Below are 53,769 nucleotides of genomic sequence, written 5' to 3'. Positions count from 1 at the left end.
AGTCCGGCCTGCCGCGGTTCCGCATCGCCGATCTGGAACATCAGGCGGGGTTGATGGCGGTCGCCCGGCAGGATGCTCGCAACCTGCTGGAGCAGGATCCGGGGCTTGGAAGCCCGCGGGGGCAGGCAATCCGGATGCTGATGTGGCTGATGAGCCAGGATGAAGCAATCCGCCTGATCGCAGTCGGCTAGAAGTTCTTAAAATGTTCTTTACGAATCGGAACAAAAATGAGAACAAATGGGCAACAGAGAGGAGTTGCCCATGTCCCGCGAATTCTTGTCCGATCTTCTGGGTGTCACTGCCCTGACCGTCACCACGATCATCACACTTTGGCTGCCTGCCATCCTGCAGGCCTGAACTCTGCCCCGCGTTGCCGTGACGGCGCCCCGCCTGTGCGACCGTCGATCCCCAGCACGCGCACCTGGCCGGCCCCCTTAAGGGCCGGTCTTTTTATGTCTGGCTGGCGGCGTCCATAGCCTGAAGCGTCGCATCCCAGGCCAGCAGGATGGATGCGTGCCGGTTGGGATAGTCCCGCGCAGGCAGCAGCGCCTCGAGATCGGCGAAGGGTTCTGCCGGGGGCGTTCCGCCATCCGTCAGCATCGCGTTCAGGGCGTCGCGCGCTTGCGCGATCTCGGTCCGGCTGCGGCCGATCACTGCCTGGCCCAGGACCGAGGCCGAGGCCTGGCCCAGGGCGCAGGCGCGAACCTCTTGGCGGAAATCCGCGATCCTGTCGCCATCCATGGCGACATAGGCGGTGACCGAGGATCCGCATTGCGGCGACCGGCGCATGGCCTTGCCGTCGAAATCCGGCAGCGTGCCCAGATGCGGAATGGCCGTCGTCAGCGCCAGGATCCTGCGGGAATAAAGCTGCATCAGGTCGCTGTCGGCCATCGGTCTTTCCCCTGCGCTGCGCTTTGCCCTAGATAGGGACGCGACCCGCGAAAGGAAACCCGATGTTCGATCCTGCCAGCCTGAAATTTGACGCCAACGGCCTGATCCCGGCCATCGCACAGGACGCTGACAACGGTGAAATCCTGATGATGGCCTGGATGAACGCCGACAGCGTGGCACGCACGCTGCAAACCGGGCACGTCACCTATTGGTCCCGGTCACGGCAGTCGTTCTGGGCCAAGGGCGAAAGCTCGGGCCATGTGCAGGAGTTGGTGGAGCTGCGGATCGACTGCGACCGGGACTGCCTGCTGCTTCTGGTGCGCCAGACCGGCCCTGCCTGCCATACCAATCGGCGAAGCTGCTTCTATACCGCCGTCCGCGACGGGGCCGAGGTCGAGATCATGGCGCCGATGGCCGAATAGGGGCGCTGCCCGCGTCCCCGTTCGGGCGACCCCTCCGGGATATTCGACCCAGAAGATGGGCTAGAGGCCGATCATGCGGCGGATGTCCTGCGGCGTGGCGCCGTCCTGCCGGTAATGGCGAAGGGCGCGGGCGTCGTCGCGCTTGGCCAGGCGCTTGCCCGCGTCATCGCGGATCAGGCGGTGGTGATGATAGGCGGGTGTCGGAAGGCACAAAAGCTTCTGGAGCAGGACATGGATGAAGGTCGAATCGAACAGGTCCTTTCCACGCGTGACCAGGGTGATCCCCTGCGCGGCGTCATCCACAACGACTGCCAGGTGATAGGACGTCCCCATGCCCCGGCGCGACAGGATCACGTCGCCGATGCCGTCGAGGAACTGGTCCTTTGTCAGGACATGGTCCTGGTCCGGCATGATCGACTCGTCGCGAAAGCCGATCCGGTCGATGCCCAGGGCGTCGAAGGCGCGGGCGACATCCAGGCGGATCACATCACCCGGTCCGGCGTCGGACAGGCCGCGGGCGCGGCAGGTGCCGGGATAGACGAGGCCGTCCGGCCCTGCCGGCAAGGCGCCTTCCTGCGGGGCCGAAAGAACCGCGCGGATATCGCCCCTGCGGCATTGGCAGGGATAGGCCAGCGGGGCAAGCCGGGCTAGCGCGTCGCGATAAGCCTGCATCCGATCCGTCTGGCGCATGACCGGCTGTTGCCAGGAAAGCCCCAGCCAGGCCAGGTCCTCATGGATCGCGGCCTCGTATTCGGGACGACAGCGGTCGCGGTCAATGTCCTCGATCCGCAGCAGGAACCGTCCGGGATCCGCCAGCCGTTCCGCCACAAGCGCCGCATAGGCGTGGCCCAGATGCAGCAGCCCGGTCGGAGAGGGGGCGAAGCGGGTTACTGCGCCGCCAGCCATGCGCGGAAATCATCCTTGGCCCGTTGGGTATAGGCGGGATAGCGGTCCTTGCGGCCCTTGCGGCCGCTGCGCATCTCGTCCAGCGGGGGGAACAGGCCGAAGTTCACGTTCATCGGCTGGAAGGTCTTGGCCTCGGCCCCGCCGGTGATGTGGTTGACCAAGGCACCCATCGCCGTCGTGGGCGCAGGCGGCGGCAGGTCGTGCCCCAGTGCCTGCGCGGCCGCCATCCGGCCCGCCAGCAAGCCCATCGCCGCGCTTTCGACATAGCCCTCGACGCCCGTCACCTGGCCCGCGAAGCGCAGGTTCGGACGCTGACGCAGGCGCATCCGGTCGTCCAGCAGCGTGGGCGAGTTCAGGAAGGAATTGCGGTGGATGCCCCCCAGCCGGGCGAAGCTGGCGTTTTCCAGCCCCGGGATCATGCGAAACACCTGGGTCTGGGCGCCGTACTTCATCTTGGTCTGGAAGCCGACGATATTGTAGAGCGTTCCCAATGCATTGTCCCGCCGAAGCTGAACCACCGCATAGGCTTTTTCATCGGGCTTGTGCGCGTTCGTCAGTCCCACCGGCTTCATCGGGCCGTGGCGCAGGGTCTCGCGGCCGCGTTCGGCCATGACCTCGATCGGCAGGCAGCCGTCGAAATAGCCAGCCGTTTCGCCCTCGTGGAACTCGGTCTTCTCGGCTGCCAGAAGGGCGTCGATGAAGGCCTCATACTGGTCGCGGGTCATCGGGCAGTTGATATAGGCCTTTTGCTCGGCCTCGGTCTCGCCCTTGTCATAGCGGCTTTGTTCCCAAGCCACCGTCATGTCGATCGTGTCGGCATGGACGATGGGGGCGATGGCATCGAAGAAGGCCAAAGCATCGGTGCCCGTCACCGACCGGATCGCCTGCGCAAGGCTGTCCGAGGTCAGCGGGCCGGTGGCGACGATCCAGTTGCCGTCGCCGGGCAATTCGGTGATTTCGCCCGGGACGATCCGGATCAGCGGCTCGGCCCGCAGGGCTTGGGTGACTGCGGCGGAAAAGGCCTCGCGGTCGACGGCAAGGGCGCCGCCCGCAGGCAGCTTGTGGCGATCGGCCATGGTCATGATCAGCCCGCCCGCCGCGCGCATTTCCCAATGCAACTGGCCTACGGCGTTCATCACGTCGTCGTCCGACCGGAAGCTGTTCGAGCAGACCATTTCCGCGCAGTCGCCGGTCTTGTGGGCGAAGGTGCCCTTGGCCGGGCGCATTTCATGCAGGATCACGGGCACGCCCGCGCGGGCCGCCTGCCATGCAGCCTCGGACCCGGCAAGTCCTGCGCCGATGATATGGATGGGTTCCATGTGACCTCCTGCTGGCGGGGTAGCAAAGCGCCCCGAAAATGGAAAGGGCGGCGCCTGTGGCACCGCCCCAAATCGCGCATGGCCGGAAGGATCACTCCTCGGCTGCGGCTTCCTCGGTTTCGTCGTCGCCACCCGACCGCAGCGCGGACGGCGCGGCGATGTTGGCGATCACGAAGTTGCGGTCGATCGTCGGCTTGACGCCTTCCGGCAGCTTCACGTCGTTGATGTGGATGGTGTCGCCGACGTTCAGGCCTTCCAGATCGACGGTGATGTGATCGGGGATGTCACCCGCGGTCACGACCAGCTCGACCTCGGGGCGCACCGTCACCAGCGTGCCGCCGCGCTTCAGGCCGGGGCACTTGTCGTGGTTGATGAAGTCCACGTGGATGAACAGGTTCACCTTCGAGGTGCGGCGCAGGCGCATGAAGTCGATGTGGATCGGCAGATCCTTCACCACGTCCTTCTGGACGCCGCGGCAGATGACGCGGACGTCGTCCTGGCCTTCAACCTTCAGGTTGAACAGCGTGGACATGAAGCGGCCGGCGCGCAGTTGCGTCAGCAGCTTGTTGAAGTCGAACTGCACGTTGACCGGGTCTTTGTGGTCGCCATAGACGACTCCGGGCACCTTACCGTCGCGGCGAGCTTGGCGGGCGGCCCCCTTGCCTGACCCCGCGCGCGGCTCGGCCACCAGATCAGGGATCTCTTTGGCCATGATATATGTTCCTATCAGTTGTGGATGCCGCCATCCTCCAAGGGTGCATGGCGACAGGTCGCGGCCTATACGGCAATGGGGGCGATTTGTGAAGCCCTCATCGGCGCGGCGACCTCGTATTCATCCAGGAAGCCACGGGGGATCATCACGTTCTGCGGCCCCAGGTGCTTGACGTCGCGTTCGCCGCACAGGGCCATGCTGATGTCCAGTTCCTTGCGGATGATCTCCAAGGCCTTGGTCACGCCCGCCTCGCCCATGGCGCCCAGACCGTGCAGCCATGCCCGCCCGATCCAGGTGGAGTGGGCGCCAAGCGCAAGCGCCTTCAGCACGTCCTGGCCGGACCGGATGCCGCTGTCCATGTGGATTTCCACCCGGTCGCCCACGGCCTTCACGATATGCGGCAGCATCCGGATCGAGGACAGCGCCCCGTCAAGCTGCCTTCCCCCGTGGTTGCTGACGACGATCGCATCCGCCCCGAAGTCGGCGGCGATGCGCGCATCGTCGGGGTCAAGCACGCCCTTCAGGATCAGCTTTCCGCCCCACATGTCGCGGATCCGGGCGATCTTGTCCCAGTCCAATCGTTCGTCGAACTGGTCGGCGGTCCAGCTCATCAGGCTGGAGGGGTCTGCGACCCCCTTGGCATGGCCCACAATGTTGCCGAAGAAGCGGCGCTTCGTCTGTAGCATCCCCAACCCCCACCGCCAGCGGGTCGCCAGATCCAGCAGCGTGGGCAGGGTCAGCTTGGGGGGTGCGGACAACCCGTTCTTCAAATCCTTGTGCCGCTGGCCCAGGATCTGAAGGTCCAGCGTCAGGACCAGGGCGCTGCAATTCACCTTCTTCGCGCGCTCGATGATGGCGGCCAGGAAGTCCTGGTCCTTCATCACGTAAAGCTGGAACATGAAGGGCTTGGTCGTGTGTTCCGCGACATCCTCCAGCGAACAGATGGACATGGTGGACAGGCAGAACGGCACCCCGAACCGTTCCGCCGCCCGTGCAGCGTGGATTTCGCCGTCCGCGTGTTGCATCCCGGTCAGGCCGACCGGCGCAAGGGCAACCGGCATCGTGGCGGGCAGGCCCACGATGTCAGATGCGGTACTGCGGTTGGACATGTCCACGGCCACCTTCTGCCGCAGCTTCAGCCGGGCGAAGTCCGTCGTGTTCTCGCGGAAGGTCTGTTCCGTATAGCTGCCGGATTCGGCGTAATCATAGAACATCCGGGGCGTACGGGCGCGATGCATCCGCTTCAGGTCTTCGATCGAGGTGACGACGGGCATGGCCTTCTCCGCAGTTTGGTAAAATTTCTTTACCAGAAGCGGTGACGCCGGGCAATCATCCTTGCGGACGCATCCGCGCCAGCGTTCCCGGTTCGATGACCGGGCCGCGCAGCGCCTCGGCGCGCTGGCGCAAGGCATCGGCACGGGCCTGCGCTCCGGCATCGACGTCCGCAGGGGAAAGGGCCGCGTCAGGCGCGTGGTCGGGCAGGGTGGGTTCGGCCAGGATCTGGTCGGTGGGCAGCAGGCGGGGATAGTCCTCTGCCTCGCCGGTGCAGCCAGCCAGCAGGGCCGCCAGGGGGATGATCAGCATCTGTCTCATGCGGTCATGCTTACGGCGGGCAGGGGTTCCCGGCAACGGACTTTCCCGGCCCGCCGCCACGCGCTAGAAGACCGCATGGCCCGCACCCAAGGTTCCCGCGCCGATGTCACCGGCCCCCTGATCCGCACCCATGCCCGCCGCCTGTTCGCGCGGCAGGGCTATGCTGCCGTGTCGATGCGCCAGATCGCATCGGCTGTGGGGGTGCAGGCCGGGGCGCTTTATGCTTACACGCCCGACAAGCAGGCGCTGCTGTTCGATCTGCTGGAAAGCCACATGCAGGAATTGCTGGGCGCCTGGACCGACGTGCCTGGCGATCCGCTGGCGCGTCTGGAACACTTTGTGCGCTTCCACATCGACACCAGTCTGGATCACGCCGACACGGTCTTCCTGTCCTACATGGAACTGCGCAACCTCACGCCCGAAAACTATGCCCGCATCGCGGCCCTTCGCGGCGAATACGAGGCCGCGCTTGAAGCGATCCTGCGCGACGGGATGGCGGCGGGGCTGATGCGGATCGACGACGCGCGGCTGGCGACAATGGCGCTGATCGCGATGCTGACGGGCGTGACCAACTGGTATCGCGAAGGCGGGCGGCTGGACCGGCGGCGGATCGGCGACATCTACTGGGGTCTTGCGCGCGGCGCGGTGGGCGCGGATTGACCGCCGCGTCTCTGTTGTCCAAATACCCCCCTTCCTTGACGCCGCCCGCAGCGCGATAATCCCCCCATGAGTCTTCCCCCCGGCTTCCTTGACGAGATTCGCAACCGCGTCCCCATTAGCCGCGTGATCGGCAAGAAGGTCGTGTGGGATCTGCGCAAGTCGAACCAGGCGCGCGGCGACTGGTGGGCGCCATGCCCGTTTCACCAGGAAAAATCCGCCAGTTTTCATTGCGATGATCAGAAGGGCTATTACTACTGCTTCGGCTGCCACGCGAAAGGGGACGCCATCAAGTTCCTGCGCGAGGCCGATGGGATGGAGTTCATCGAGGCCGTGAAGCTGCTAGCGGCCGAGGCCGGGCTTCAGATGCCCGAGGCCGATCCCCGGGCACGCGAAAAGACCGACCGCCGCACCCGCCTGTTCGAGGTGACCGAGGCCGCAAGCCGCTGGTTCCGCCTGCAATTGCAGACTGCCGCCGCCGCCGAGGCGCGTGATTACCTTGTTCGGCGTGGACTGGATCAGGCGGCGCTCGACCGGTTCGAGATCGGCTTTGCGCCCGACAGTCGGACGGCCCTGACGCAGGCCCTCCGCGACAAGGGCTTCGACGAATCGCTGGTTGTCGAATCGGGAATGTTGGCCAAGCCCGACGGGGGCGGGGCGGCCTATGACCGCTTCCGGGGGCGGATCATGTTTCCGATCCGCGACGGGCAGGGCCGCTGCATCGGCTTCGGCGGACGCGCGATGGATCCGAATGCGCGGGCCAAATACCTCAACAGCCCGGAAACGCCGCTGTTCGACAAGGGCCGCAGCCTTTACAACCTTGGACCGGCGCGGGCGGCGGTCGGCAAACGGCAGCGCCTGGTCGTGGCCGAGGGCTACATGGACGTGATCGCCCTGTCCCGGGCGGGCTTCGAAGGCGCCGTCGCCCCCCTTGGCACTGCCATTACCGAAGAACAGTTGCGCCTGATGTGGCGCGTGTCCTCGGAACCGGTGATCGCTCTTGACGGCGATGCGGCGGGGCAGCGCGCGGCGCAGCGGCTGATCGACCTGGCGCTGCCGATGACGGGTCCGGGGCAGGCGTTGCGCTTCGTGATCCTGCCAGCGGGGCAGGATCCTGACGACCTGATCAAGTCCGCCGGGCCGGGGGCGATGGCTGCCCTGCTGGACGGCGCAAGGCCGCTGGTCGATCTTCTCTGGGCGCGGGAAACCGAAGGGCAGGTCTTCGACAGTCCCGAACGCAAGGCCGCGCTCGACAAGCGGCTGCAGGACGCGATCGGCAAGATTCCCGATGAAGTGACCCGCAACCATTACGCCGAGGAACTGCGCCGCAAGCGGTGGGAACTGTTCGGCGGCGGCGCACGCCGAGGCGGCGAACGGAGCTTCAAGGGCCGGGGCGGCCAGGGAATGCCTGCGCGGCCGGTCTTGCCTATTCCCGCGATGGCAACCGATCCTCAGGCCGCAGCAGCCTTGCTGGAGGGCGCAAGCCTGCTGATCTGCGCCCTGCGCCCCGAACTGATCGGCCCGATCGAGACGCGGCTTGAACGCTTGACACCGCATGACCCGGACCGGGCGGCGCTGCTTTTCGATCTGATGGGCCAGACCCAAAGCGAAGCCGGGCGTCGCGGGCTTGAAACGCTGCGGCGGGACGCCCATCTGGGCCTGACTCCTGCGGTGATCGACGCCCAGGATACCGAGACCGTTGCCGCCATCCTGGCCAATCTTCTGGACCGGCTGGAGGCGCAGCGCGCCATCGGCGCAGAACTTGCCCGCGCCGAGGCCGAGATCCAGGGCGAGGCCGACGAAGGCCTGACCTGGCGGATGCAGCAGATTGCCCGCGCCCGCCACCGGGCCGAACGGCCGGAACTGGAGGGCGGCCTGGACCTGAACGAGGACCGGGACGCCCTGTCGGCCCAGTTGTCCCAGTTCGTCGATGGCCAGATCTGGCGCAAGCCGCCGCGTCGCTGACCACCTCGGGGTGATTCGCGGCGCTATCCGAATCAGTTGTCGCGCGTGCCCTTTGATTCGGGGGTGCGCCGCGCTAAATGTAGACCACACTGTCAGTGATTCGCCTTGCCCGCGAATCATCGCCTGAAGAAGGGAGCCCTTGATGGCCGCCAAGGACGACGATCACGACAAGACGGACAAGGACGACAACGCCCATTCGCTGGACATGAGCCAGGCTGCGGTCAAGCGCATGATCGCGGATGCCCGTGAACGGGGCTACATCACCTATGATCAACTGAATGCCGTCCTGCCGCCCGAGCAGGTCAGCAGCGAACAGATCGAGGACGTGATGTCGATGCTGTCCGAAATGGGCATCAACGTGATCGAAGACGAGGACGGGGCCGAGGAACCGGAAGGCGGCGCGGTCGCCGTGGTCGGGTCGTCTTCGCGCGAAGTCGCGGTCGCCAGCTCGGACACCGAGAAATTGGACCGCACCGACGACCCCGTCCGCATGTATCTGCGAGAGATGGGCAGCGTCGAGTTGCTGTCGCGCGAGGGCGAGATCGCCATCGCCAAGCGGATCGAGGCCGGCCGGAACACCATGATCGCGGGCCTTTGCGAAAGCCCGCTGACCTTCAAGGCCATCACCATGTGGCGCGAGGAGCTTCTGGACGAAGAAATCCTGCTGCGCGACGTGATCGACCTGGAAACCACCTTCGGCCAGAGCCTGGAGGATGAAGAGGGTGACGAGGAAGACCTGACCGAGGACAGCGCCCCCACCGAATCTTCTCAGAAGCGCGAGGAATTGGACGCCGATGGCAATCCCATGCGCGGCGAGGAGGACGAGGACGAGGACGAGGGCGCCAACCTGTCGCTGGCCGCGATGGAAGCCAGCCTCAAGCCCAAGGTGCTGGAAACCTTGGAACTGATCGCGCGGGACTACGAATCCCTTGCGGCGATGCAGGACCAGCGGATGTCGGCCACCCTGAACGAGGACAACAGCTTCTCGGCCACGGCGGAAAGCGACTACCAGGTGCTGCGGTCGCGCATCGTCGGGCTGGTGAACGAGCTGCACCTGAACAGCAGCCGGATCGAGGCCCTGGTCGACCAGCTTTACGGCATCAACCGCCGGATCGTCACCATTGACAGCGGCATGGTCAAGCTGGCCGATGCGGCGCGGATCAACCGCCGCGAATTCATCGACGCCTATCGCGGAACCGAACTGGATCCGGCCTGGGTGGACCGCATGTCCCAGCAGGCAGGCCGCGGCTGGCAGGCGCTGTTCGAACGTTCGCGCGACAAGGTCGAGGAGTTGCGCAACGAGATGGCGCAGGTCGGCCAATATGTCGGCGTCGATATCGAGGAATTCCGCCGCATCGTGTCCCAGGTGCAGCGGGGCGAAAAGGAAGCACGCCAAGCCAAGAAGGAAATGGTCGAGGCGAACCTGCGGCTGGTCATCAGCATCGCCAAGAAATACACGAACCGCGGCTTGCAGTTCCTGGACCTGATCCAGGAAGGCAACATCGGCCTGATGAAGGCCGTCGACAAGTTCGAATACCGCCGCGGTTACAAGTTCTCGACCTATGCGACCTGGTGGATCCGGCAGGCCATCACCCGGTCCATCGCGGACCAGGCACGGACGATCCGCATCCCGGTCCACATGATCGAGACGATCAACAAGCTGGTCCGCACCGGCCGCCAGATGCTGCACGAGATCGGTCGGGAACCCACGCCCGAGGAACTGGCCGAAAAGCTGCAGATGCCGCTGGAGAAGGTCCGCAAGGTGATGAAGATCGCCAAGGAGCCGATCTCCCTCGAAACCCCTATCGGGGACGAGGAGGACAGCCAGCTTGGCGATTTCATCGAGGACAAGAACGCGGTCCTGCCGCTGGACAGCGCGATCCAGGAAAACCTCAAGGAAACCACGACGCGGGTTCTGGCGTCGCTGACCCCGCGCGAGGAACGGGTTTTGCGGATGCGCTTTGGCATCGGCATGAACACCGACCACACGCTGGAGGAAGTTGGCCAGCAGTTCAGCGTCACCCGCGAACGGATCCGCCAGATCGAGGCCAAGGCGCTGCGCAAGCTGAAGCACCCCTCGCGGTCGCGCAAGCTGCGGTCCTTCCTGGACCAGTGACACAAATCCCACGGCCCTGCCTTGTCGGGCGGGGCCGTGGGGTCGATCCTTGCATTTCTGGCACAAAGCGCGAACACTGCATGTGATTGTCCCCGGAGTGCCGATGCCAAGCCTGCTTGAAGACCCCGCTGTGCTTCGCATCCTCCTGTTGGCCCTTGCCGGGCTGCTGGCGATGATGTGGCTGGGGGGGCGCCGGGCGCGTCTTCTGGCCGAGGCCCGCGCAGCCGATCTGGATACCCAACTTCGCCACTTGGCCGAGGAAACGCGCGCCACCGCCCTGCGCATGGGCCAGCAACAGGCGCGGTCCGAGGCCCAGGCCGACCGCCTGTCCGAACTGACCGAGGAACGGGACGGACTGGCCGATGCGCTGCACCAGGCGCGCCAACTTCTGGCTGCCGCCCGCACCGAACTGGCCGAAACGCGCCTGCGTGCCGAAAAGGACGCCGAAGCCGCCGACCGGGAAATCCGCACGCTGCGCGAATTGCGCCAGGAAATGACCGCACAGTTCAAGCTTCTGGCAACGGAAACCCTGCGCGCCCAGCAGGGCGACATGCAGCGGGCACAGGGCGAACAGCTTTCGGCGCTGCTCAACCCGTTCCGCGAACAGGTGCACCGCTTCCAGACTGAATTGCAGGCCCGGAACAAGGTCTTGGACGAAGAAGGTGCCAGACTGCGTGAACAGATCTCCTTTCTGCACCAGCGGTCCGAGGACATCTCGCGCGAGGCCGTCAACCTGACCCGCGCGCTGAAGGGCGACAAGCAGCGCCAGGGCGCATGGGGCGAGATGGTGCTGGAACGGCTGCTGGAGGATTCGGGCCTGATTGCCGGCACCCATTATGACACCCAGTCAAGCTGGACGGACGAGGACGGCAAGCGGTGGCGGCCGGACGTGGTGGTCAGGATGCCGCGCGCCAAGGTCATGGTGATCGACAGCAAGGTGTCGCTTGTCGACTACGAAACCTCCGTGAACGCCGAAGATCCGGCCGAGGCGCAGGCCGCGCTGCGCCGCCATGTTTCTGCGATCCGCACCCATGTCGTCACCTTGGGCGATAAGGGCTATCACCGGATGGACGACAATTCGGTCGATTACGTGCTGATGTTCATCCCGATCGAGGGCGCGTTCTCCGAGGCGCTGCGGGCCGATCCGACGCTGGCAAGCTTTGCCATGGAACGCCGCGTCGGCCTGACCACCCCCACCACGCTGATGCTGACCCTTCGCACGATCGAGCATATCTGGGCCGTCGAACGGCGCGAGGCCAATGTGACGGAAATCGCCCGCCGCGCCGGCCAGCTTTACGACAAGGTCGCGGGCTTCGTCGAATCCATGGAGGCGGTAGGCCGCGCGCTTGACCAGGCGGGGCGGGCGCATGGGCAGGCGATGGACCGACTGACACGAGGATCCGGCAACGTGATCCGCCAGGTCGAGATGCTGCGCGAACTGGGCGCGCGAACGCAGAAGAGGATCGGCACCGACCATGACGGCGACGGGCTGATGCTGGACCCGCCGGAGGCTGCCGAATGAACCACCTGATCACGCTGAACACCCGCGGGCCGGCCTGCCACGACTTCACTGTGCAGGTCCGGTCTTGGCTTGCAGACATTGACGCCCGCGACGGGTTAGTGACGCTGATGGTGCGCCATACCTCCTGTTCCCTGCTGATCCAGGAAAATGCCGATCCCGATGTTCAGGCGGACCTGCTGGGCTGGCTGAACCGGATCGCGCCACCTGCTGACCATTCCTCGATGTCCTGGCTGCGGCACACGGCCGAGGGACCGGACGACATGCCCGCGCATCTCAAGGCTTCGGTCCTGCCGGTCAGCTTGCAGATTCCGGTGGCAGGCGGGCGGATGATGCTTGGCACCTGGCAAGGCATCTACCTGGTCGAACATCGACGCGCGCCCCATCGGCGCGAGGTCGCGGCGATCTTCCAGCCGTCCTGACGGCGCGGCATTCGGGTCACATCACGCGCGAAGAACATCTTGTGGCTTGTGGATAAAGCTACCCAATCCCTGCGGGTGTCCTATACTGGTGGCGATTTCAGCGGCCGAGGGGACAACTGGATGCGCTGCCCGTTTTGCGGAAACGTGGATACTCAGGTCAAGGATTCCCGTCCCGCCGAGGACAACGTCGCCATTCGCCGCCGCCGCTTCTGTCCCGCCTGCGGGGGCCGCTTCACCACCTACGAACGCGTGCAGCTGCGCGATCTGGTCGTGGTCAAGTCCAGCGGCCGGCGCGAGGATTTCGACCGCGACAAGCTGGCCCGGTCCATCCGCATCGCCATGCAGAAGCGCCCGGTCGAACCAGAGCGGATCGAGCAGATGATCAGCGGCATCGTCCGCCGCCTGGAAAGCACGGGCGAAACCGACATCCCCTCGAAGATGATCGGCGAGATCGTGATGGAGGCGCTGTCGCGCATAGACAACGTCGCCTATGTCCGCTTCGCCAGCGTCTACAAGAACTTCCAGGACGCGGACGATTTCGACAAGTTCGTGTCCGAGTTGCGCCCCGGCAACGACTGACCGTGGCCGATCCCCATGACCTGCGCCACATGGCCCATGCCCTGCGGCTTGCGCGGCGGGGGCTTGGCACTGTCTGGCCCAATCCCGCCGTCGGCTGCGTGATCGTCCAGACGGGCCGCATCGTCGGGCGCGGCTGGACCCAGCCCGGCGGCCGTCCCCATGCGGAACGGATTGCCTTGGATCAGGCCGGCCCGCTGGCCCGTGGCGCGACGGCCTATGTCACGCTGGAACCCTGCGCCCATCACGGCCGCACGCCCCCCTGCGCCGAGGGGCTGGTCCAGGCAGGCATCGCGCGCGTCGTATCGGCCATGACCGACCCGGACCCGCGCGTGGCCGGGCGCGGGCACGGCATCCTGCGCGCCGCAGGCATCGCTGTGACCGAAGACCTCCGGCAGGCCGAGGCGCGGGAATTGCAGGCGGGCTTCCTGTCCCGCGTCCTGACCGGACGACCCTTTGTCACGCTGAAGCTGGCCACCAGCTTTGACGGACGCATCGCCACCGCCGGGGGTGAAAGTCAGTGGATCACGGGCCCGCAGGCGCGGCTGCACGTCCACGCGATGCGGATGATCCATGACGCGGTGATGGTGGGCGGCGGAACGGCCCGCGCCGACCGGCCGTCGCTGAACGTGCGGGGGCTGACGACGACGCGCCAGCCGCTGAGGGTGGTGCTGTCCTCGCAGCCTTTGCCGGACATGCCCGCCGAAGGCCCGGCTCATGGCCCGGTGATGCGGCTGGACGGTCCCCCGGAGGTTGCGCTGCAAGCCCTTGCGGCGCGGGGCGTCACACGGGTTTTCTGCGAAGGCGGCGGGATGCTGGCGGCGTCGCTGCTGCGGGCGGGGCTTGTGGATCAGGTGATGGGCTATACCGCCGGCGTTGTCCTGGGCGGCGATGGCCGCGCGGCGGCAGGATCGCTGGGATTGGCGCGATTGGCCGATGCGCCCCGCTTCCGCCTTGTCGAGACCCGCCGGCTGGGCGGTGACTTGTTCCACCGCTGGCTGCGGGCTTGAATGTCGCGCCGCGGGCGCTGAACATCCCCCGGTCAGATAACCGGAGAGATGCATGAAAATCCGCGCCGCTGTCTTGAAGGCCTCGCCCGCCCAGGCACCCTTCGCCGAAAGCCGCCCCCTGGTGATCGAGGAACTGGATCTGGATCCCCCCGGCCCCGAGGAGGTGCTTGTCAGGATCGGCGCGGCGGGCTTGTGCCATTCCGACCTGTCCGTCATCAACGGCAACCGCCCGCGTCCGGTGCCAATGGTGCTGGGACATGAAGCCGCCGGGACCGTGGTGCAGGTCGGCAGCGCGATCCGCGACCTTGCGCCGGGCGACCGCGTGGTGATGACCTTCCAGCCGACCTGCGGCGCCTGCCTGCCCTGCGCCGAGGGGCGGCCTGCCCTGTGCATCCCGGGGGCCGAGGCGAACGGCCGGGGCGTGCTGATGTCGGGCGACATGCGGCTGCACGATGGGGGCACGGATGTGCATCACCATTGCGGCGTGTCGGCCTATGCCGATCATGCCGTGGTATCGCGCCATTCGGTCGTCCGAGTGGATGCGGAAGACATTCCCTTCTCGGAACTCGCGCTGTTCGGCTGCGCGGTCCAGACGGGGGTGGGCGCGGTGCTGAACACGTGTCGGGTCCAGCCGGGCCAAAGCGTGGCGATCGTCGGGCTGGGCGGCGTCGGGCTGGCCGCCCTGCTGGGGGCGGTGGCAGCAGGCGCGACCGAGATCGTGGCGGTGGACTTGTCCGACGACAAGCTGGCGCTTGCACAGGAGCTTGGGGCAACGCGCATCTATAACGCGGCTGAGGACGGGCTGTCGGATCGCATCCGCACCGATACCGGCGGCGGGGTCGATCACGCCGTGGAACTCGCCGGGGCCGCGCCTGCCTTCGAACTGGCCTATCGCATCACCCGGCGCGGCGGACAGACGGTGACGGCGGGACTTCCTGCGCCAACGGCCGAGTTCCGGCTTCCGGCGGTGAATGTTGTCGCGGATGAACGCACCGTGAAGGGCAGCTACATGGGATCCTGCGTCCCGCAGCGCGACATCCCCCGCTTCATCCGCATGTATCGCGCCGGGCAACTGCCGGTGGACCGTCTGCTGACCCGGACGCTGCGGCTGGACGAGATCAACGAGGGCTTCGACCTGCTGGACCGGGGCGAGGCGATCCGGCAGGTCGTGGTCTTCGACTGACCTTCAACGGGCCGGCTCCAGCCGCGTCACGCCGGTCGCGGCGGCCCGCGCCAGGGCGGGGTCCAGCGACATTCCGATGTATTCGCCGCGCCGCCACAGCCCGGCCAGGTCGTCGTAATGGCGCGACAGCGGATGCCCCGACTGCCCGGTCGAGACGATGAAGACCGAACTGTCGGGATCGGCCAGGTCATAGACGCCGCGATAGCCGGGGCCCGAGCGAGCCTCGAACCGTTCGGTCCCGGTGCCCAGCATCCCGGTATGGGATACGGTGAAGCCTCCGCCCGAGATCGACTGCGACAGGTTCACGATCCAGCCGAGCGCCGGGATCTGGCCCAGCCCGGGATGAACGTGGCGCGCCTGATGCGCATCGCCCCACCGCCAGCTTGTCACGTCCGGTCCGAACCGCTGGGTCAGGTCCAGGATCGCGCGGTCAAGCGCCTGGCGGGCGATGGTGGTGCAGTCCTCGGCCGGGGCGCTTTGGACGATGTCGCACCAGACACCCGCGCCGTTCCGGTTGCGATAAACGGAATCGATGAAACCAGGGTGCAGGTTGCGGATGTCGTCCGCGACGGGTCCCAACTCGTCCCGGATCAGGCGATCCTGCAGGGCCGACATCCAGGCGGCATAGATCAGCGGCTCGGGCAGATGCTCGCTCATGGCGCCGTCCCATTCGGCCAGCAGGTTCAGCGCATCCTGCCGCTGGCGTTCGGGCGTGCCGGGGGCCGCGGGTTCGCCCGTGAACCACAGATCCGCGCCCACCAGCGGCAGCAGCGACCGCGCGGCAGGGCTGACGATATCCAGTTGGGCGGCGATGAAGCTGTCGCGCGAATGAACCTCTCGGTCCTTCAGCAGGTGGGACAGCCGGGCGCGGCGCAGGGCCAGGGGCCCGCGTTCCTCGGTCGCGAAGGCCAGGTCGCCCTCGGTCGGCCCGTCCCGGGTGACGGGCATCAGGCCGGACCAATCGCCTTCGGCCAGCCAGCCGGGAACGGGCATCGCACCGCCTGTCGGATGGGCCGGCGACCGCTGCGGCATTGCCCCGACCGTCACCTGCCGGATGCCGTCGGCATCGGCCAGGGCCACCGTCATGGCCGGCGCCACGACACGGCCCAGGGCGGTCGCGGCGCTGTTGGCGTCGGTGGCGCGCATCAGGCCGATCAGCGCCGACATGGTGGTGTCGGTCGCGGACAGCCCCGACCACCGCAGCGCAGGCACATGACCCATCGGCGTCACATCGGCCAGGCCCGGATCCAGCAGCGGCACCAGCGGTCCGTTGCGGCTTGACCGCAGCGTGATCGAGCGCGCGGGTTCGCCCAGCACCCGGATCACTTCGCGCCGCGTCGTGAACTCGGTCCAGCCGCCCGCGCCGCGATAGCGTTCGGGCTGGCCGGGCTGGATTTCCTCGATCGCGATGTCGGCGTCGTCCACGGCGGCGGGGGCGATGCCCCAGGCCAGTTGCGGATTGCGCCCCGAGAAGACCACCGGCAGGCCGGGGATCGTGGCGCCGATCACCCCGCCCGGCGTCAGTTGCAGCCGCGCGAGGTAGTAAAGCGACGGCGCGATCAACGGGCTTTGCGGATCATTGGCCAGGATGGCGCCGCCTGCCGCCGTCCGGGGCGCGGCGGCGGCAAAGACATTCGCGCCCAGACCCTGGTTCGGCTTCAGGAAGCCTGCTGCGTCGCGGGCCAAGGGATCGGCCAGCCGCGATTCGGGCGGCGCAAGGCGCGCGCCGGGAAAAAGGCTGGCATAGGGGGGCAGGATCGGCGGCGCCTGGCCTTCGCCCAGCAGCAGTTCTGGTCCCCGCTCGGGCCAGGTCAGCGACAGGCGGGCGCGCAGCACTTCCTCGGCCGCGGAATTGCTGGTTGCGGCCGCCAGCAGCTTCAGGATCGCCAGCGAATCGGCAGGCTGCCAGTAGGCGATGTCCTGCGGCAGGACAAAGAACTCTGGCGCGCCGCGGCCAAGGGCACCGTCGTTCACATGGCCGATCCACTGGTTCACCCCCTCGGCATAGGCGCGCAGCGCGGCTTGGGTGGCCTGATCCTGGGAGTCGAACGAGGCGGCGGCGTTGCGGTACAGCTCCAGCCGCCGGGCAAGGTCGTCCGCGGGCAGGGCGCCGGGGCCATAAACCTCGGCCAGGCGGCCCTGCGCAGCCCGGCGCAGCAGGGTCATCTGGAACAGCCGGTCCTGGGCATGGGCCAGGCCAAGGGCGAAGAACACGTCCTCGTCCGTCTGGCCGAAGATATGGGGCACGTTCTCGGTCGAGCGCACGATCTCGACCGGGGCAGAGATGCCCTGCACCTGCAGCGTCGCATTGTAGTCGGGCAGCGAGCGGATGGCGAAATACCAGGCCAGAACGGCGGCGATCACCAGCAGCACGATCAGGCCGATCGTCAGCCGTAAAAGCCAGCGGAAAAGGGTCAGCATGTCGGAGGATGATCCTTGGGCCTGGTCGGCTGCCTGTCTTTCGGGGGATGCCGATGCGCTTGACCACGGCGCAGCGGGATGCTGGTGTGCTGCATAATTCAGGCAGGGCGTCAGTTCAACTTGCGCGACGGATCGGGGGACGAATGACAAAGCTGGCTTTTCTGGGAATGGGCGTGATGGGCGGGCCGATGGCGGGTCACCTGAAGGCCGCGGGTCATGATGTCGCGGTGTTCAACCGCACCCTTGCCAAGGCCGAGGCCTGGGCGGACCGGCACGGCGGCACCTGTGCCCAGACCCCGCGCGAGGCGGCCGAGGGTGCGGATTTTGTCCTGGCTTGCGTCGGCAATGACGACGACCTGCGCCAGGTTTGCCTGGGGCCGGATGGCGCCTTCGCGGGAATGAGGCCGGGTGCCATCTTCGTCGACCACACGACCGTGTCGGCTGCCGTGACGCGGGAACTGGCGCAGGCCGCGCAACAGCTGGGGCTGGGTTATGTCGATGCGCCCGTGTCGGGCGGGCAGGCGGGGGCCGAAAACGGGCAGCTTTCGGTGATGTGCGGGGGATCCGCGGCCGATTACGACGCTGCCGCCCCCGTCATCGCAACCTATGCCCGGATCTGCCGCCGGATGGGCGAGGTCGGCGCGGGCCAAATCACCAAGATGTGCAACCAGATCGCTATCGCGGGCCTGGTCCAGGCGCTGTCGGAATCGCTGGCCTTCGCCAAGAAGTCGGGCCTAGAGGTCGAGAAGGTGGTCGAGGTCATCAGCCAGGGCGCCGCCGGAAGCTGGCAGATGGCCAACCGTCACAAGACGATGGACCAGGGCCAGTTCGAACATGGCTTTGCCGTGGACTGGATGCGCAAGGATCTGGCGATCTGCCTTGCCGCCGCGGACGAGGTAGGGGCTTCGCTGCCGGTCACGGCCTTGGTGGACCAGTTCTACAAGGACGTGCAGCGCATGGGCGGGGGGCGGTGGGACACGTCCTCGCTGATCGCCCGGCTCGGCTAGCGGCGCTTCTCCTCGAACCGAATCAGGGTCTTTTCGACGCGGCGGAGGGCCTTGCGGATATGGTCGGCAAAGCTGCCGGGCCGGATCGGCAGGGTCGCCGAATGGGCGGCGCAGACCGCTTTCGACTCGGCCCAGTCCCCCGCGATGCGCAGCGCCCAGTCCCGAAAATCCCGCGCGGCACCGGGCCTGTCTTGCAAGGCCTTGCCCAGGGTCGGGTGGAACGTGACCTGGGGCATCCCCGTCAGGCGGCGCAGAAGGCCGGGCAGGGGCAGGACGTTCAGCGTGTCGTCGACGTGCAGGCTGCCGCTGGCGGGGTGGTAGGCCAGCAGGGATCCGGCATGGACCCGTTCATTCTGGCAGATATAGTCGATCCCGTCGGGAAGCGAGAAGCGAAGATCGGGAAACTGTCCGGCGACCTCGGGTGCTTCGACGGGCTGCGGCTGCCAGGGCAGGTCGGGCCATTTCCGGTGATGGCGTTGCGACCCGAACAACCGGGCCTGCGGGAACATGCGGTGCATCGGCCCGCAATGCAGCGTGTGGAACGGATGCAGGTTCAGGATCGCACGGACGGCGCGACCCCGGTCGGTGATCGCCATGACCTGCGCTGCCGTATCGTCGTCCAGGCTGTAGCTGTCCAGAAAGGCGAAGCCGCCCGAGGACAGACGCACCAGCGAACAATGCGTCCCGACGTTCAGCACACCGCCGATCCGCAGGTTGCCGCGGATGTTCCAGAAGCCGTTGCCCAGGTCCAGGAAGCGTTCGCTCATGTCATGCCCCCGGCGGGTTGCCGCTGTCGCGGGTCTGGGATGGATCCAGGCCAGCAGCCTTGCAGATCGCGCGCAGGGCCGGCTTCATCCCTTCCTCGAGCGTGGGGTGATAGAAGGGGATGTCCAGCAGGTCGCGCGCGGTGCCGCCGTTCATGATCGTTGCCACAAGCAGATGCGCCAGATGTTCGGCGCCCGGAACGGCCAGATCCGCCCCGACCAGCCGGCCCTGCGCATCGGCGCCGATGCGCATCAGCCCGCCCGGCTTTCCTTCGACCTTGGCCCGGCCTTGATCGCCGTAATCCGCGAAACCGGCAATCTCGTCCTTGTCCGGCGCAATGCCGATCGCGGCCAGCGGCGGGTCGGTGAAGGTGATCGTGAACAGGGGCGGGCGTTCCGCCGGGGCGATATCGGGAAAGCGCGCGGCGTTCCGTCCGGCGATTGCCCCTTCCAGCGAAGCCTCGTGCAGAACCGGCGCGTCGGCATCCGCATCGCCCGCGATGAAGATCGGCTTGCCGCCGCATTGCATCGTGTTGCGGTCGAAGCGCGGGACGCCCCTGTCGTCAAGCTCAAGCCCCGCCGCCTCAAGGGCCAATCCGTCAAGCGCAGGCGCCCGGCCCGTGGCCACCAGAACATGATCGAAATCCTCGGCACCGCCGTCCCATTCGAGGCGGATCCCCCGATCCCCCTTCGACGGTGTCGGCGAGCCACCCAGGTGCAGGGCCACGTCGCGGGCGTAAAGATCGCGGAAGGCCGAATGCACCTTGTCGCAGCGGATCTTGGCCAGCCGGTCGCCTTCGTCGAACAGGGCGACGCGGACCCCCAGCCTGGCAAAGGCCTGGGCCAGTTCCGCGCCCAGCGGACCTGCCCCGACCACCGCCATGCTTTGCGGCAGATCCTCAAGCTCGAAGACGGTCTCGTTGGTCAGCACGCGCGGGCCTAGGTCGCGATAGGGCTCGGGAATCATGGGCCGCGCCCCGGTCGCAATGACCACCGCCCTTGCCGCGACGGTCCGGCCATCTGCCAGCCTCAGCCGGTCGGGCGCGATAAACTGTGCCCGGCTGTCGATGCAGATCCCGTCGGGCATGTCGGCAAGGCTGGCCCTTGTCGCCCCCACGAAGCGGTCGCGTTCGGCCCGCAAGCGCTGCATCACCCTGCGGCCATCGACGCGGGCGGCGGGGATGTCGATGCCCATCATCCGGGCCCTGTCCAGATCCGCATGGGCGCGCGCCGCGGCAATCAGCAGCTTTGACGGCATGCATCCCGTGTTGGCGCACAATGTCCCAGCAAAGCCGTCGTCGATCAGCAGGGTTGTGGCGCCTGCCCCCCGCGCGGCGCGTTCGGCCGCTAGTCCTGCGGTTCCCGCGCCTATGATGGCCACGTCGCAGGACAGGTCGGGCGCGGTGGTGTTCATTCCATTCTCCAGCTGGTTCGGCAACAGAACAACAGCCCGCCCCGGCGGTTCCGTCTGGTTCAGGCGGGGGACAGCACGGTCCTGATCCCCCTTTGCAGGGCTTGGGCCGGGTCTGCCTGCGCCACTGCGACCCCTTGGGCCGCTAGCGCGCGCAGATAACGGTCGGCAAGCCAGCCACCCGCTATCACCACCACGTTCTGACCCAGCCACCAGGGTCGCGCGGCTGCAAGTTCGGCCCCGATCAACAGGCCCGCAAGGCGGTCCGCCGCCTGTGGCCCGTCCAGCCGGCCAAGCGCCAGCCCCGCGCGGACCGAGGACAGTTCAGCCGCAAGCGCCGCCGGGCGCGACATGGCCTGTGACACGGCGTCGTCGAAGCCGGCGGTTACGGCTGCTTCAGGATCGCGGGAAAGCGTCGACAGCATCTCGGCTGTCAGGAAGCTTCGGAAGCTGACGATTTCCTGGGCGCTGACCTGCGCCCAGGCAGTCTGCCGCCCCGGCAGACACAGGATGCCGTCGAAATCGGGATCCTTGGCCAGATGGCCTGCGACCAGAAGGACTTGCGCCTGGATCAGGTCCGGGGGCCGGTCCTGCATCAGGCCCGGCACCGGGCGCAGGCTGATCCGGGGATCAAGGCGCAAGGCGGTGGCGGGCCTTGGGACGGGGCAGGGCACGGCGATGGGTGCCACGCCCGGCCAGCCTGTCGCCACCACCGTCACGGCCTGTCCAAGCGACAGACGAGGCAGCAGAAGCGTGCAAAGCGCCCCGGCAGGATCATCGCCACAGGGGACGGCAAGCACCTCGTCCCCAAGGCGCAGCCGCAATTCGCCGCCTGCCAGTTCCGCCGCTGCCCAGTCCTGTTGCATGAATGCCTCTCTCTGCTGCGGCCAAAATGGTCGGCCCCTGCGCCCCTGTCCAGAGACGACGCTTGAAGCGGGGGCGGCTTGGGCGTAACGACCGCTTATGCGGATACTCTTTCTTGGCGATGTGATGGGGCGGGCCGGGCGGCGCGCGATTGTCGAGCGGCTGGCACCCTTGCGGGCGCGGCTGAAGGCCGACCTTGTCGTGGTGAACGCGGAAAACGCCAGCGGCGGCCGCGGCTGCACGGCGGGCCATGCGCAGTTGCTGCTGGAATCCGGCGCAGACTGCCTGACGCTGGGCGATCATGCGTTCGACCAGAAGGACATGATGGCCTTCATCGACCGCGAACCCCGGATCGTCCGCCCGCTGAACTTCGCGAAAGAGGCACCTGGCAGGGGCAGCACCATCGTCAGCGACCCACGGGGCCGCAAGCTGCTGGTCACGCAGGCCTTGGGGCAGGTCTTCATGTCGCGTCCCTATGACGACCCGTTCTCGGCCCTGGATGCCGTTCTTCGCGCCCATCCACCGGGGGGAATGATCCAGGCCTGCCTTGTCGATATCCACGCCGAGGCCACCAGCGAGAAGATGGCGACCGGCCATTTCTGCGACGGGCGGGCCAGTGCGGTTGTAGGCACCCATACCCATGTGCCGACGGCGGATGCGCAGATCCTGTCGCGCGGCACGGCCTATCAGTCGGATGCGGGGATGTGCGGCGACTACGACAGCGTGATCGGCATGGACAAGGCCGAACCCCTGCGCCGCTTCATCACCGGCATGGGCCGCGACCGCTTCACCCCGGCCGAGGGCGAGGCCACGCTGTCGGGCACCCTTGTCGTCACCGACGACCGCACCGGTCTTGCCACGGCGGTCGAGCCGGTGCGCGATGGCGGCAGGCTGTCGCAGACCCATCCGGCATAGCACATTTCCGCTTTTGCTTGCGGCAGGGGGGAAAACAATTCTATCACCCCCCGACGACCGCCGCTGACCGGCGCCCACGCACAGGGGCTTCATGCTTGGATTTGAACTGACCGGGACCAATGCGTCGATCGCAATGCTGGTCATCGTCACGATCACCTTCATCCAGTTCATCCGCGAAAAGCAGCCGCCCGAGGTCGTTGCCATCGGTTCCGCCGCGACCATGCTGGTTCTTGGACTGCTGCCGGTTGATGACGCGGCGGGCGTGCTGTCGAACTCGGCCCCCTGGACCATCGCCTTCATGTTCTTGATCATGGGCGGGCTTCTGCGGACGGGCGCCCTGGACATGATGTCGCGGATCGTGACCTCGCGCGCGTCCAGCAATCCCGCCATGACGGTTTGCGCGCTGTTCGGCTTCGTGATCGTCGCATCGGCGGTGATGAACAACACGCCGGTCGTGGCCGTGATGATCCCCATCTGCATCCAACTGGCCAGCCGGATGAAGATATCGCCGTCCAAGCTGTTGATGCCGCTGAGTTACTTCACCCTCATGGGCGGGATGATCACGCTGATCGGAACCTCGACCAACCTGCTGGTCGACGGGGTGGCGCGCGAACAGGGCATGGCCCCCTTCACGATCTTCGAGATCGCCCCGGTGGGCATCGCGATCACCCTGGCGGGAATCGCCTATTTCGCCTTGCTGGGAAAGAAGCTGCTGCCGGACCGGACATCGCTGGCCGGTTTCCTGGGCACGCGGCGCGAGATGAAGTACTTCACCGAACTGGCCGTTCCCCAGGATTCCAGCCTGGTCGGCCAGCGGGCCGTCGACGTGGCCTTGTTCAAGCGCGAAGGCGTGCGCCTGATCGACGTCTTGCGGGGCGATGCGTCGCTGCGCCGCGCCCTGGCCGAGGTGGTGCTGGAGCCCGGCGACCGCGTGGTGCTGCGGTCCGAGATGGTCAACCTGCTGGAACTGCTGGGCAACAAGAACCTGCAGGTCGTGGACAAGCTGAGTTCCGTCGCCACGGACACGGTCGAGGTGCTGATCTCGCCGGGCGCGCTGCTGATCGGGCGTCGGCTGGGGGACATGCGCCTGCGACGTCGCTATGGCATCTATGTCCTGGCCGCGCACAGGCGCGACCAGAACCTGGGACGGCAATTGGACGACCTTGTGGTGCGCGTGGGCGACACGCTGCTGGTCGAGGGCGCGCCCGAGGATATCGCGCGACTGGCCGCCGATATGGGGCTTGTCGATGTCTCGCGCCCTTCTGTCAGGGCCTATCGCCGGGAAAAGGCGCCCATCGCGATCCTGTGCCTGCTGTCCGTGGTGACGCTTGCGGCCTTGGACGTGGCGCCCATCATGGTGCTGTCCTTCCTGGCCTCGGCCGTGATCCTGCTGACCCGCTGCATCGACGCCGAGGAAGCCTTTTCCTTTGTCGACGCGCGGCTGATGGCGATGATCTTCGCCATGCTGGCCGTGGGCGAGGCCTTGGAGCATACCGGGTCCGTCGGCCTGATCGTCGATTTCGTCACCCCTTGGCTGCGCGACATGCCGCCCTTCGCAACCTTGATCGCGATCTATTTCCTTGGCCTCGTGATGACGGAACTGCTGTCCAACAATGCGGTGGCGGTGCTGCTGACGCCCATTGCGATCGCGCTGGCGCAGTCCCTGGACCATGACCCGCGCGCCTATGTGGTGGCTGTGATGTTCTCGGCCACGGTCGCCTTTGCAACGCCCATCGGCTATCAGACGCACATGATGGTTTACGGTCCGGGCGGCTATCGCTTCAGCGATTTCGTCCGGGTGGGGGTGCCGCTGGACATCATCTGCGGCGTGGTGGCCTGTCTGGTGATCCCGCTGTTCTGGCCGCTTTAATGTCCGGTTAACCCGGCCTGTCCCCGATGCAACGCTGCCATGCGGCATTGGCGGTTGAGAAGCGGGGGCAGGGCGGCGATATGATTGGGCAGGGAGGAAACATTTTGTGTTGCACGAAAGGGTTTCCACATGGCCAACACGACCATTGACGCACCGCGCGGTCTTTCCTGGGGATCTCTGGCGGCTCCGTTTCTCGCCATCGGGCGGTTCCTGGTGCTGATCGCCGAAGCCTCGCCCAAGGTGCGCCAGCTCGAGCGGCTGAACGCGCAAAGCGATGCGCAACTGGCCGCCCGCGGCCTGACCCGCGATGGTGAAGTCCGCCGCATCCTGGGCATCTCGGCCGCAGTCTGAACCACGCCGATTGATCTTCATGGCAGCGCCCGCCCCGCATGGGTCCGGGCGCTTGTGCTTTTGGCGCGGCGTGTCTTGCGAGAGGCGGGCGGACTGGACTAAAAGCGGCGCAGACCTGAAATGTCAGAAAATGCGAAGGACCACCGACCATGGCAGGCCATTCCAAATGGGCCAATATCCAGCATCGCAAGGGGCGGCAGGACAAGATCCGGGCGAAGCTGTTTTCCAAGATGTCAAAGGAAATCACCGTCGCCGCCAAGATGGGCGATCCTGATCCCGACAAGAACCCGCGCCTGCGCCTGGCGGTCAAGGAAGCCAAGTCGAACTCGGTCCCCAAGGACGTGATCGACCGCGCGATCAAGAAGTCGCAGGGCGGCGATGCCGAGAACTACGAGGAAATCCGGTACGAGGGCTACGGCCCGAACGGGATCGCCCTTGTGGTCGAGGCAATGACCGACAACCGCAACCGCACCGCATCGAACGTGCGCAGCTATTTCACAAAGGCAGGCGGCGATCTGGGCCAAAGCGGGTCGGTCAGCTTCATGTTCGACCGCGTGGGCGAGATCATGTATCCGCTGTCGGCGGGCGACGCCGATACGGTCATGCTGGCCGCGATCGAGGCGGGTGCGGATGACGTGGAAACCGACGAGGAAGGCCACTGGATCTATTGTGCCGATACCGCATTGAACGAGGTTTCGACCGCGCTTGAAGCCTCGTTGGGTGAATCCGAAACCGCGAAGCTGATCTGGAAGCCGCAATCCCCGACCGAGATCAGCGACGTGGAAACCGCGCAGAAGCTGATGAAGCTGATCGACACGCTTGAAGATGACGACGACGTGCAGAACGTCACCGGCAATTTTGACCTGACCGAGGCGGTTGCCGCGCAACTGTAAGGGGCTTTCCCGGTGCGGTGGCGGGGGCCAGCCCCCGCGCCCCCGGGAGATTTCTCCAAGATGAAGGCCGGTCAGGGCAGCAGTGCGGCGCGCGCAGCTTTCCTGATGGCATTGGTCAAGGGTGCCAGCATTGCGCCGGTCATGCGGCTGAACTGCCAGAAAAGCGGCACGTCCAGCGGCAGATCGGGCGCAAGGTCCACAAGCCGCCCCTCCGCCAGGTCGCGACGGACCAGCAATTCCGGATTCATTCCCCAGCCCAGACCCAACCGTGCGGCGTCGGCAAAAGCCTGCGAGACGGGGATGCGGTGCATCGGCAGCGTCGGGCGTTGCCCGGTCAGTTCCTGCGCCCAACGGTTCTGCAGCGCGTCCTTGCTGTTGAAGGAAAGGGACGGGGCCTTCGCGAGGCCTTCCGGGGTGACGCCGTGGCCGAAGTGCCGCGAAACGAAATCGGGACTGGCCGTCGCGCGATAGCGCATCGCCCCCAGTCGCAGGCTGTCGCAACCGGGGACGGGTCGGCCGTCGCTGGTGATCGCCGCCACGACGATTCCGCCGCGGAGCCAGCCAAGCGCATGGTCCTGGTCGTCGATGATCAGGTCCACCAGCCCGGGCGCGGCGGCCAGGGCGGGCATGACCCAGGTCGCGAGGCTGTCCGCATTCACCGCCAGGCGCAGCACCGGCCTTTCCGCGGGCGCCTCGGCCAAGCCGCTTTCCAGCAGCCGCACCTGGTCGAGATGGGCGGCAAGCCGAAGCCCCTCGGGCGTGGACCTTAGCGGGGGGCCGCGGTCGATCAGGACACGCCCGAGACGATCCTCCAGCACGCGGATGCGTTGCGATATGGCGGACGGCGTTACGCCAAGAGCAGCGGCAGCGGCGTCGAAAGAGCCCCGGCGGATGACCTCGGCAAGGGCGGCAAGGGCAGGATAGTCCAGCATTAGCGACGCTTCATCAGGATAAGGCAAATTCACTTTAGCTGTTGCGTCCGTCATGCGACAGGGCAGGCCGGAGGTGCCGCCATGATGTCCTATGTCGCCGGTCTGGGAACCGGGCTTTCGCTGATCGTCGCCATCGGCGCACAGAACGCCTTTGTCCTGAAGCAGGGACTGATGCGGCACCATGTCTTCTGGGTCTGCCTGTTCTGCGCCCTGTCGGATGCGGCACTGATCCTGCTGGGGGTCACGGGCATGTCCCGGATTCTTTCGGAAGCCCCCATGCTGGCCGAGGCGATGCGGTGGGCAGGGGCAGCCTTCCTGATCTGGTATGGCGCGCGGTCGTTCCGCGCGGCCTGGCAGGGGGGCGAGGCTCTGCGGCCCGAAGGGAACCGCGCCACCCTGGGCCGGACATTGGCGGTGATCGCGGCGCTGACCTGGCTGAACCCCCATGTCTGGCTGGATACGGTCGTTCTGCTGGGCACGGTATCGGCGCAATGGCCCGATCCCGGGGCCTTCGGCCTTGGCGCCATGACCGGGTCGTTCCTGTTCTTCTTCACGCTGGGCTATGGCGCGCGGCTACTGGCGCCGGTCTTCGCCCGGCCCCGCGCATGGCAGGTCCTGGAACTTGGCATCGGTGTCCTGATGTGGTCAATCGCCCTGGCGCTGATCCTGAATTGAGCTTGCGCCGTCCCGGCAAAGCGGTCCAACTGCACGTCATGCAAATGGACATGCAAACGCGCCGCGATCTTGCGGGAATTGGATGGATGCTTGTGACGGGCTTCTGCTTCGTCGCCGTGAACGGCATCGTGCGCGGGCTGGAGGGCACGGTGCCCGCCCCGCAGGCCGCCTTTATCCGCTTTCTGTTCGGGCTGGTCTTCCTGGCGCCGCTGCTGGTCCCGGCGCTGCGGACAGGCTTTTCACCCCATGTCTGGGGGCTGCTGACGCTGCGGGGGGCGCTGCATGTCGTGGCAGTGATCGCCTGGTTCTATGCCATGTCCCGCATCACCGTGGCCGAGTTGACGGCCATCGGCTTTCTCAATCCCATCGTCGTGACGATCGGCGCGGCGCTGTTCATGGGCGAACGGCTGGCGGCCCGGAGGATCGCGGCCGTGGGCGTGGCCGTCGTGGGCGCGCTGATCGTGCTGCGGCCGGGGCTGCGTGAACTGGATCCGGGGCACCTTTCGCAGGTGCTGGCCTCGCTGGCCTTCGGCGGGTCTTATCTGGTTGCCAAGCGGATCACCCAGCATGTCGCGCCCGCAGTCGTGGTCGCGATGATGTCGCTGACCGTCTCGATCGGGCTTGCCCCCATCGCTTGGGCGGTCTGGGTGCCGCCGACCTGGGGTCAGGTCGCATGGCTGGGTCTGGTGGCGGCATTCGGGACGGCTGGCCATTATGCCATGACCCGCGCCTTCGCGGTGGCACCCATGACGGTGACGCAGCCGGTCACCTTCCTGCAACTGATCTGGGCCAGCCTTGTCGGCGTTTTCATCTTCCACGAACCGCTGGACGGCTGGGTGATCCTGGGCGGCGGGCTGATGATCGGGGCGATCTGCTATATCACCTGGCGCGAGGCGCAACTGCGGGCACGGGCCAGAACCACAGTGGCAGCGACGGCTGCCGAATAGACATGAAAAACCCCGCCGCGCATGACGCGGCGGGGTTATCCGGTTCAGATGCTCACATTCCGGAATACAGCGGGAAGCGCGCGCAAAGCTGGGCAACCTCGGCCTTGACCTTCGCCTCGACCTCGGTGTTGCCTTCCTCGCCATTGGCGGCAAGGCCGTCCACGACCTCGACGATCCAGCGGGCAATCTGGCGGAACTCTTCCTCGCCAAAACCGCGGGTGGTGCCGGCGGGCGCGCCCAAGCGGATGCCCGAAGTGACGAAGGGCTTTTCCGGGTCGAAGGGCACGCCGTTCTTGTTGCAGGTGATATGGGCGCGGCCCAGGGCAGCTTCGGTCGCCTTGCCGGTCACGCCTTTCGGACGCAGGTCCGCCAGGCACAGGTGATTGTCGGTCCCCCCAGACACAATGTCGATGCCGCCCTTCATCAGTTCATCCGCCATGGCCTGCGCGTTCGCGACGACCTGTGCGGCATAGGCCTTGAAGGACGGTTGCAGCGCCTCGCCGAAGGCCACGGCCTTGGCGGCGATCACATGCATCAGCGGGCCGCCCTGCAGGCCGGGGAAGACCGCGCTGTTGATCTTTTTCGCGATGTCGGCGTCGTTGGTCAGCACCATGCCGCCGCGCGGGCCGCGCAGCGACTTGTGCGTCGTCGTGGTCACGACATGCGCGTGTGGGATGGGCGAGGGGTGGACGCCCCCGGCGACCAGGCCCGCGATATGGGCCATGTCCACCATCAGCCAGGCGCCGACCTCGTCCGCGATCTTGCGGAAGGCAGCCCAGTCCCAGACGCGGCTGTATGCCGTGCCGCCCGCGACGATCAGCTTGGGCTTGTTTTCCAGGGCCTTCTGGCGGATTTCTTCCATGTCCAGAAGCTGGTCCTGCTGGCGCACGCCATAGCTGACGACGTTGAACCACTTGCCCGACATGTTCACCGGGCTGCCATGGGTCAGGTGGCCGCCCGAATTCAGGTCCAGGCCCATGAAGGTGTCCCCAGGCTGCAGCAGCGCCAGGAACACGGCCTGGTTCATCTGGCTGCCGCTGTTGGGCTGGACGTTGGCGAAGTCGCAGCCGAACAGCTTCTTCGCCCGCTCGATCGCCAGGGTTTCGACGACGTCGACATACTGGCAGCCGCCGTAATAGCGCTTGCCGGGATAGCCCTCGGCGTATTTGTTCGTCAGGACCGAGCCCTGCGCTTCCAGCACCGCCTTCGACACAATGTTCTCGGACGCGATCAGCTCGATCTCGTCCCGCTGGCGGCCGAGTTCCTGGGTGATGGCCTTGGCGATGTCGGGATCGCTGTTGGCCAGCGTTTCAGTGAAGAATCCGGTTTCGCGGGTCGGGGCGTTCATGGTCTCGCGTCCTTTCGACAGGCCAAGGGGCGGTTTTTCCGCGCCCTCTTATCCCATGGGTGACGGTGCGGAAAGTCACAAATGCGACGAAGGACATGACAGGGGCGACGGGGCTTGCAATGGCTCATGCCCCGTCCGATGCTTCCCGGCAAAGGGACAGGGACATCATGGCGCCGAAGATCCACTTCACGGCCAGCGAGGCCGAGATCGCGCAACAGGCGCTGCCGGTTCTTTCGGCGCGATACGGGGCGGTGGATCTGGACCGCGCGGATGTGGTCGTGGCGCTTGGCGGGGACGGCTTCATGCTGCAGACCCTGCACGCGCTGACGGACCGCGACCTGCCGGTCTATGGCATGAACCGGGGCACGGTCGGCTTCCTGATGAACGGCTTTGCCGAGGACGGGCTGGTCGAACGGCTGGCCGCAGCCGAGGAAACCGTCATCAATCCCCTGCGGATGCGGGCTTACCGCGCTGATGGATCCGTCCATGAAATGCTGGCCATCAACGAGGTCAGCATGTTGCGCGAGGGTCCGCAGGCCGCAAAGCTGCGCATCCACGTGGATGGGCGCATGCGGATGGAGGAACTGGTCTGCGACGGGGCGTTGATCGCCACGCCCGCAGGCTCGACGGCGTATAACTATTCCGCGCATGGCCCTATTCTTCCTATCAATTCCGAGGTTCTGGCCCTGACGGCCATCGCCCCATTCCGTCCTCGTCGCTGGCGCGGCGCGCTTCTGCCCAAGGGTGCCGAGGTCGAGGTCGAGGTGCTGACCCCCGATCGCCGACCGGTCATGGCGGACGCGGATTCGCGGTCGGTCCGCCATGTGGTGCGGGTCCACATCCGCAGCGCCGGAGACGTGCGCCACCGATTGCTGTTCGACAACGGCCATGGGCTGGATGAACGCCTGCTGAGAGAGCAATTCGTCTGAAACAGGTGGAAGCCCGGGTGGATATCTGGTTGAAGACGCCAAGCTGAACGGGACGCCCGCCATGACCCTGCATATCGACCTGCACGCCATCGTCGCCAACTGGAAGGCGCTTGCCGCCAAGGCCCCTGGCGCCCGCGCTGCAGCCGTGGTCAAGGCCGACGCCTATGGCCTGGGGGCGGCCCGCGTCGCGACCGCGCTTTACCAAGCCGGCGCCCGCGACTTTTTCGTGGCCTTGGCCGGCGAAGGCCGAGCCCTGCGCCCGCATCTGCCGATCGATGCCAGCATCAACGTCCTGTCCGGGCATATGGAAGGCGCGGACCTGACGGGCCTCGTCCCGGTCCTGAACAGCCTCGAGCAGTTCTTCCGCGACCGGACGATGCGGCCGGGCAAGCCCTTCGCGATCCAACTTGATACGGGCATGAACCGGCTGGGGCTGGAACCCGCCGACTGGGCTGCGATCAAGGCCGAAGCTCTGGCCGCCAAGCCCGACTTCATCATGTCGCACCTGGCTTGCGCGGACGAACCCGGTCATCCTGCCAATGCCGCACAACTGGCCGTTTTTCGCCAGGTGACGGATGGCTGCGACGTGCCGCGGTCCCTGTCCGCGACCGGGGGGATCCTGCTGGGACCGAATTACCACTTCGACTTGGTGCGCCCGGGCATCGGTCTTTACGGCGCGCTGCCCTTTGCCGATGCGCAGCCGGTGGTGCGCCTGTCGCTGCCGGTGATCCAGACGCGCAACGTCCAGCCGGGCGAGTTCGTCGGCTACAGCGCGACCTGGACCGCCGACGCGCCCCGCCGCATCGCCACGGTCGCGGCGGGCTATGCCGATGGCATTCTGCGCGCGATCTCCTCGAAGGGCGCAAGCCTTTATGCCGGCGACGCGCCTTGCCCCATCGTTGGCCGCGTGTCGATGGACCTGATCACGGCTGATGTCACTGATCTTGCGCAGGTGCCCTTGACGCTTGACCTGATATGTCCGGCGCAATCAGTTGATAGGCTTGCGGAATATGCCGGGACTATCGGGTATGAGATCCTGACCTCGCTTGGTCATCGCTACGACCGGGCCTATCGGTGAACCCAGTCCGCCTGATCGGTCGCGCCACGCTGTCCATGACGCGCGGCATCGGCGCCGTTGCGCTGTTCACGCTGCGCGGGCTGTTCCGGCTGCGGCCCTTCCACGTGCGCGGGCTTGCGGCGCAACTGGTCCAGATCGGCTGGCTGTCCCTGCCGGTTGTGGGGCTGACGGCGCTGTTCACCGGCGCGGCGCTTGCCCTGCAGATCCATTCAGGCGGCGCACGCTTCCAGGCCAGCGACGTCGTTCCCGCCATCGTCGCCATTGGCATGGTCCGGGAACTTGGCCCGGTTCTTGGCGGGCTGATGGTCGCGGCCCGCGTCGCCAGCAGCATCGCGGCGGAGATCGGCACGATGAAGGTGACGGAACAGATCGACGCGCTTGTGACCTTGTCGACCGATCCGATGCGGTGGCTGGTGACCCCCCGGCTGTGGGCGGCGATGCTGACTGTTCCCGCACTTGTCGCGGTCGGGGACATCATCGGCATCATGGGCGGCTGGCTGGTCGGCACCCAGTCGCTTGGCTTCAACTCGGCCGCTTATCTGTCCAACAGCGCGGCTTATCTGGAACGATGGGACGTGCTGTCCGGACTGCTGAAGGGCGCCGTCTTCGGTCTGATCGTCGCAGTGTCCGGCTGCTGGTTCGGCATCCATTCCGGTCGCGGCGCGGCGGGCGTGGGACGAGCCACGAAATCCGCCGTCGTTGCCGCGGCCGTGGGCATCCTGGCGGCCAATTTCATCCTGACGGGGCTGTTCTTCGAATGATCCAGGTCACCGGATTGCGCAAATCCTTCGGCGGCAAACCGGTCCTGGCCGGCGTGGACCTGACGGTGGGGCAGGGCGAAAGCCTGTGCGTGATCGGCCAGTCCGGCACCGGCAAGTCGGTGCTGCTCAAGTGCATCCTGGGCCTGACCGTGCCTGAAGGGGGGCAGATCCTCTGGCAGGGTCGCCCGCTGGACCGTGCCGCGCGCCCGGACTTCCTGGCCCGCTTCGGGATGCTGTTCCAGGGTGCGGCGCTGTTCGACAGCCTGACCGTCTGGCAGAACGTGGCCTTCCGCCTGCGCCAGCGGATGCCCGACCGCAAGGCCCGTGCCATCGCCGTGGAAAAGCTAGCGCGGGTCGGTCTGGGACCGGAAACGGCGGACCTGATGCCCGCGGAGCTTTCGGGTGGAATGGCCAAGCGGGCGGGGCTGGCCCGTGCCATCGCGGACGACCCCTCGGTGATCTTCTTCGACGAACCGACGACCGGACTGGATCCGATCCGGGCGCGCAGGATCAACGACCTGATCCGGGGTATCGTGACCGAGACAGGGGCGACAGCGATCACGATCACCCATGACATGGACTCGGTCCGGGCCATCGGCGACCGGGTGGCGTTGCTGCAGGACGGACGGATCGCCTGGGACGGGGCAGTTGTCGCGATGGACTCCGCACCCCCACTGGCCGAGTTCCTGGGCCGGACATGTGACATTAATGCCACATGAATCTGCAACATGACCTTGTGCGAATCCCTTCGGATCGCCACCATGAATAGCACGACCTGAGCAGGAGAGAGATTTGGGCCTTACGCCTACGCCCCCCGTCGCGACACCTTCGAACGAAACCCTGCTGGAACTTCCCGACAACCGGCTGCTGATCGACCTGTGCGGCGCGAACGACCGCCACCTTGCCCGCATCGAGGAGGCGCTTGGCGTCCACATCCTGCGCCGAGGCAACCAGCTGGCAGTCGTCGGCACCCCCGAGGCCCAGGCCGAGGCCGCGCTGCTGCTGCGCGGGCTCTATGCGCGGCTGGAACAGGGCCGCCCCGTTTCGCTTGCCGAGATCGAGGCTGCGTTGCGCATGGGTGTCGAAGGCTCGACCCCTGCGACCCCCGCCGAACAGCTCGAGATGTTCGCGGCCGGCGATTACGAATTGCGCACCCGCAAGAAATCCATCGAGCCGCGCACGGATGCGCAAAAGGCCTATGTCCGGTCGCTGTTCCAGAACGAACTGGCCTTCGGCATTGGCCCGGCGGGCACCGGCAAGACCTATCTGGCGGTCGCGGTCGGCGTCACGATGCTGATCGGCGGGCATGTCGACAAGATCATCCTGTCCCGCCCGGCCGTCGAGGCGGGCGAACGGCTGGGCTTTCTGCCCGGTGACATGAAGGAGAAGGTCGATCCCTATATGCAGCCGCTTTACGACGCGCTGAACGACTTTCTTCCCGCCAAGCAGATGCAGAAGCTGATGGAGGAAAAGCGGATCGAGATCGCGCCCCTGGCCTTCATGCGCGGGCGCACGCTGGCCAATGCCTTTGTCGTTCTGGACGAGGCGCAGAACGCCACCACCATGCAGATGAAGATGTTCCTGACCCGGCTGGGCGAGGGGTCGCGCATGGTCGTGACCGGCGACCGCACCCAGATCGACCTGCCGCGCGGGATACAGTCTGGCCTTGTCGATGCCGAACGCATCCTGGACGGGGTCAAGGGGATCAGCTTCAGCTATTTCACCGCCAAGGATGTCGTGCGCCACCCGCTTGTCGCCCGCATCATCGAGGCGTATGACACCGAGGATGCCGCCGCCCTGGCGCGTGGCGAATCAGAGGGACCGCGCGGACAATACGCACCCCGCCGGGCAATGCGAGGCGATGCCTGACGACATATCCACCGATTGCGTCATCGAGGATGACCGATGGGAAACGCTGGGGCTTGAGGCCCTGGCGGAACGCGCCGTCGCGGCCGCGCTGACCTGGCACGGCATCGGCGGCGAAGTTGTCGTCATGGGCTGCGACGACAGTCGCATCGCAAGCCTGAATGCGGATTTCCGCGGCAAGCCCCGCGCGACCAACGTGCTGTCCTGGCCCTCGGTCGAGCATCTTCCCCATGAACCCGGCGCCACGCCCGACCTGCCGGACGAGGAGGAACTGGGCGACATCGCCATCGCCTATGACACCTGCCTGGCCGAGGCTGCGGCGCAAGGCAAGCCGGTGGCGGACCACGTGACCCACCTGCTGGTCCACGCGACGCTGCATCTTCTGGGCTATGACCACATGAACGACGCAGATGCGGAAACAATGGAAGCCGCCGAGCGTTCGATCCTGTCGCGGCTGAATATTCCCGACCCTTATCAAGAGAAGGTCTGATGAACTCCGAGTCTCGATTACCCGCCCCGCCCCTTGGTGCCGACGCGGCCAGTGCCGCCGACGGTGTCGGAGGGGAGGGACGGGATCTTCCCGCCGCGCGGGGTTTCCTGGGGCGCTTCTTCGACGCCCTGACGGGCGGGGACGATGATGCGGACGCAGACGACCGCGCCCCGGCGCAGGTCGCGCCCGGCATGGTGAACCTGCGGCGGATGCGGGTCGAGGACGTTGCCGTCCCCAAGGCCGAGATGGTGGCTGCCCCCGAGACGAGCAGCCTGGACGACCTGGTCGGCCTGTTCCGCGAACACGGCTTTTCGCGCCTGCCGATTTATGGCGAGACGATGGACAGCCCCTTGGGCATGATCCACCTCAAGGACCTGGCGTTGAAGCACGGCTTCGGGCAGGGCGGCGATTTCCAACTGCGCCCGATGCTGCGCCCGCTGCTTTACGTCCCGCCGTCCATGTCCATTGGCGTGCTGCTGCAGCAGATGCAGCAGAAGCGCATCCACATGGCCTTGGTCATCGACGAATATGGCGGGGTGGATGGCCTGGTCACCATCGAAGACCTGATCGAGCAGGTCATCGGAGAAATCGAGGACGAGCATGACGAGGCCGAGGGCAGCCTCTGGCTGCTGGAAAAGCCCGGCCAGTGGCTGATCCAGGCCCGCGCGCCTTTGTCGGATGTCGAGGCCGAGACCGGCCTGTCCCTTGCCATTCCCGAAGATGACGAGGATGTGGACACCCTTGGTGGGCTGGTCTTCGTGCTGGCGGGCCACCTGCCCGCGCAGGGAGAGATCATCCCCCATGGCTCGGGCGCCGAGTTCGAGGTGGTGGACGCCGATCAGCGGCGGATCAAGAAACTGCGTTTGCGGCTGCCTGCTGCGGCCTCGGCCGACAAGGTCACGCCGATCCACATCCCGCAGGACGCCGTCGACGAAGGCTAGGCCTGTTCGCCGAACATTTCCAGGACCGCCGACAGGAAGGCAGTCCGGCGTTCGGGACTGCACATCATCACCTCGTGTCGCGCGCCAGCCATCTCGACCAGGGTGCCGCGTGGCCAGCGGGACATGCGGTCACGGATGGCCGCAGGAGAGACGATCCGTTCTTCAGTCCCCAGGCTGACAAGGGCAGGCAGGTCGGGAGAGGGGATCCTGGACAGGCGCAGGCATTCGTTCAGCGCCTTGCCCACCCAGTCGAAGCTGGCCCCGCCCAGCGTCATGTCGGGCCAAGCCGCAGCCTCGCGCACCATCTGGCACCATTCAGCCGCATCTTCCGTCAGAAGATTGGCGCTGAAGGATTCATCCAGCACATAGGTTCCAAGCGCGCCGCTGCCGGGGGCCAACTGTCCGCCGCGGCCCAGCCGGCCGGCAAGATAGGCCATTCCAACCGCAATGCCGTGCGGCATCTGCCGCAGGTTGATCCCCCACATGGGTGCAGAAAAGGCGGCCGAGGCGACCGACAGGCCTTCCAGCAGCGCCGCCAGCCCGATGCAGCCGCCCATCGAATGGGCCAGCAGGTGCCAGGGGCGGGGCAGGTTCCGGTCTGTAGCGGCCTCGACCATCTGGGCCACGTCGCGCTGATAATCGGAAAATTGCGCCACATGGCCCAACCGGGCATTCTGCTGCAAACGTGCCGACAATCCCTGTCCGCGCCAGTCGATCGCGATCACATCGTAGCCCGACTGGGTCAGCGCAGCGGCAATGCGCGCATATTTCTCGATATATTCGGTGCGGCCGGGAAACAGCAGGATGCTGCCCCGGCTGGCGGTCGCGGCAGGCCAATGGGCCAGCCGCAAGCTTATGCCGTCGTCAGCCTGCGCCCAAAAGGCCTCTGCGGGGCGAAGGGGATCGCCCGGCAACTGCCTGAAGGGGGCCTGCCGCGTGGCCACGACTGGATCAGGACAGGGCCTGGCCCAGTTGCATCGCGACGCCCATCGAGCCGTCGATCTTCAGCTTGCCGGTCATGAAGGCGGTGGCAGGGTTCACGCTGCCGTTCATGATGCCTTCAAAGGTGTCGCGGCTGGCGAACAGGGTCACCTCGGCCTCTTCGTCTCCTGCGCGGACGCCATTTTCGTCGATCATGATCGCACCCTCATCCTCGATCACGAATTTCGCGGTCGAGCCGAAGCTGCCGATCTTCTCGTTCAGTTTCTCGACGGCGGCGTTCACAACTTTGCTCATTTTCAGCTCTTTCGTTTCAGGTGGGCTGGCGCCCGGGGTGCGGGCTGGTTAACATCCTTCATATGCGCCCCGTCCGCCACATTTTCCATAATGTCGTCGCGGCAATCTGCCACCGAATGGTTACGCTTTTCCTTATCCCTGCCGCCTTTCTGGCAGCAGGGGCGGCCATGGGGCAGGAACGGCCCGACATGGACGACTTGTTCCGCCGCCTTGCCGATCCGGCGGGCGAGGGCTGGCGCATCGCCGAATCGGATATCCTGCGCGAGTGGTCGAAATCGGGATCGGCCGCGATGGACCTGCTGTTGCAACGGGGAGAGCGTGCCCTAGACGAAGGCGATCCGCAGGCGGCAGTGGGCCATCTGACCGCGTTGACGGACCATGCGCCTGACTTCGCCAACGGCTTCTATACCCGCGCCGCAGCCTATGCGGCCCTTGGCCAGTTCGGGCCAGCCTTGCAGGATCTTGCGCGGACGCTGCAACTGGAACCCCGCCATTTCCAGGCCATGACCCAACTGGCCATGATGCTGGAGGAAACGGGCGATACTGACCGCGCGCTTGGGGCCTATCGCCAAAGCCTGACCATCCATCCCCACCAGCAAGAGGCGATTGATGGCGCGGCGCGTCTGGAACGCCAGCAGGACGGCACCGATATCTAGCCCATGACAATTCATGAACGCGGCCGCGTGACGGCCATCCTTGGCCCGACCAACACCGGGAAAACGCATTACGCGATCGAGCGGATGCTGGCGCACCGCACCGGCGTGATCGGCCTGCCGCTGCGCCTGCTTGCACGAGAGGTCTATGACCGGATCGTCAAGGCGCGGGGGCCTTCGGTCGTGGCCCTGGTGACCGGGGAAGAGCGGATCGTCCCCGAACGGGTGCAATACTGGGTCGCCACGACCGAAGCGATGCCCGACATTGCCGCCGATTTCGTGGCCATCGACGAGATCCAGCTTTGCGCCGATCCCGAACGCGGCCATGTCTTCACCGACCGCCTGCTGAAGATGCGGGGCCTGCACGAGACGCTGTTCCTGGGCAGCGACACGATGCGCCCCGCCATTGCCTCCCTGATTCCGGGCGTCCAGTTCCAGCGGCGCGACCGGCTGTCGCAACTGTCCTGGTCAGGGTCCAAGAAGCTGTCGCGGATGCCCGCGCGGTCGGCGATCGTGGGCTTTTCCGTCGATGACGTCTATGCCATGGCCGAACTGATCCGGCGGCAGAAGGGAGGCTGCGCGGTGGTGATGGGCGCGCTGTCGCCCCGCACCCGAAACGCCCAAGTGGCGATGTATCAGGCCGGAGAGGTGGATTACCTCGTTGCCACCGATGCGATCGGCATGGGCCTGAACCTCGACATCCGGCATGTGGCCTTCAGCGCCACGCACAAGTTCGACGGCCGCCGCGTCCGCCCGCTGTTCCCGCACGAGATGGGCCAGATCGCTGGCCGGGCAGGGCGGCACACCGAATCCGGCACCTTTGGCGTGACCGGAGAAGCCGGTATTCTGGACGAAGGCCTGATCGACGCGATCGAGAACCACCGCTTTGCCCCCATCCAGCGGCTGACCTGGCGCAACACCGATCTTCAGTTCGGCACGATGGACAGGCTGGTCGAAAGCCTGGAAGCGCCGTCCGGCCATGCCCTGCTGGGCAAGGGTCGGGATGCGGATGACGTGCAGGCATTGAAGACCCTGCGTGAGATCCCCGAAATCCGCGACCGCGTCCAGGGCGGGCAGGATGTGCGGCTTTTGTGGGACGTGTGCCGCGTTCCCGACTTCCGCGGCATCTCGCCTGCCGAACATACCAGCTTGCTGGCGCGAATCTTCGGATTCCTGCAGGATGGAGCGATCCCGTCGGACTGGCTGGGGAATGCGATCAAGCGGATCGACCGGACGCATGGCGACATAGATGCCATTTCAAAACGGCTGGCCTATATCCGCACCTGGACCTATGTGGCGCAGAGATCTGGCTGGGTTCAGGACGAAAGCCATTGGCGCGGCGAGACGCGCGCGGTAGAAGACCGCTTGTCAGACGCGCTGCACGCGGCGCTGACCCAACGATTTGTGGACCGGCGCACCTCGGTGCTGCTGCGCCGGCTCAAGCAGAAGGAGAGCCTTGTGGCCGAAGTGAACGATAAGGGCGAAGTGACGGTCGAGGGCGAATTCGCCGGCCGCTTGGAAGGTTTCCGCTTCCGCCCCGACCAGACCGGATCGGCCGACGAGGCACGGATGCTGAACCGCGCCAGCTACGAGGCGCTGCGCCCCGAGTTCCACCTGCGGGCGGACCGGTTCTATAACGCGCCCGATACCGAGCTGGACTATACCGAACAGGGTGGCCTGATGTGGGGCAGCTCTGCCGTCGGCAAGCTGGTGCGCGGGTCTGACGCGCTGCATCCCGGCGTCGAGGTCTTTGTGGACGAGGAAGCCGGCCCCGAGATCGCCGAGAAGGTGAAGCGCCGGCTGCAGCATTTCATCGACCGCAAGGTCGCCGCGCTGTTCGAACCCCTGCTGACCCTGCAGAAGGACGAAGCCCTGACTGGCCTTGCCCGCGGCTTCGCCTTCCGGCTGGTCGAATCGCTGGGCATCCTGCCGCGGGATGGCGTGGCGCACGAGGTCAAGGAACTGGACCAGGACGCGCGCGGCGCGTTGCGCAAGCATGGCGTCCGCTTCGGTCAGTTCACGATCTTCATGCCTGCGCTGCTGAAACCCGCGCCGACCCGGCTGCGGCTGGTCCTGTGGTCCCTGGCCGAGGGGCTGGATACCTTCCCCGAAAGCCCGCCCCCCGGCCTGGTCACCATCCCGCATATCGCTGACGTGCCGGAACAGCATTACACGCTGTCGGGCTATCGTCCCGCCGGTGAACGCGCCATCCGCATCGACATGCTGGAACGGCTGGCCGACCTGCTGCGCACGCAGGACACGCGCGGCGGCTTCGAGGCCAATCCCGACATGCTGTCGATCACGGGCATGACGCTGGAACAGTTCTCTCGCCTCATGGACGGTCTGGGCTATGCGGCCGAACGTGGCGAGCGTGCCAAGGTCAAGGCGGCCGAGCCTGTGGCCGCAGCGCCCGTCCCCGAGGCGGAGGCGACCTCGGACGCCCCGATGACCGAGGAGGAAAGCGTCCTCGCGGCCGAGACCCGCGCCCGCTGGGAGGCCGAGCAGGCCGAGAAGCGCCGCGCCGAGGCCCAGGCCGCAGGCGAACCCGTCGAGGAAGCCGCGCCCGAGATGGAGGTTTTCTACACCTTCCGCTGGGCACCCAAGCCTCGGCAGAACCGCCGCCCGCAGGGCGAAGGGCAGGGCCGGCGCGGCGGTCCGCGCCGCGACAACGCGCCCGATGCCCCGCGCGAGCCGCGCGCTGACCGGCCCGAACGCGCCGAACGTCATGACCGCCCCGAGGGCGGCCGCCCGAACCGGGAACGCCGTGAGGATCGCGGTCACGGCGAAGGTGGCAAGCCTCGTGGCAAGGACGGCTTCAAGAAGGGCGGCAAGCCGCAGCACAACAAGCCCGCTACCTTCTCCTCGCGTCCCGAGAAGAAGGCAGATCCGGACAGCCCCTTCGCGATCCTGGCGGCGCTCAAGGACAAGAAGTGACGGAAGACGCCGGCGCGCTGCGCCTGGACAAGTGGCTTTTCTTCGCGCGGGTCTTCAAGTCCCGCGCGATTGCCGTTGAACGGATCGAGGCCGGCGGGGTCCGGGTGAACGACCAGTCCTGCAAGAAGCCCGGCAAGCTGGTCCGGCCGGGCGACCGGGTCACCGTCTCGGCCCATGGGCAGATCCGCGCACTCGAGGTGACGGCCTTGGGTCAGCGGCGCGGCCCCGCAACCGAGGCGCAGGGCCTTTACCACGACCTTGACGCAGAGGGTGGCGGAACCGGCGTCTAGCCGAGGGCCCGCTTGGCGGGACAGGGTTTGCGCCCAAGGCCCCGACCCGAAACGGCGGTCTTTTCAGGCGGCACGGCCTTGAATGATCGGCGACCGGGGCGTAACTAGCGCCTGTCGAGAATGGAGCCTGCAATGACCTATGTCGTGACCGACAATTGCATCATGTGCAAATACACCGATTGCGTCGAGGTCTGTCCCGTGGATTGCTTTTACGAGGGCGAGAACACGCTGGTGATCCATCCCGACGAATGCATCGACTGCGGCGTCTGCGAACCCGAATGCCCTGCCGACGCGATCCGTCCCGATACCGAGCCGGCGATGGAGGAATGGGTCGAGTTCAATCGCAAATATTCCGAGATTTGGCCGGTCATCACCCAGAAGAAAGAGCCGCTGCCGACCGCCGCCGAGATGGACGGGGTGCCGGGCAAGCTGGACAAGTATTTCTCGGAAGCGCCGGGCGAGGGCGACTGATTGTCGCGATTCGCGGCCGCCGCACTCGTTGTGGCGGCTTGATGCGGCGTAACTGCTTGAAACGCAGATCATAGCACCCTTGCCACAGGTGCGACGAAAGTTCCCGACAGGATGCTTTTTTTAGCGTCTCATTTGTGTTATGTTCAGCAAACATTCGCATCTGATGGGAGTCAGAGGCCCAGAAGATGCGTCCCCCAGAATCTGCCGAACCTTGCCTTCTGCCAGGCCAGGACAAAACACATGAGTGATGACAGGCCGGAGGCGGCATTCGCTGCTTTCGGTTCTTTGTGTCCTTCTAAAGGCACTACCTAGAGGAAGCCAGATGTCCAAGACCAAGAAAAACGAATTCCGTCCTGACGATTTTGTTGTCTATCCGGCCCACGGCGTCGGCCGCATCGTGTCGATCGACGAGCAAGAGGTTGCTGGCCTGCGGCTGGAGATGTTCGTGATTTCCTTCGAGAAGGACAAGATGACCCTGCGGGTGCCGACCGCCCGTGCCTCGGAAATCGGGATGCGCAGCCTGTCCACGCCCGACCTGATCGACCGCGCCCTGGAGACGCTGAAGGGCAAGGCCCGCGTCAAGCGCGCGATGTGGTCGCGCCGCGCCCAGGAATATGACCAGAAGATCAACTCGGGCGACCTGATGTCCATCGCCGAGGTCGTGCGCGACCTGCACCGCAACGACGATCAGCGCGAACAGTCCTATTCGGAACGCCAGCTTTACGAAGCCGCCCTTGACCGGCTGACCCGCGAAGTCGCGGCCGTCAACGGCCTGGACGAAGGCGCTGCCCAGAAGCGGGTCGAGGAAGTGCTGCTGTCGCGCGCGGCGTGATTACAGTCACAGCGCATCAGGGGCGGCCGTCAAGGCCGCCCTTTTTCAATCGGTTGCCGGGTCGCGCGATCACAGGTAATCATGGTCCATCGTCAAGAGGCCACCGTGACCCGTACCCCCTCCTTTGCCATGGAATCCCCGCTGGCCGATGATCTGGCCTTGCTGTTTCACCGGCACACGGCGGACATGCAGGCGGACACTCCGCCCGAATCCATCCACATGATGCCGCGCGAGGACCTTGTTTCGCCCGACATCGACTTCTTCGTGCTGCGCCAGGACGGCGCGGCAGTAGGAATGGCCGCGCTGAAGCGCCTTGATCCGACGCATGGAGAACTCAAGTCCATGCATGTCCTGGCCGAGGCGCGGGGCAGCGGCCTGTCGCGCCTGATGCTTGACCGACTGATCGACCACGCGCGGCGGGTGGGCCTGTCGCGCCTGTCGCTGGAAACCGGCGCCCAGCCCAGCTTTGCCGCAGCCCGCGCGCTTTATTCCCGCGGCGGCTTTGCCGAATGCCCGCCCTTCGGCAGCTATCGGCTGGATCCCAACAGCGTCTTCATGACCCGCACGCTGTGACTTGCGCATCACCGCGCGATCCCGCAAAAGATCGCCCTGACGGTCCCGTAGCTCAACTGGATAGAGCAGCCGACTTCTAATCGGCAGGTTGAGGGTTCGATTCCTTCCGGGATCGCCAGTACTTCTGAAGACCATTGTTTTCGCTTCATTTTATTGCGGTTTCCAGTCCAGTTTCCAGACCGGTTTCCAATTCCTGTTCTTCATCCGGTCCCGAGAGGACCCGTCGCCGATCTGCGGCCTTTGCGTACCGCTGTACCTCGGACAGGGTTTCGTGTCCTGTCCACGCGGCGATCTGGTGCGTCGTCGCGCCTGCTTCAGCAAGTGATTCTGCTCGTGCCTTGCGGAGGCCGTGGGCGGACTTGCCATCCTGCACTCCGGCGGCTGCGGCCGCCTCGGCAAACCAACTGCTGAAAGCCTTATGTGACCGAGCAGCGCCGTAAAGTGTCACAAGCCAAGTCATATGCTTGGGCGCGGCAGCGATAGCTTCTTTAAGCATGTCCAGGTCTGTCTTCATGCCTCTGGCGAAGGCAGGAAGCGCGCGGTTGAACGGTACAGATACCTCGCCCCCTGTCTTCTTCTGCCGAAAGGTCAGCCAGCCTTCGCGGTCGACCATGCCGGGACCTAGCCGCACAACGTCCGATGCGCGGCAGCCGAACCAGTACAGGAGTTCCATCGCCAGCCGCTGCGGTGTGTCCAAGGGCCAATGCTGACGAAACTTCTCGATATCCGCTGCTGTCCAAGGGGTATGGCCATCGGACTTCTTGGTCGCCCGTTTATCGACGCCGGATGTAGGGTCGGTGCTGATTCGTCGCGTTGCTTTGGCCCACGCGCAGAACCCCCGCCAGACTTTCAGCCGGCTGTTTGCGGGATGCCCGGAAAGCTTCGCCAAGTCTGCCTCGATGTGAGTTTCACGAAGGTCGGCAAGCTTGGCGGCCCCCCATGTTTTCGCGATCTTGTCTATCTGACGGCGGCGCTGCTCTCGCGTGGCCTGCGCCAAGTCTAGGAATGCTGGGCATTGCTGATAGACCGACAGTGCTTCTGCAATGCTGCCAGGCGAGTGCTTCGGCCCCCCCTGAACGGGTTTCTTTGAGGCCATTGCTGCCGCATAAGCCATCAGAAACTCTGGCGTGTCTTTCGGTCCGTCGGGTAAGCGCACCATCTTGTGGCCTGGCACGGCAAGGTAATGAAGCCGTGTGCCGCTCGCCTTCGTGATCGTCTTGACGTGCTTAAGCTTCACCGCATTGCCTTTAAGATCGCGTCGCATGTGTTCGCCTCTGGCTCGTCGCCCTCTCGGGGAAGGCCCGAGGCATATTCGTCCAAAGCAAGCCGATCGTATAGACGCTTGCCATCCAGGATTGTCCTGGGGATCGGCAGGCTGCGCAGCTTCGTCTCGCTAACGCCAAGGTAGACCGCGGCCTGCGGAGTAGGCAGGAGGCGCGGTGCGTAAGAGATATCAACCCGTGCCATCGATGCTCCCAAACTTTTCAGCTTCGTTTCCCCAGTTCACCCAACCGGGGCGCTTCTGTCGGCTGAAGACCTCGATCCGCCGGGCGTCGGGCATCAGCTGCTCGGCCGCGGCGAAGGCTTCCTCAGGCTTGCGGCTGTGCTCGCGGATCCGGCCCATGATGACGGACCTGGTGCTCTTCGTGGTCTTCGGTGTGCCCCGGGTGGCGATCAAGAAGGGCTCGCCGGCGCAGCGCAGGATGTAGCCCGTGCCGAAGTTGAGCTTGTCGTTCTTCGTCGTCTTCACCCAGTGGCCAGCCGTCTTGAATTGGAAGCCCCAGGCATCGATGATCTTGAAGGCATCGCGCAGCAGCGGGTTGGTCGCCCATAGCCACAGCACCGCATCATCGGCCGCAAGGGCAGAGACGGGCAGGGCCGCGATCTCATCGAGCGTCATGCAGGCGTACTGGGCCTGGGGTGCCTTCTCTTCGCCCTTCTCCGACCTCAGCTGATAGAGCCATGGCGGATCGGCCATGATCATGTCGAAGCCGCCGAACGGACGGAGGGCAATGAACTGCTGCAGCGGGGTCATGGCAGCAGGGCCTCGATCTCGCGGGCCATCTGGTTCAGGTCGTAGCCGGTCCGTTGATCGCGACCTGGTCGCGTAAGCACCCAGACATGCATCGGCTCGCCAGATCGGAAGCTTTCGACCGACATCTCAGGACCTCGATCGAGTACCTTTTCCAGAGCTTCCTCAATCATCTGGACGCGCTGGAGCTGCGAAGCTTCAGCAAAGCTGAGCTGGCTCATGCTGCCTCCAACTGATCGATGTTAATCTTCTGGACCGAGAATGAGACCGCACAGACCCAAGGGTTGGTGCCCCAGCCGAAGCCGCGCGATTTGTTCAGGCCGTCCCACAGGTCGCGGAACCAGCCGTGTGCCTCCATGCCAGCCAGTTCCTCGTCGGTCTGGCAGGGGCATCCCTCCGCCCGCGCATCATCCTCGCTGATGTCCTGCAACCGCTGCACGCGCACATCGGTCACGGTCAGCGTCAGGCGGCTGGCCCAGCGGGGCATGTGGATTGAGGGGCGCCAGCGTTGCCGCTCCGGGTCCACCGCATCGGCGCGGTAGTAAGCGTGGATGCGCAGATCGGGGCAGGCGTGAATGTCGTCGGCCTCGTCGCCTACCTTTGCCCAGGTTTCACGAACCCAAAGGCGGTCGCCGGGGGCATATCCTGGTGACATGCAATAGCCGGTCTGCGTGTGCCAGATCGCTGCGCGTTCCGGGACCGGAGTGCCGTCCTTCAAGCACACGCCGGGACCGCCAATCGTGGTCGCTTCCCATTCCCCGCGCAGGGTCTTTTGCTTCGGCAGCTTCAACACCCGCCGCGTCTGCGTCTTGCGGCCTTCGAGGATGGCGCGGACCATCGGCCCGCTGAACAGGATGGGGCGGTCAGCCATGGCGCGCCTCGCTGGCGTGCCGCTCGCACCAAGCTTTGGCCTGTCGCTTGCTGTCATGTTCCGACACCACGCGACGATCCATCACGACCCAGACCTCGGGCACGTTCGGCTCGTCGATGATGCTGTAGGGCCCGGCCTGCAATTCGGCGCTGCTGGTGCGGGTCCAAGTGAGGGTGCGCTTGCGGCGCAGGCGGCCGAGGGTGGCGGCGAGGATGCTGGCAATCAGGCCACTGAGCAGCGTGGGGTGGTTAGCCATCAGTGCTGCCTCGCGATAGTGGGCAGGACGTCCTGCTGTTTGCTCCACCGATCCAGCTGCATCCTCATGACCTGGCTCGCGAAGTCCTTGTCTACGTTGCTGGCATGGAAGGTGCCGTTTCCGTCCCAGGTGAGCAGAATGAAGGGCAGGCACTGCCCCGTCGCCTCTTCGGTGAGATCGTCGATCAACGGCGCAAGGGTGCAAAGCAGCTCCTGCAGCTTGAGGCGTTCGTCATTCGTAAGAATGGGAAGGTCGTTCGCCGACTTGCTCATGTCGATTTCCCTTCTGATTTGTTGTTGCCAAGGCGGCGGGCGATGACTGCGACGGCCAAAGCACCTCCCAGGAGCGCTCCGGTGGCGGGCAACGGAACGGCCGCGACCGCCGGAACCTCGGATAAGGTCATAGGGCTTGCACCCGCCTCAGCGGGGCAGGTCCCCGTGAGAAACAGGCTGCGGAGCGGGTGACTGGCGCAATCGGCGACGGGCATCTTTCCGGCCAAGGGCGAGTCGAAGACCGCGCACGCGGCGCCAGTGTCGCCGATCACTCGAAAGCCCGTGCCCGCCACCCAGCAGGCCTCGTCTACGGTGCAGGGCATCTGCGGCACCTGGGGGATGGTGGCGGCCGGGATCATGCCGGTGCACTTCCCAGCTTGGAATTGCGCAAGCCCTTGTCATAGGCGCGGATCAGCATGGTTGCCGCGTGCGAGTTCATGGCCCCGCCGCTGATCTTCCTGAGCTGCCGTGCCGACTCGGCCAGTGGGTCGAAGTCGGTTTCCTCGATCACCCGCGCGAGGCGATCGATGTCACCGCCCGCTTTCACAACGCGCTCGGTGACCTCGGCCACAGCCTGGATGTTCAGACTGGACAGGGCTTCAGGATTGTCCTCCTGACCATCCAAAAGAATTTCCAGCGACGTAAACACGATGCCTCGACCGTGCGCCTTGATCAGCTTGTAGAGTGCCGAGATCGATCGGGTCTGGCGCGGCCGCAGTGGCGTGCCGGGCACGATGTCGGTGCTGATATCCAGCTCACGCAGGATGTCGGCCAGTTCCACTGCCTGGGGATCGCCCGCCGCGACCTTGGCCCGAAACTTGTCCACCGGCGTCACAGTGGTTCTGACATCGTTAATCCCGACAAATGCGTCGGCTTCGGCTGCGCCCGATGCATCAGCCAGCGAGACCAGGGCAGGGACATGGTTGATGCCGATCGCGGCCGCTGCGATTGCTCGATGCTGCCCATCAATGACCGCAAGCTTGCCGTCATGATGGGAAACGCTAATCGCGCCGAACTTCAGCCAGGAGAAATCCGAGATGATCCGAGCCACTGTGCTGCGGCCTTTGGCGCTAAGGGCGCGCTGATAGAGCCGGTCGATCACGAGAGACTCGACCGGCACCAGCCGATACTCGACGACAGTATCTGCAGGGTGAATGATCCGGCCTTCGGGGTGCTGCTTGCGCAGCCAAGCATCCACAAGATCGGAAACAGGGCGGAGGGATTTGGTCACTGCTCAATCCTCCGCTCGGCAGCGGCGATCCAGTTCCGGAATGCGCCATGCAGGCCGCCGGTGCTGGACGACCGGATCTTCTTCATGGTGATCGAGTTCGCGTCGGACCGTTCGCGCACCAGGGCGCCGTAGGTCTCGGTCAGGTACTCGCCCAGCTTCTGCGCGGCGGCACGGTGGACACGGTGCTGGTCCATCACGTCTTCGCCGCTGCGGCTATCGATCTTCGGCAGCTGGTTCAGACGCTCGCGCAGATCGTCGATGATGATGCGGAGGTCACCCATAGACCACCCACAGGATGGCGAACGAGCCAAGGATCGCGACGGCCAAGCCGACGACAGCCGCCCAACAGGCAGGCGCCAGCTGCTGCCATGGCTCAGGATCGTCGTTGAGGGCGACGGCCAGATCAATCGGCAGAGGCTTATCTTCGGAACCCTCGATTGGAACGGAGGTCCGATGCCTGTCCGGACTTGGAACGGAGGCCCAATGGCTGTCCGGCCCTGGAACGGACGTCCGGTGCGTGTCGTGGTCGGACGGGCGATAGCTGCGCGTCATGGCGGTCAAATCCTTTTGAAGGGTCAGTGCAGCCGGCCGTGATCCTCGGATTCGACGGCTGCGACAGCTTGGGGGGTGATGAGGAAGCAGGCGCCGGCCCGGCACATTGCCAGGGGCCGGCGCCCGGAAACTGTGACGGTGATGACCTGCCCGCTGCGCAGGTGCGCGGTTGCAGCGTCGACCTGATCGCCCGTCATTCGACGCCACAAGCCGGTGATGTCGCGGGTGTCATGCGTGATGTCGATCGGCGGGATCATGCAGCCAGATCCTCGATGCCATAGTGGCGGGCGCCGCCGAGGCGGTCCAGCTGGGCGTCGATGTCCGCAGTCAGCAGCGGCGTCTCTCGATCGCGGTCAGATGTGGCCCGCATCCTGCGCAGCCAGTCCTTGAGTTGCGCGACGCGGCGAACCCGGTCTGCATCCTCGCCCAGGCTTTCAGCGATCTCCGCCACCGTGCGGGCCCAGCCATGCAGGCGGCAGTCACCCCAGATGCGGTAGGCCAAGGCCATCGTGGCGGGGCGCATCAGCGCGGCCCTCCGCTGGAGTTGGCCGGGCGGTGGCGCTGCGTGACCTGGAGGCCATGGCGGCTGGCGACGATCGCCCAGGCGAGGCGGCGGATCGAGACCGGCGCGCGGGCAGCGATGTCAGGGGTGGAAACAAGGGCGATGGCATCGGTCAGGGCCGCATGCGCATCGGGAAGCGAGACGGTGAGGGTGGGGCGCATAGCGCGGGGCTCCATCGGGTTGCGATGGGCCAAATATGCTTGCAGGGTATATACGCGTCAAGTATAAATATGCTTGACGCGTATGTGGCTGTCCAAAGGAACAGGTGCTGCGACAGAGGTCTTACCCGCCAAGGGTTGTCACACAGGCAAATGTTCGCCTAATGTTCTATTGAAGCCTGAGGAGTGAAAATGCCAGAGAGAGACGTAGCCGAGTTCGCTCAGATCGTTGCTAGTCTGCCTGACCGCGACTTCGATCGTCTTCTTGATCAGCTGCTTTCGCTTCGGACTGAATCAGGCGAGCCATCTCAAGCCATCCCTCGCGACGCCCAGAGGGCAGCGTGCGGAAGGCGTCGATAAGCATTTGTTCGGCCTCGGCTCGCTCGTCTGAAAACAGAGCAGCGAGAGGGACGTTCAGTGCATCAGCGATGGTGCGGAATAGCGAAAGGGGCGGCCCCTCGTCGCCTTTTTCAATACGTGAGATGTGAGGCTGGGTAACGCCCACCATCTCAGCCAGGTCGTTCTGCCTGAGGCCTCTGACCTTCCGGATTTGCGCAATGTTGTTCATGAAATGATAGTGCTTCTTAAGCGAAGTTCTGTCGAATAAGCGCCGGGCATATTTATTCTTGACCCGTATATACCTGACACGTATATATCTAGCCATGATGACCCTTCGCTCCTACCTCGACGACACAAATACGCGGCAGGAAGATTTTGCCGCAGAAATCGGTGTGACGCAGGCGACCATCTCTCGCCTCGTCAGGGGTCTCGCGACCCCGAGCATCGAACTGGCTGCTCGAATCAAGCGGGCGACCAGCGGGGCCGTGGACTTCGAGACCTGGGTCACCATGCCTCAAGCGGCCATTTCGACCAGCAACCCCAACCAAGAGTGTACTCATGACAATCCCTCTTAAAACCGCGCCTCTGACGCGGCATAGCGGTAGGCCCGCGCAAATGTCCTTGACCCCTCCACCTGGCGGCCGGGGCCGCAGTTCCGCTGCGATGCGCCGCGCCCATGCGCGGCGCCCGGATCGCGAGGACTTCCTGCGCCGGTGGTCGATGCTGATGATTGCCAGCTTCCGGACCGCCGAGGACTGCGCGGAGCATTTCAGCGTGACGCTGCCCTGCGCCTGCAACTGGCGCGAAGGGATGCATCGCCCGTCCGGTGACCATGTCGATTTCGCGCAGGCCAGCCTGCCGGAGTACGAGCGGATCATGCGGGGCGGCTGATGGCACACGGGTCTCAGGTTGCCCGGGGCGGGGGTACATGGTCGGGGCGCAGCACCTGGCCTCAACCCGCTGCGATTGGGGCCCGCCTCGGGCGGGACCGTACATCCCTGATCGCGGAACCTGCGGCTGGCCCGGCCGAGAGCCGTCTTGGGGCGGCGGGGCACCTATCTTTGCCGTGTGGGACATTGCCTGTCCGCCGGTAACTGGCGGGGCGGCAATGTCCGCCGTCCCGCCCTTTTTATTCCGCATCCGCCTGTCCCGACACGGGCGGTCGTGCAGGGCGCCTCTCCTCCCTCTGGGCGCCCTGCACATCACGAACAAGGGATCGTTTCCATGGCACATGACAGACGAAAGCAGGCGGCCCTGATGATCGCCCTCGGCCTTGCCATGAAGTCCAAACTGGGAGAGCCGGATCCGGAAGTTCTGGGTCATACGGTGATTGCTGTCGGGGAGACCTTTGCGGCCGACGACCCCATGCAGATTGCCGTCAAGCACTTCGCCGACACCTTCCCGCTGGCCCGCCGCAACCCCTCGATCCTTCAGAAGGCGGGCGAACAGCTGTTCATGGCCGTCATCCGTGCTTGCTGGCCCATGCCGACCGGCCGCGCCGATATCGAAGGCTGATCATGGTTGCGATCGAAGAACAGAAGCCGTTGCCGACCGTTCGGATCGAGGAAGGATTCGCCGTGATCCGCGTCCCGCTCTCCGAAGTTCACGGGTTGCGCGTCTGCCTGGCAGACTGCCCCTGCCGCGCCACCAAATCCACAGCCACACAGGATATACGACGCCGCCTCTCGAAGGCCTTGGGCCTGCTGCAGCAGAAGGCCCGCCTCTGATGCGCGAGGCCGATCCCCGCATTGCTGACGCACACCGCATCCCCATGGCCAGTCTGGTCGATCGCCTGCAGATCGGCGGTCTGGTGCGCACCAGCGGTGAACTCGTCGGCCCTTGCCCCGGCGCCGGCTGCGGTGGGACAGACCGGTTCGGCATCAACCTGCAGAAGCAGATCTTCAATTGCCGGGTCTGCGGTGCGAAGGGCGACCAGATCGCCCTGGTGCAGCTGGTGTTGGGCATGGACTTTCCGGCTGCACTCGAATGGCTGGTCGGACCGGCCCAGCAGCTGACGCCGGAGCAGCGCGCGGCGGCCCGGCGCCGTGAGGAAGAGAACAAGCGCAAGCGCGAAGCAGACGCCGATCGGCACCGTCTCGAGGCGATCAAGCGGGCCCGGGCGATTTGGGACGCATCGCAGCCTTCGGATGATACCGTTGTCGTTGATTACCTGACGCTTCGCAGGTTGCCGCCCCGGGCCGGTATTCCTATGCCCTCCTGGTGCCGGTTCGAGCCTTCCGCGCGCCTGGTCGTGCCGCTGCCCAACCGACAGAACGAATTCCAGACGGTGCACGAGGGTCCGGCGATGCTGTCGGCGATCCATGGTCCAGACGGCCAACTTACCGGTGTGCATCGCACCTGGATCGACCTGTCGCAGCGCAAGGGCAGGCCCGTCATCCGCCACCCGTTCAAAGATGGGGAAACGGTTTCCACCAAGAAGGTTTATGGCTCAAAAAAGGGTGGGGCGATCCACCTCTTCACCCCGCGCGGCGCCGACACCATGGTCATGGGCGAAGGGATCGAATCCACTCTGTCCGCCCTTCGGGGCGCGCCCATGTCCGGCACGGCGTATTGGGCCGGCGTAGACTTGGGCAACATGGCCGGTCAGCGCCAATTGGGGCGGGGTCAGCGCTATGCCGGCATCCCCGATATGACGGACAAGGATGCCTTCGTGCCGCCCGCATGGGTGCGGCACCTGATCTTCATCCAAGACGGGGACAGCGAACCTCGGTTGACCCGCGCCAAGCTGCTTGCCGGCTTGCGCCGGGCCATGGCGCTGCGCCCCGGCCTGAAAGCCAGCATCGTCCACCCCGGCGAGGGGAAGGACATGAATGATCTGCTGATGGGCGCCGCCCTCGGCACGGAAAGCGTATCGGCCAATGACTGATGGAATTGAAGAGATCCGGGCCATCATGGCCGAGCCGGAAAGCATCGATCTGCCGGACGGGATGGACGTGCCTGCAGATGATGGCAGCGATCCCGGTCCGCAGCCTGACGATCGCGGCCCGGATGACGGATCCCCCGCACCCCCTGATGCCGAGGGCGACGATCTGCCCCGCGAATGCGCCAGCCTGCCGCTGAACGACTTCGGCAACGGGCAGCGGTTCGTTCGGCACTTCGGCGATGATGTGATCTACGTGCCGCGTGTGGGCTGGTTCGTCTGGTCCGGTCAGCGGTGGGAGCAGGATCCGGACGAGATCGAGGTACGCCGCCACGCCCAGCAGCTGGGCGGGCTGATCGAGAAGGAGATCCCGCATCTCGCCCTCGACGAATGGCAGAACCTGCTTCTGGCGGAAGCGCCCCAGGTCCGCGTCCGGTTGCGCGAGGTCGAAGACCTGATCGACGCCGGCGGCGAGGGGGTCGAGGAAGCCCGGGCCGAACGCGACAAGCTCGAATCCAAGCTGCACCAGATTGAGGCGACGAAGCGGCTGCTGTCGTCAAAGAAGGGCGAGCATCGCAAGTTCGCCAAGTCGTCGGGCAACAGCGGCAAGATCGACGCGGCCATGAAGGAATCAACGGTCGATCTGTCCCGCAAGCTCGAGCTGCTTGACGCGGCCGTTCTGGACGTGAACTGCGAAAGCGGCGTTCTGCGGTTTACCGTGTCAGGCGGGCCGGGCGAGGGCTACAGCCGCATGGCCGAGGTCGAACACCTGGACCATGCCCGCGACCAGCTGATGACCAAGATGATGCCGGTGCGCTATGAGCCGGATGCCGAGCGCCACCTCTTTGAAAAAACCCTTAACCGGATCATGCCGGACCCGGAGATGCGGGGCTTCCTGAAGCGGTGGTTCGGGCTTTCGATGACAGCCCTGACCGGCGAACAGAAGCTGTGCTTCTTCCACGGCGGCGGCGGCAACGGGAAGTCGCTTCTGGTGGACCTGATCGCCCGCATCATGGGCGACTATGCCAGCACGGCCAAGATCGAGTCGCTGACCGGGCGAAACCGGCGCGGCGGCGGCGATGCCACCCCTGACCTCATCCCGCTTGTCGGTGCCCGCTTCGTGCGCGCCTCTGAGCCCGAGGAGGGCGAGAAGCTGCAGGAAGGGCTGATCAAGGAACTGACCGGCGGCGAGCCGATCCTGGTGCGCGCGCTCAACAAGGACTTCTTCGAGATCAAGCCGCATTTCAAGCTTACGATCAGCGGCAACCACAAGCCTGACATCCGCGGCCTCGATGACGGCATCTGGCGGCGGGTGCTGCTGGTTCCCTTCGATGTCCAGATCCCGAAGGCCGAACGCGATCCCGCCCTTGGCGAGAAGCTGTGGGCGGAACGGTCGGGCATCTTCAACTGGCTGATCGAGGGGCTGCTGGATTACCTCGAGGGCGGCTTGCGCGAGCCCTTAGCCGTCCTGGACGCCACCCGCGAGTATCGGGAGCAATCCGATCCGATCGGGCTGTTCCTGGACAGCGCCTGCGTCGTGACGGGCGAGTCAACCGACAGCCTGCCCACGAAGGACCTGGTGCTGGCTTTCAACTTCTGGATGGACCAGAGAGGCGAGGGCCAGTGGAAGGACCGCACCATCAGCCTGCGGCTGAAGGACAAGTCCCGCACCTGGCGAAGTGCCGTCACGGGGAAAGGATTCACCGATCGCAAGTCGAGCGGGATCATGCGCTATGACGGCATCCGCTTCAGCGACGTCTTCTATCGCGACCTGCCAATCGACGCGACCTCGGGCCGGGTGAACTGGAAGGGCGCTCGGAATGGCTGATCAGCCTAGATGGCGACGCCAATGTTGCTCGGAAACGATGCGGA

General features: G+C 65.8%; 65 protein-coding genes and 1 tRNA gene (2 of these 66 cut by a window edge). 37 read left to right on the top strand and 29 right to left on the bottom strand.

The window, feature by feature from the left end; all coding sequences use genetic code 11:
* A protein-coding gene (gene recG, locus FIU66_RS07610) for an ATP-dependent DNA helicase RecG (protein ID WP_240544637.1) crosses the window boundary here: on the top strand, positions 1-191 show its 3' end. It extends 1,930 nt beyond the left edge of the window; only the last 191 of its 2,121 coding nucleotides appear in the window; the start codon falls outside the window, past its left edge; its stop codon occupies positions 189-191.
* Between the two features lie 259 nt (positions 192-450).
* On the opposite strand, the gene FIU66_RS07605 is transcribed toward recG, so the two are convergent.
* Entirely contained in the window at positions 451-891 is a 441-nt protein-coding gene (locus tag FIU66_RS07605) for an iron-sulfur cluster assembly scaffold protein (protein WP_167622137.1), read from the bottom strand.
* Between the two features lie 62 nt (positions 892-953).
* Here FIU66_RS07605 and hisI point away from each other — a divergent pair, with 62 nt between their 5' ends.
* Complete coding sequence (gene hisI / locus FIU66_RS07600) at positions 954-1,313, top strand: phosphoribosyl-AMP cyclohydrolase (protein ID WP_167622136.1); 360 nt, start codon at positions 954-956, stop codon at positions 1,311-1,313.
* A 60-nt stretch (positions 1,314-1,373) separates the two neighbouring features.
* On the opposite strand, the gene gluQRS is transcribed toward hisI, so the two are convergent.
* The 5 genes from gluQRS to FIU66_RS07575 all read right to left on the bottom strand — a co-directional run bounded on the left by gluQRS (position 1,374) and on the right by FIU66_RS07575 (position 5,834).
* Positions 1,374-2,219 carry a tRNA glutamyl-Q(34) synthetase GluQRS gene (gluQRS, locus tag FIU66_RS07595; RefSeq protein ID WP_167622135.1) on the bottom strand — a complete coding sequence of 282 codons (846 nt, stop codon included), beginning with the start codon at positions 2,217-2,219 and terminating at the stop codon, positions 1,374-1,376.
* Positions 2,201-3,538, bottom strand: a complete 1,338-nt coding sequence (gene trmFO, locus FIU66_RS07590) for a methylenetetrahydrofolate--tRNA-(uracil(54)-C(5))-methyltransferase (FADH(2)-oxidizing) TrmFO (protein ID WP_167622134.1) — start codon at positions 3,536-3,538, stop codon at positions 2,201-2,203. Before trmFO ends, gluQRS begins: the two co-directional genes overlap by 19 nt.
* 91 nt (positions 3,539-3,629) lie before the next feature.
* Entirely contained in the window at positions 3,630-4,250 is a 621-nt protein-coding gene (locus FIU66_RS07585) for a 50S ribosomal protein L25/general stress protein Ctc (RefSeq protein WP_167622133.1), read from the bottom strand.
* A 65-nt stretch (positions 4,251-4,315) separates the two neighbouring features.
* Positions 4,316-5,524 carry an alpha-hydroxy acid oxidase gene (locus tag FIU66_RS07580; protein WP_167622132.1) on the bottom strand — a complete coding sequence of 403 codons (1,209 nt, stop codon included), beginning with the start codon at positions 5,522-5,524 and terminating at the stop codon, positions 4,316-4,318.
* A 55-nt stretch (positions 5,525-5,579) separates the two neighbouring features.
* A complete protein-coding gene (locus FIU66_RS07575) occupies positions 5,580-5,834 on the bottom strand; it encodes a hypothetical protein (protein ID WP_167622131.1) in 255 nt (84 codons plus the stop codon).
* A gap of 84 nt (positions 5,835-5,918) precedes the next feature.
* Here FIU66_RS07575 and FIU66_RS07570 point away from each other — a divergent pair, with 84 nt between their 5' ends.
* From FIU66_RS07570 to FIU66_RS07535, 8 genes are all read left to right on the top strand, one after another.
* A complete protein-coding gene (locus tag FIU66_RS07570) occupies positions 5,919-6,503 on the top strand; it encodes a TetR/AcrR family transcriptional regulator (protein ID WP_167622130.1) in 585 nt (194 codons plus the stop codon).
* A 66-nt stretch (positions 6,504-6,569) separates the two neighbouring features.
* A complete protein-coding gene (dnaG, locus tag FIU66_RS07565; protein WP_167622129.1) occupies positions 6,570-8,465 on the top strand; it encodes a DNA primase in 1,896 nt (631 codons plus the stop codon).
* 142 nt (positions 8,466-8,607) lie between these two features.
* Entirely contained in the window at positions 8,608-10,581 is a 1,974-nt protein-coding gene (gene rpoD, locus FIU66_RS07560; protein WP_167622128.1) for an RNA polymerase sigma factor RpoD, read from the top strand.
* Positions 10,582-10,711: 130 nt separating this feature from the next.
* Positions 10,712-12,103: a DNA recombination protein RmuC gene (rmuC, locus tag FIU66_RS07555; RefSeq protein WP_240544636.1), complete on the top strand. Its 1,392-nt coding sequence runs from the start codon at positions 10,712-10,714 to the stop codon at positions 12,101-12,103.
* Positions 12,100-12,522 (top strand): secondary thiamine-phosphate synthase enzyme YjbQ, encoded by a 423-nt coding sequence (locus FIU66_RS07550; RefSeq protein WP_167622126.1) that lies wholly within the window; start codon positions 12,100-12,102, stop codon positions 12,520-12,522. Before rmuC ends, FIU66_RS07550 begins: the two co-directional genes overlap by 4 nt.
* A gap of 120 nt (positions 12,523-12,642) precedes the next feature.
* Positions 12,643-13,101, top strand: coding sequence for a transcriptional regulator NrdR (nrdR, locus tag FIU66_RS07545; RefSeq protein ID WP_167622125.1), 459 nt, complete (start codon positions 12,643-12,645; stop codon positions 13,099-13,101).
* A gap of 29 nt (positions 13,102-13,130) precedes the next feature.
* Positions 13,131-14,108: a bifunctional diaminohydroxyphosphoribosylaminopyrimidine deaminase/5-amino-6-(5-phosphoribosylamino)uracil reductase RibD gene (gene ribD / locus FIU66_RS07540; RefSeq protein ID WP_167623431.1), complete on the top strand. Its 978-nt coding sequence runs from the start codon at positions 13,131-13,133 to the stop codon at positions 14,106-14,108.
* Between the two features lie 52 nt (positions 14,109-14,160).
* Entirely contained in the window at positions 14,161-15,291 is a 1,131-nt protein-coding gene (locus FIU66_RS07535) for a zinc-dependent alcohol dehydrogenase family protein (RefSeq protein ID WP_167622124.1), read from the top strand.
* Between the two features lie 3 nt (positions 15,292-15,294).
* Here the strand turns inward: FIU66_RS07535 and FIU66_RS07530 are convergent, their stop codons facing one another.
* Complete coding sequence (locus FIU66_RS07530) at positions 15,295-17,712, bottom strand: penicillin acylase family protein (protein WP_167622123.1); 2,418 nt, start codon at positions 17,710-17,712, stop codon at positions 15,295-15,297.
* A gap of 143 nt (positions 17,713-17,855) precedes the next feature.
* Between FIU66_RS07530 and FIU66_RS07525 the strand changes: the two genes are divergently transcribed.
* Positions 17,856-18,719 (top strand): NAD(P)-dependent oxidoreductase, encoded by an 864-nt coding sequence (locus FIU66_RS07525; RefSeq protein ID WP_167622122.1) that lies wholly within the window; start codon positions 17,856-17,858, stop codon positions 18,717-18,719.
* Here FIU66_RS07525 and FIU66_RS07520 read toward each other — a convergent pair.
* The 3 genes from FIU66_RS07520 to FIU66_RS07510 are packed head-to-tail and all read right to left on the bottom strand — an operon-like array spanning position 18,716 to position 21,760.
* Positions 18,716-19,486 (bottom strand): hypothetical protein, encoded by a 771-nt coding sequence (locus FIU66_RS07520; protein ID WP_167622121.1) that lies wholly within the window; start codon positions 19,484-19,486, stop codon positions 18,716-18,718. The genes FIU66_RS07525 and FIU66_RS07520 overlap by 4 nt on opposite strands.
* 1 nt (position 19,487) lies before the next feature.
* The gene (locus FIU66_RS07515) at positions 19,488-20,897 is read right to left on the bottom strand and encodes a dihydrolipoyl dehydrogenase (protein WP_167622120.1); all 1,410 of its coding nucleotides are present in this window, start codon (positions 20,895-20,897) and stop codon (positions 19,488-19,490) included.
* Positions 20,898-20,956: 59 nt separating this feature from the next.
* Positions 20,957-21,760 (bottom strand): 2-dehydro-3-deoxygalactonokinase, encoded by an 804-nt coding sequence (locus tag FIU66_RS07510; RefSeq protein ID WP_167622119.1) that lies wholly within the window; start codon positions 21,758-21,760, stop codon positions 20,957-20,959.
* 97 nt (positions 21,761-21,857) lie between these two features.
* On the opposite strand from FIU66_RS07510, the gene FIU66_RS07505 reads away from it, so the two are divergent.
* The 4 genes from FIU66_RS07505 to FIU66_RS07490 all read left to right on the top strand — a co-directional run bounded on the left by FIU66_RS07505 (position 21,858) and on the right by FIU66_RS07490 (position 25,787).
* On the top strand, positions 21,858-22,673 hold the full coding sequence (locus tag FIU66_RS07505) for a TIGR00282 family metallophosphoesterase (protein ID WP_167622118.1): 816 nt from the start codon (positions 21,858-21,860) through the stop codon (positions 22,671-22,673).
* Positions 22,674-22,764: 91 nt separating this feature from the next.
* Positions 22,765-24,543: an SLC13 family permease gene (locus FIU66_RS07500; protein WP_167622117.1), complete on the top strand. Its 1,779-nt coding sequence runs from the start codon at positions 22,765-22,767 to the stop codon at positions 24,541-24,543.
* A 129-nt stretch (positions 24,544-24,672) separates the two neighbouring features.
* Entirely contained in the window at positions 24,673-24,894 is a 222-nt protein-coding gene (locus tag FIU66_RS07495) for a hypothetical protein (RefSeq protein WP_167622116.1), read from the top strand.
* A gap of 149 nt (positions 24,895-25,043) precedes the next feature.
* The gene (locus FIU66_RS07490) at positions 25,044-25,787 is read left to right on the top strand and encodes a YebC/PmpR family DNA-binding transcriptional regulator (protein WP_167622115.1); all 744 of its coding nucleotides are present in this window, start codon (positions 25,044-25,046) and stop codon (positions 25,785-25,787) included.
* A gap of 71 nt (positions 25,788-25,858) precedes the next feature.
* Here the strand turns inward: FIU66_RS07490 and FIU66_RS07485 are convergent, their stop codons facing one another.
* Positions 25,859-26,719 (bottom strand): LysR family transcriptional regulator ArgP, encoded by an 861-nt coding sequence (locus FIU66_RS07485; RefSeq protein ID WP_167622114.1) that lies wholly within the window; start codon positions 26,717-26,719, stop codon positions 25,859-25,861.
* Between the two features lie 81 nt (positions 26,720-26,800).
* Between FIU66_RS07485 and FIU66_RS07480 the strand changes: the two genes are divergently transcribed.
* A complete protein-coding gene (locus tag FIU66_RS07480; protein WP_167622113.1) occupies positions 26,801-27,394 on the top strand; it encodes a LysE/ArgO family amino acid transporter in 594 nt (197 codons plus the stop codon).
* 38 nt (positions 27,395-27,432) lie between these two features.
* Positions 27,433-28,341, top strand: a complete 909-nt coding sequence (locus FIU66_RS07475; RefSeq protein ID WP_370528907.1) for a DMT family transporter — start codon at positions 27,433-27,435, stop codon at positions 28,339-28,341.
* A gap of 52 nt (positions 28,342-28,393) precedes the next feature.
* Here the strand turns inward: FIU66_RS07475 and glyA are convergent, their stop codons facing one another.
* The gene (gene glyA / locus FIU66_RS07470) at positions 28,394-29,689 is read right to left on the bottom strand and encodes a serine hydroxymethyltransferase (protein WP_167622111.1); all 1,296 of its coding nucleotides are present in this window, start codon (positions 29,687-29,689) and stop codon (positions 28,394-28,396) included.
* Between the two features lie 167 nt (positions 29,690-29,856).
* On the opposite strand from glyA, the gene FIU66_RS07465 reads away from it, so the two are divergent.
* The 7 genes from FIU66_RS07465 to FIU66_RS07435 all read left to right on the top strand — a co-directional run bounded on the left by FIU66_RS07465 (position 29,857) and on the right by FIU66_RS07435 (position 35,754).
* On the top strand, positions 29,857-30,618 hold the full coding sequence (locus tag FIU66_RS07465) for an NAD kinase (RefSeq protein WP_167622110.1): 762 nt from the start codon (positions 29,857-29,859) through the stop codon (positions 30,616-30,618).
* A gap of 61 nt (positions 30,619-30,679) precedes the next feature.
* Positions 30,680-31,696, top strand: a complete 1,017-nt coding sequence (gene alr, locus FIU66_RS07460; RefSeq protein ID WP_167622109.1) for an alanine racemase — start codon at positions 30,680-30,682, stop codon at positions 31,694-31,696.
* Positions 31,693-32,457 (top strand): ABC transporter permease, encoded by a 765-nt coding sequence (locus FIU66_RS07455; RefSeq protein WP_167622108.1) that lies wholly within the window; start codon positions 31,693-31,695, stop codon positions 32,455-32,457. Before alr ends, FIU66_RS07455 begins: the two co-directional genes overlap by 4 nt.
* A complete protein-coding gene (locus FIU66_RS07450) occupies positions 32,454-33,176 on the top strand; it encodes an ABC transporter ATP-binding protein (RefSeq protein ID WP_167622107.1) in 723 nt (240 codons plus the stop codon). Before FIU66_RS07455 ends, FIU66_RS07450 begins: the two co-directional genes overlap by 4 nt.
* Before the next feature lie 73 nt (positions 33,177-33,249).
* A complete protein-coding gene (locus FIU66_RS07445) occupies positions 33,250-34,326 on the top strand; it encodes a PhoH family protein (RefSeq protein WP_240544635.1) in 1,077 nt (358 codons plus the stop codon).
* A complete protein-coding gene (gene ybeY / locus FIU66_RS07440; protein ID WP_167622106.1) occupies positions 34,319-34,813 on the top strand; it encodes an rRNA maturation RNase YbeY in 495 nt (164 codons plus the stop codon). The genes FIU66_RS07445 and ybeY overlap by 8 nt, the downstream gene beginning before the upstream one ends.
* Positions 34,813-35,754: a hemolysin family protein gene (locus FIU66_RS07435; RefSeq protein WP_167622105.1), complete on the top strand. Its 942-nt coding sequence runs from the start codon at positions 34,813-34,815 to the stop codon at positions 35,752-35,754. The genes ybeY and FIU66_RS07435 overlap by 1 nt, the downstream gene beginning before the upstream one ends.
* Here FIU66_RS07435 and FIU66_RS07430 read toward each other — a convergent pair.
* A complete protein-coding gene (locus FIU66_RS07430) occupies positions 35,751-36,698 on the bottom strand; it encodes an alpha/beta fold hydrolase (protein WP_167622104.1) in 948 nt (315 codons plus the stop codon). The genes FIU66_RS07435 and FIU66_RS07430 overlap by 4 nt on opposite strands.
* Positions 36,699-36,705: 7 nt before the next feature.
* Positions 36,706-36,990, bottom strand: a complete 285-nt coding sequence (locus FIU66_RS07425; RefSeq protein WP_167622103.1) for an SCP2 sterol-binding domain-containing protein — start codon at positions 36,988-36,990, stop codon at positions 36,706-36,708.
* Between the two features lie 116 nt (positions 36,991-37,106).
* On the opposite strand from FIU66_RS07425, the gene FIU66_RS07420 reads away from it, so the two are divergent.
* The 7 genes from FIU66_RS07420 to FIU66_RS07390 all read left to right on the top strand — a co-directional run bounded on the left by FIU66_RS07420 (position 37,107) and on the right by FIU66_RS07390 (position 42,861).
* Positions 37,107-37,646 carry a tetratricopeptide repeat protein gene (locus FIU66_RS07420; RefSeq protein WP_167622102.1) on the top strand — a complete coding sequence of 180 codons (540 nt, stop codon included), beginning with the start codon at positions 37,107-37,109 and terminating at the stop codon, positions 37,644-37,646.
* Positions 37,647-37,649: 3 nt separating this feature from the next.
* Positions 37,650-40,577 (top strand): helicase-related protein, encoded by a 2,928-nt coding sequence (locus tag FIU66_RS07415; protein WP_240544634.1) that lies wholly within the window; start codon positions 37,650-37,652, stop codon positions 40,575-40,577.
* Entirely contained in the window at positions 40,574-40,867 is a 294-nt protein-coding gene (locus FIU66_RS07410) for an RNA-binding S4 domain-containing protein (protein ID WP_167622101.1), read from the top strand. The genes FIU66_RS07415 and FIU66_RS07410 overlap by 4 nt, the downstream gene beginning before the upstream one ends.
* Before the next feature lie 132 nt (positions 40,868-40,999).
* The gene (gene fdxA / locus FIU66_RS07405) at positions 41,000-41,338 is read left to right on the top strand and encodes a ferredoxin FdxA (RefSeq protein ID WP_167622100.1); all 339 of its coding nucleotides are present in this window, start codon (positions 41,000-41,002) and stop codon (positions 41,336-41,338) included.
* A gap of 322 nt (positions 41,339-41,660) precedes the next feature.
* Complete coding sequence (locus FIU66_RS07400) at positions 41,661-42,170, top strand: CarD family transcriptional regulator (RefSeq protein ID WP_167622099.1); 510 nt, start codon at positions 41,661-41,663, stop codon at positions 42,168-42,170.
* 81 nt (positions 42,171-42,251) lie between these two features.
* Positions 42,252-42,743 (top strand): GNAT family N-acetyltransferase, encoded by a 492-nt coding sequence (locus FIU66_RS07395; RefSeq protein WP_370528906.1) that lies wholly within the window; start codon positions 42,252-42,254, stop codon positions 42,741-42,743.
* Between the two features lie 41 nt (positions 42,744-42,784).
* Positions 42,785-42,861, top strand: a tRNA-Arg gene (locus FIU66_RS07390).
* Between the two features lie 27 nt (positions 42,862-42,888).
* On the opposite strand, the gene FIU66_RS07385 is transcribed toward FIU66_RS07390, so the two are convergent.
* The 14 genes from FIU66_RS07385 to FIU66_RS07320 form a co-directional block, all read right to left on the bottom strand.
* Positions 42,889-44,007 (bottom strand): tyrosine-type recombinase/integrase, encoded by a 1,119-nt coding sequence (locus tag FIU66_RS07385; protein WP_167622098.1) that lies wholly within the window; start codon positions 44,005-44,007, stop codon positions 42,889-42,891.
* A gap of 189 nt (positions 44,008-44,196) precedes the next feature.
* Positions 44,197-44,778, bottom strand: coding sequence for an MT-A70 family methyltransferase (locus FIU66_RS07380; protein ID WP_167622097.1), 582 nt, complete (start codon positions 44,776-44,778; stop codon positions 44,197-44,199).
* The gene (locus tag FIU66_RS07375; protein WP_167622096.1) at positions 44,775-44,996 is read right to left on the bottom strand and encodes a hypothetical protein; all 222 of its coding nucleotides are present in this window, start codon (positions 44,994-44,996) and stop codon (positions 44,775-44,777) included. The genes FIU66_RS07380 and FIU66_RS07375 overlap by 4 nt, the downstream gene beginning before the upstream one ends.
* The gene (locus FIU66_RS07370; RefSeq protein ID WP_167622095.1) at positions 44,993-45,646 is read right to left on the bottom strand and encodes a hypothetical protein; all 654 of its coding nucleotides are present in this window, start codon (positions 45,644-45,646) and stop codon (positions 44,993-44,995) included. Before FIU66_RS07370 ends, FIU66_RS07375 begins: the two co-directional genes overlap by 4 nt.
* Complete coding sequence (locus FIU66_RS07365) at positions 45,639-45,902, bottom strand: hypothetical protein (RefSeq protein ID WP_167622094.1); 264 nt, start codon at positions 45,900-45,902, stop codon at positions 45,639-45,641. Before FIU66_RS07365 ends, FIU66_RS07370 begins: the two co-directional genes overlap by 8 nt.
* Positions 45,902-46,174 carry a hypothetical protein gene (locus FIU66_RS07360; protein ID WP_167622093.1) on the bottom strand — a complete coding sequence of 91 codons (273 nt, stop codon included), beginning with the start codon at positions 46,172-46,174 and terminating at the stop codon, positions 45,902-45,904. Before FIU66_RS07360 ends, FIU66_RS07365 begins: the two co-directional genes overlap by 1 nt.
* Positions 46,171-46,533: a hypothetical protein gene (locus FIU66_RS07355; RefSeq protein ID WP_167622092.1), complete on the bottom strand. Its 363-nt coding sequence runs from the start codon at positions 46,531-46,533 to the stop codon at positions 46,171-46,173. Before FIU66_RS07355 ends, FIU66_RS07360 begins: the two co-directional genes overlap by 4 nt.
* Positions 46,530-47,405 (bottom strand): DUF6551 family protein, encoded by an 876-nt coding sequence (locus tag FIU66_RS07350; protein ID WP_167622091.1) that lies wholly within the window; start codon positions 47,403-47,405, stop codon positions 46,530-46,532. The genes FIU66_RS07355 and FIU66_RS07350 overlap by 4 nt, the downstream gene beginning before the upstream one ends.
* Positions 47,402-47,686: a hypothetical protein gene (locus tag FIU66_RS07345; RefSeq protein ID WP_167622090.1), complete on the bottom strand. Its 285-nt coding sequence runs from the start codon at positions 47,684-47,686 to the stop codon at positions 47,402-47,404. Before FIU66_RS07345 ends, FIU66_RS07350 begins: the two co-directional genes overlap by 4 nt.
* Complete coding sequence (locus tag FIU66_RS07340; protein ID WP_167622089.1) at positions 47,679-47,957, bottom strand: hypothetical protein; 279 nt, start codon at positions 47,955-47,957, stop codon at positions 47,679-47,681. The genes FIU66_RS07345 and FIU66_RS07340 overlap by 8 nt, the downstream gene beginning before the upstream one ends.
* 23 nt (positions 47,958-47,980) lie before the next feature.
* Positions 47,981-48,214 carry a hypothetical protein gene (locus tag FIU66_RS07335; RefSeq protein WP_167622088.1) on the bottom strand — a complete coding sequence of 78 codons (234 nt, stop codon included), beginning with the start codon at positions 48,212-48,214 and terminating at the stop codon, positions 47,981-47,983.
* Positions 48,211-48,480, bottom strand: coding sequence for a hypothetical protein (locus tag FIU66_RS07330; RefSeq protein WP_167622087.1), 270 nt, complete (start codon positions 48,478-48,480; stop codon positions 48,211-48,213). The genes FIU66_RS07335 and FIU66_RS07330 overlap by 4 nt, the downstream gene beginning before the upstream one ends.
* Positions 48,480-48,680 (bottom strand): hypothetical protein, encoded by a 201-nt coding sequence (locus FIU66_RS07325; RefSeq protein ID WP_167622086.1) that lies wholly within the window; start codon positions 48,678-48,680, stop codon positions 48,480-48,482. The genes FIU66_RS07330 and FIU66_RS07325 overlap by 1 nt, the downstream gene beginning before the upstream one ends.
* A gap of 229 nt (positions 48,681-48,909) precedes the next feature.
* Positions 48,910-49,245: a helix-turn-helix domain-containing protein gene (locus FIU66_RS07320; RefSeq protein WP_167622085.1), complete on the bottom strand. Its 336-nt coding sequence runs from the start codon at positions 49,243-49,245 to the stop codon at positions 48,910-48,912.
* 94 nt (positions 49,246-49,339) lie between these two features.
* Here FIU66_RS07320 and FIU66_RS07315 point away from each other — a divergent pair, with 94 nt between their 5' ends.
* The 6 genes from FIU66_RS07315 to FIU66_RS07290 all read left to right on the top strand — a co-directional run bounded on the left by FIU66_RS07315 (position 49,340) and on the right by FIU66_RS07290 (position 53,725).
* Positions 49,340-49,591: a helix-turn-helix transcriptional regulator gene (locus tag FIU66_RS07315; protein ID WP_167622084.1), complete on the top strand. Its 252-nt coding sequence runs from the start codon at positions 49,340-49,342 to the stop codon at positions 49,589-49,591.
* A 46-nt stretch (positions 49,592-49,637) separates the two neighbouring features.
* Positions 49,638-49,907, top strand: coding sequence for a hypothetical protein (locus FIU66_RS07310; protein ID WP_167622083.1), 270 nt, complete (start codon positions 49,638-49,640; stop codon positions 49,905-49,907).
* 366 nt (positions 49,908-50,273) lie between these two features.
* On the top strand, positions 50,274-50,531 hold the full coding sequence (locus FIU66_RS07305) for a hypothetical protein (RefSeq protein WP_167622082.1): 258 nt from the start codon (positions 50,274-50,276) through the stop codon (positions 50,529-50,531).
* 2 nt (positions 50,532-50,533) lie between these two features.
* On the top strand, positions 50,534-50,743 hold the full coding sequence (locus FIU66_RS07300) for a hypothetical protein (protein ID WP_167622081.1): 210 nt from the start codon (positions 50,534-50,536) through the stop codon (positions 50,741-50,743).
* Positions 50,743-51,903, top strand: a complete 1,161-nt coding sequence (locus FIU66_RS07295) for a hypothetical protein (protein WP_167622080.1) — start codon at positions 50,743-50,745, stop codon at positions 51,901-51,903. The genes FIU66_RS07300 and FIU66_RS07295 overlap by 1 nt, the downstream gene beginning before the upstream one ends.
* Complete coding sequence (locus tag FIU66_RS07290) at positions 51,896-53,725, top strand: phage/plasmid primase, P4 family (protein WP_167622079.1); 1,830 nt, start codon at positions 51,896-51,898, stop codon at positions 53,723-53,725. Before FIU66_RS07295 ends, FIU66_RS07290 begins: the two co-directional genes overlap by 8 nt.
* Here FIU66_RS07290 and FIU66_RS07285 read toward each other — a convergent pair whose 3' ends face one another.
* Positions 53,726-53,769: the end of a BRCT domain-containing protein gene (locus FIU66_RS07285; protein ID WP_167622078.1), read on the bottom strand. 568 nt of this gene lie beyond the right edge of the window; 44 of the gene's 612 nt are visible here — the last part of the coding sequence; the start codon falls outside the window, past its right edge; its stop codon occupies positions 53,726-53,728.

The organism is Paracoccus sp. AK26 (assembly GCF_011801365.1).
GTDB lineage: Bacteria > Pseudomonadota > Alphaproteobacteria > Rhodobacterales > Rhodobacteraceae > Paracoccus > Paracoccus aerius.
The sequence above is the reverse complement of the archived record's forward strand: the minus strand, read 5'-3'. Positions and strand labels throughout refer to the sequence as shown.

Coding starts and splice junctions, on each gene's coding strand:
- FIU66_RS07450 (WP_167622107.1), top strand. CDS start 32,454: ATGATCCAGGTCACCGGATTGCGCAAATCCTTCGGCGGCAAACCGGTC.
- FIU66_RS07395 (WP_370528906.1), top strand. CDS start 42,252: ATGGTCCATCGTCAAGAGGCCACCGTGACCCGTACCCCCTCCTTTGCC.
- FIU66_RS07370 (WP_167622095.1), bottom strand. CDS start 45,646: ATGGCTGACCGCCCCATCCTGTTCAGCGGGCCGATGGTCCGCGCCATC.
- FIU66_RS07385 (WP_167622098.1), bottom strand. CDS start 44,007: ATGCGACGCGATCTTAAAGGCAATGCGGTGAAGCTTAAGCACGTCAAG.
- FIU66_RS07585 (WP_167622133.1), bottom strand. CDS start 4,250: ATGGCCAAAGAGATCCCTGATCTGGTGGCCGAGCCGCGCGCGGGGTCA.
- ybeY (WP_167622106.1), top strand. CDS start 34,319: ATGCCTGACGACATATCCACCGATTGCGTCATCGAGGATGACCGATGG.
- alr (WP_167622109.1), top strand. CDS start 30,680: ATGACCCTGCATATCGACCTGCACGCCATCGTCGCCAACTGGAAGGCG.
- FIU66_RS07515 (WP_167622120.1), bottom strand. CDS start 20,897: ATGAACACCACCGCGCCCGACCTGTCCTGCGACGTGGCCATCATAGGC.
- dnaG (WP_167622129.1), top strand. CDS start 6,570: ATGAGTCTTCCCCCCGGCTTCCTTGACGAGATTCGCAACCGCGTCCCC.
- FIU66_RS07535 (WP_167622124.1), top strand. CDS start 14,161: ATGAAAATCCGCGCCGCTGTCTTGAAGGCCTCGCCCGCCCAGGCACCC.
- FIU66_RS07335 (WP_167622088.1), bottom strand. CDS start 48,214: ATGATCCCGCCGATCGACATCACGCATGACACCCGCGACATCACCGGC.
- FIU66_RS07290 (WP_167622079.1), top strand. CDS start 51,896: ATGACTGATGGAATTGAAGAGATCCGGGCCATCATGGCCGAGCCGGAA.
- FIU66_RS07315 (WP_167622084.1), top strand. CDS start 49,340: ATGATGACCCTTCGCTCCTACCTCGACGACACAAATACGCGGCAGGAA.
- FIU66_RS07305 (WP_167622082.1), top strand. CDS start 50,274: ATGATCGCCCTCGGCCTTGCCATGAAGTCCAAACTGGGAGAGCCGGAT.
- FIU66_RS07295 (WP_167622080.1), top strand. CDS start 50,743: ATGCGCGAGGCCGATCCCCGCATTGCTGACGCACACCGCATCCCCATG.
- hisI (WP_167622136.1), top strand. CDS start 954: ATGTTCGATCCTGCCAGCCTGAAATTTGACGCCAACGGCCTGATCCCG.
- FIU66_RS07530 (WP_167622123.1), bottom strand. CDS start 17,712: ATGCTGACCCTTTTCCGCTGGCTTTTACGGCTGACGATCGGCCTGATC.
- FIU66_RS07435 (WP_167622105.1), top strand. CDS start 34,813: ATGAACTCCGAGTCTCGATTACCCGCCCCGCCCCTTGGTGCCGACGCG.
- FIU66_RS07375 (WP_167622096.1), bottom strand. CDS start 44,996: ATGAGCCAGCTCAGCTTTGCTGAAGCTTCGCAGCTCCAGCGCGTCCAG.
- ribD (WP_167623431.1), top strand. CDS start 13,131: ATGGCCCATGCCCTGCGGCTTGCGCGGCGGGGGCTTGGCACTGTCTGG.
- FIU66_RS07525 (WP_167622122.1), top strand. CDS start 17,856: ATGACAAAGCTGGCTTTTCTGGGAATGGGCGTGATGGGCGGGCCGATG.
- FIU66_RS07570 (WP_167622130.1), top strand. CDS start 5,919: ATGGCCCGCACCCAAGGTTCCCGCGCCGATGTCACCGGCCCCCTGATC.
- FIU66_RS07365 (WP_167622094.1), bottom strand. CDS start 45,902: ATGGCTAACCACCCCACGCTGCTCAGTGGCCTGATTGCCAGCATCCTC.
- FIU66_RS07485 (WP_167622114.1), bottom strand. CDS start 26,719: ATGCTGGACTATCCTGCCCTTGCCGCCCTTGCCGAGGTCATCCGCCGG.
- gluQRS (WP_167622135.1), bottom strand. CDS start 2,219: ATGGCTGGCGGCGCAGTAACCCGCTTCGCCCCCTCTCCGACCGGGCTG.
- FIU66_RS07415 (WP_240544634.1), top strand. CDS start 37,650: ATGACAATTCATGAACGCGGCCGCGTGACGGCCATCCTTGGCCCGACC.
- FIU66_RS07520 (WP_167622121.1), bottom strand. CDS start 19,486: ATGAGCGAACGCTTCCTGGACCTGGGCAACGGCTTCTGGAACATCCGC.
- nrdR (WP_167622125.1), top strand. CDS start 12,643: ATGCGCTGCCCGTTTTGCGGAAACGTGGATACTCAGGTCAAGGATTCC.
- FIU66_RS07360 (WP_167622093.1), bottom strand. CDS start 46,174: ATGAGCAAGTCGGCGAACGACCTTCCCATTCTTACGAATGACGAACGC.
- FIU66_RS07300 (WP_167622081.1), top strand. CDS start 50,534: ATGGTTGCGATCGAAGAACAGAAGCCGTTGCCGACCGTTCGGATCGAG.
- glyA (WP_167622111.1), bottom strand. CDS start 29,689: ATGAACGCCCCGACCCGCGAAACCGGATTCTTCACTGAAACGCTGGCC.
- FIU66_RS07575 (WP_167622131.1), bottom strand. CDS start 5,834: ATGCTGATCATCCCCCTGGCGGCCCTGCTGGCTGGCTGCACCGGCGAG.
- FIU66_RS07550 (WP_167622126.1), top strand. CDS start 12,100: ATGAACCACCTGATCACGCTGAACACCCGCGGGCCGGCCTGCCACGAC.
- FIU66_RS07465 (WP_167622110.1), top strand. CDS start 29,857: ATGGCGCCGAAGATCCACTTCACGGCCAGCGAGGCCGAGATCGCGCAA.
- rpoD (WP_167622128.1), top strand. CDS start 8,608: ATGGCCGCCAAGGACGACGATCACGACAAGACGGACAAGGACGACAAC.
- FIU66_RS07355 (WP_167622092.1), bottom strand. CDS start 46,533: ATGATCCCGGCCGCCACCATCCCCCAGGTGCCGCAGATGCCCTGCACC.
- FIU66_RS07580 (WP_167622132.1), bottom strand. CDS start 5,524: ATGCCCGTCGTCACCTCGATCGAAGACCTGAAGCGGATGCATCGCGCC.
- FIU66_RS07500 (WP_167622117.1), top strand. CDS start 22,765: ATGCTTGGATTTGAACTGACCGGGACCAATGCGTCGATCGCAATGCTG.
- FIU66_RS07345 (WP_167622090.1), bottom strand. CDS start 47,686: ATGGGTGACCTCCGCATCATCATCGACGATCTGCGCGAGCGTCTGAAC.
- FIU66_RS07480 (WP_167622113.1), top strand. CDS start 26,801: ATGATGTCCTATGTCGCCGGTCTGGGAACCGGGCTTTCGCTGATCGTC.
- FIU66_RS07420 (WP_167622102.1), top strand. CDS start 37,107: ATGGTTACGCTTTTCCTTATCCCTGCCGCCTTTCTGGCAGCAGGGGCG.
- FIU66_RS07510 (WP_167622119.1), bottom strand. CDS start 21,760: ATGCAACAGGACTGGGCAGCGGCGGAACTGGCAGGCGGCGAATTGCGG.
- FIU66_RS07505 (WP_167622118.1), top strand. CDS start 21,858: ATGCGGATACTCTTTCTTGGCGATGTGATGGGGCGGGCCGGGCGGCGC.
- FIU66_RS07340 (WP_167622089.1), bottom strand. CDS start 47,957: ATGACGCGCAGCTATCGCCCGTCCGACCACGACACGCACCGGACGTCC.
- FIU66_RS07325 (WP_167622086.1), bottom strand. CDS start 48,680: ATGCGCCCCACCCTCACCGTCTCGCTTCCCGATGCGCATGCGGCCCTG.
- FIU66_RS07475 (WP_370528907.1), top strand. CDS start 27,433: ATGCAAATGGACATGCAAACGCGCCGCGATCTTGCGGGAATTGGATGG.
- fdxA (WP_167622100.1), top strand. CDS start 41,000: ATGACCTATGTCGTGACCGACAATTGCATCATGTGCAAATACACCGAT.
- FIU66_RS07425 (WP_167622103.1), bottom strand. CDS start 36,990: ATGAGCAAAGTTGTGAACGCCGCCGTCGAGAAACTGAACGAGAAGATC.
- FIU66_RS07495 (WP_167622116.1), top strand. CDS start 24,673: ATGGCCAACACGACCATTGACGCACCGCGCGGTCTTTCCTGGGGATCT.
- trmFO (WP_167622134.1), bottom strand. CDS start 3,538: ATGGAACCCATCCATATCATCGGCGCAGGACTTGCCGGGTCCGAGGCT.
- FIU66_RS07380 (WP_167622097.1), bottom strand. CDS start 44,778: ATGACCCCGCTGCAGCAGTTCATTGCCCTCCGTCCGTTCGGCGGCTTC.
- FIU66_RS07400 (WP_167622099.1), top strand. CDS start 41,661: ATGTCCAAGACCAAGAAAAACGAATTCCGTCCTGACGATTTTGTTGTC.
- FIU66_RS07320 (WP_167622085.1), bottom strand. CDS start 49,245: ATGAACAACATTGCGCAAATCCGGAAGGTCAGAGGCCTCAGGCAGAAC.
- FIU66_RS07330 (WP_167622087.1), bottom strand. CDS start 48,480: ATGCGCCCCGCCACGATGGCCTTGGCCTACCGCATCTGGGGTGACTGC.
- FIU66_RS07490 (WP_167622115.1), top strand. CDS start 25,044: ATGGCAGGCCATTCCAAATGGGCCAATATCCAGCATCGCAAGGGGCGG.
- FIU66_RS07605 (WP_167622137.1), bottom strand. CDS start 891: ATGGCCGACAGCGACCTGATGCAGCTTTATTCCCGCAGGATCCTGGCG.